This window comes from Manganibacter manganicus (assembly GCF_002075885.1).
Taxonomy (GTDB): domain Bacteria; phylum Pseudomonadota; class Alphaproteobacteria; order Rhizobiales; family Rhizobiaceae; genus Mesorhizobium; species Mesorhizobium manganicum.
Genome location: NZ_MDET01000060.1, coordinates 1 through 56,629 on the forward strand (window position 1 = coordinate 1; position 56,629 = coordinate 56,629).

Here is a 56,629-nt window from a genome sequence, read left to right on the forward strand (position 1 = left end):
GATCGTGTAGCCGCCGGTGAACCCGCATTCGTCACGAAGCCGGTCGAACACACGCTTGGCCGTGTGCCGCTGCTTGCGCGGAACCTTCACGTCCTCATCCAGCCATCGATCGATGGTCGCAACGAACGCGTCCAGCTTCGGCCTCCGGATCGGTGATCGGCGCCGATAGCCCGGCGGCGTCGAATACGACAGCATCTTGGCCACGCTGTCGCGCGATATGTTGAAATGCTTCGCAGCCTGACGCCGGCTCATTCCTTCCGAGCAAGCCAGACGAACCTTCAGATACAATTCCACGGTGTAGATCCCCTAACCCTCCTGCGCTCGTTGCAGAAGGAAAATAGGTGGCCGGGTTTTACGCCGCCCGCAGCGGGATTATCCCGCCGCTACCGTGGACGAATTTTGCACCGCCGCTCTCACCGCATTTTCTTCAGAACCTTTGAAATTTAAGAACTTGCCCAATTCGTGAGCACGCTACAGGACCGAAACCGCATAGTCTGTTAATGACGCATCCGATAACGCGCGATGAGGTGCGGTGCTAATCTCGATATTAGAAAGGGATTTCGATCACCATTCCGTCATAAGCCGGCTCGACACAAGCTGGCGTTTCGGCCATCACCGTCGCATAGTCCAGCGGCACATGCATGTGTGTCAGGATCGCTTTTCCCGGCGCGAGACGTTCGACCCAATCGAGCGACTCGGCAAGAGAAAAATGGCTCGGATGCGTCCGATGTTGCAGGGCGTCGATCACCAGAACCTTCAGGCTGGCAAGGCGCTTCACCGTCGCTTGCGGGAAATCGCTGACGTCTGGGCAATAGGCCAGATCGCCGACGCGAAAACCCAGCGAGACGATATCGCCATGCACTTGCGGCAGCGGTTCCAAGGTGAGGGATCCGCCCTCTCCTTTTATGGTCACCGGTCGATCATGCTCGATGATATGAGCCTTCAGTATGGGCGGGTAGGAACTGCCAGGCGGGGTTTCGAAACAGTAGCCGAACGCCTCGTGCAACCGCGCCAGGGTAAATCTGTCGGCATGAATGTCGAGGAGGCGGCGCCGGTCCAGCACAAAGCTGCGCAAATCGTCTATGCCGTGGATATGGTCGGCATGCGGATGCGTATAGAGCGCGGCATCGATATGCCGGACGGAAGCAAGCAGCATCTGGGCGCGGAAATCCGGCCCGGTATCGATCACGACCGTGGTCCTGCCGCCGCTTTCTGAAATCCGTTCCGCAAGTGCCGCGCAGCGCATACGCCGGTTCTTCGGATTCGACGGATCGCAATTGCCCCAGTCGCCAGTCGGACGCGGCACGCCGGGGGAGGAGCCGCAGCCCAGAATGGTGAAGCGCAGCCGATCTCCCATTGCTCAGGCACCCTGCCCGATTGGCCGCGGCATCTTCTTGAACAGGCGAAAGAAGTTGTCCGTCGTGATTTTGGCGATCTCCTCGGCACTCACGCCAAGGGTTTGTGCCAGGACCGCCGCCGTATGCGTCACGAATGCCGGTTCATTGCGCTTGCCGCGATGCGGCACCGGTGCGAGATAAGGCGCGTCCGTCTCCACCAGAAGGCGCTCATGCGGCACATCAGCCGCAATTGAACGCAGGTCCGCAGAATTCTTGAAGGTCAGAATGCCGGAAAACGAAACATAGCCTCCCAGTTCGATCCCAACTTCGGCCAGCCTGCGCCCGGAAGAAAAACAGTGCAGTATGAAGGGGAAGGCACCCTTGCCCGTCTCCTTGACAAGAATGGCTTCCATGTCCTCGTCAGCGCTGCGCGCGTGAATGACCAGCGGCAGGCCGGTCTCCCGCGCCGCGGCGATGTGGGCGCGAAAACCCTGAGCCTGAGCATCGCGCGGGCCGTAATCGTAATGGTAGTCAAGCCCGGCCTCGCCGATGGCGACAACCTTGGGATGCCCGGCAAGGCGCACGAGATCCTCGGCGCCTATATCCAATTCCTCGGCTGCATTGTGCGGATGGGTTCCAACCGAACAATAAACGTCCGGAAAAACATCCACGATTTCAAGAATTTGCTGGAAACATTTCACACGCGTCGAGATCGTCACCATGCGACTGATACCAGCCTCGCGGGCGCGGGCAACGATCGCTGCCCGCTCTTCCGCGAAATCGGGGAAATCAAGATGGCAATGGCTGTCGACAAGCATCACGCGCCCTCGCCCGCCGCCTCGACATAGCGCGGGAAGACAGGCTGTGGCGCGGGCAGATCAGTGCCCGGCTCCAGCGCATATGCATCGGCAACGTGCTCGAACTGCCGGCGGCCCTCGCCGACGGCCAGGATATCGAGCAGCTTTGCCGCCGAACCGGGAATGAAGGGCTGGCACATGATCGCCACACGCCGGACAACCTCCGCAGTCGTCCACAGCACGCTTTCCATTCGCGTCGGGTCGGCTTTCTTCAGCGCCCATGGCTCCTGCGCGGCGAAATAGCGATTGGCATCGGCAACGACACCGAAGATCGCCGCCAGCGCCAGATGGATGCCCTGCTCGGCCATCGCCTTGCGCGCCGTCGCCAGCGCCGCATCGCACCCGTCGAGTATCGCCTTGTCCTCGTCTGCTAGTTCGCCGCGTTGCGGCACCACGCCGCCGCAATTCTTGGCGATCATCGACAGCGAACGCTGCGCGAGATTGCCGAGGTCGTTGGCGAGGTCGGCATTGGTGCGGTTGACGATCGCCTCATGGCTGTAGCTGCCGTCCTGTCCGAACGGCACCTCACGCAGGAAGAAATAACGCACCTGGTCCAGCCCGTAATGCTCGACCATGGTGAACGGGTCGATGACGTTACCGACCGATTTCGACATTTTCTCGCCGCGGTTGAACAGGAAGCCGTGGCCGAAGACACGCTTCGGCAGCTCGATCCCCGCCGACATCAGGAAGGCTGGCCAGTAAATCGCATGGAAGCGGACAATATCCTTGCCGATGACGTGAACATCCGCAGGCCAGTAGTGCCATTTCTCTGATTTTTCATCTGGATAGCCGACACCGGTAATGTAGTTTGTCAACGCATCGACCCACACATACATCACATGTTTTTCGTCACCGGGCACAGGCACGCCCCAGTCGAAGGTGGTGCGCGAGATCGACAGGTCCTTCAACCCGGACTTGACGAAACTCACCACTTCGTTGCGACGCTCAGTCGGTCCGATGAAATCGGGCTGGCTTTCATAGAGCGCCAGAAGTTTGTCCTGATAGGCGGAGAGGCGGAAGAAGTAGCTTTCCTCTTCCACCCATTCGACCGGGGTGCCCTGCGGCCCATAGCGAACGTCATCTGCCCTGACGTCAGTTTCTTCCTCGCCGTAATAGGCTTCATCGCGCACCGAATACCAGCCGGCATAACCTCCCTTATAAATATCTCCCCTGGCGGCCATGGCCTTCCAGATCGCCTGCGAGGCAGCGTAATGACGCTCTTCCGTGGTGCGGATGAAGTCGTCGTTGGACGCGTTCAACACCTCGGCCATGCGCTTGAATTCGGCCGCGTTGCGGTCGGCCAGTTCGCGCGCGCTAATGCCTTCCTTCCGGGCCGTTTGCAGCATCTTGATGCCGTGCTCGTCGGTGCCGGTCAGGAAGTAGACATCCTTGCCGTCGAGGCGCTGGAAGCGGGCGAGCGCATCGGTCGCCAGCAATTCATAGGCATGGCCAATATGCGGCTTGCCGTTCGGGTAGGAAATGGCAGTGGTGATATAGAATTTTTCGCGTGACATCGGAGCCGTCATGAAATCTGCAAGGAAGAACGTCGCGGTGGATATCGTATTGAGACAGCGAGCGCCATCCCATAGCGACTGTGCGTCACATTCGCAGGGCAGAATTCAGGCGGTCGATCATCGTCAGTGCGTGCTGCTTTTTGTCGAGGTTATAGATTTCCATCTCGGATACGGCATTCCGTGCCTCCTGCCAAGTGCCGGCGAGATGATTGGCGCGGGCGAGATCGCCGCTCGCCGCCGCCTCACGCGCACTGTCCGAAAGAAGATCGAGCACCCGGCGATTGAAGATATCGAACGGAATGGCTTGCCCACGCCCAGTAACGGCATCGGCCAACCGGTGTGCGCCGACAACATCGCCCGCCCCTGCTTTGCGCACCAGCCCATCGAGGGCATCGGCGATTTCCAGCCCACCATATTGCGTAAGCAATATGGCAGCGCGCGCACTGCCCCCCGCCCGCTTCAGCAAGGCGGTGCGGGAGGCAGGGTCTTGCGGCAATGCCATCACGCCTTCCAATGCGACAAGAAGAGCGTCGTCATCCAAGGGATCCACACGAACGATCTGGCAACGGGAACGAATGGTCGGCAACAGGCGGCCGGGCGCATGCACGATCAAAACGAACAGGGTACGCGGTGGCGGTTCTTCGAGATTCTTGAGCAACGCATTGGCGGCATTGGTGTTCATGTCGTCAGCGGGATCGACAACGACGATTCGATAGCCGCCATCATGCGAGGTCATAGACAGGAACTGGCCGACCTTGCGAATTTCATCGACGGACACAACCGTCTTGAAGCGCTTGCTCTTGTCGTCGACCGGTCGCGTGAGGTGCAGCACGGAAGGATGCGCGGCCATCGCCATCTGCCGAAAGAGCGGCGTGGCGGGATCCGGGGTCGCGAGGTGGGCCGGCGCTGTCTCGGACCTTGGATATTTCAGCAGATGATGCGCCAGATGAAAGGCAAGGGTTGCCTTGCCTATGCCGACCGGCCCGGCAAGGATCAGCGCATGTGGCAATTTTCCCGCGGCATAGGCACTCGCCAGCAGCCCAGTTACATTTGAATGGCCGACAAGGCGTGGGTTCTCCGACGGTTCAGCTATGCCGTCAAGCGTGTCGTGCTGTTCGGGTGCTATGCGTTCAAACATCATGCCTGTGCCGTCTGTCTGGATCGGGGCGGCATGCGAACCTCCAAGGCGCTGAAGACGGCGGCGGTGACGGCATTTTCCACGTCGTCAGGTTCCACTGATGCGTCGATGACGACGCAGCGTTCGGGCTCGGCCTTGGCGATCGCAAGAAAGGTATCCCGTCGCCTGGCATGAATTTCGAGTGTTTCCTTTTCAAAGCGATCCGCCTGAGTGCCCGGATTGCGTCGTGCCGCGGCCCGCTTCAATCCCTCGGTCGGGTCGATGTCGAAGATCAGTGTGAGGTCCGGAACCATGCCGTTGACGGTGACGCGCTCCAGTTGATCCATAAAGGCGGGCGCAAGCGCTCCGCTGCCACCCTGATAGACGCGCGAGGAATCCATGAAGCGGTCGCAGAGCACAATGGTGCCGCGCATCACCGCCGGCCGGATCACCTGCTCGACATGGTCGGAACGTGCCGCCGCGAACAAAAGCGCCTCCATTTTCGGGCCGAACGCCTCGGCCGCGCCTGAAAGCAACACATGACGCACCGCCTCTGCGCCCGGCGAGCCGCCCGGTTCGCGCGTGACGAGAATATCGTATTTCTTGGCACGCAATTTGTCGGCCAATCGCGCGATCTGCGTCGATTTGCCGGCACCCTCACCGCCCTCGAAAGTGATGAAAAAACCGTCCGCCACAGGGTCCAGCCTTCAATGATCTGTATCAGCGTCATAGCCTGGAAGCTTCGTAAAAATCCACGACGGATATGAGGCGCTATCTGTCCGTTACGAACAATCCAGATCCATAATGCCATCTTATCAGTGTGTTGTAACACTTTTCTCAGGCAGGATATCGGTCAATTTCCTACCGCGCAGCCAACCGGTCGCCAATTCCTCGGCGGCATCGGCGGCGCGTTGGGGAAGAGAACCCATCCCCACGCTCTCTGCCGCATGAAGCGGTGTCTTCTGGCTTAGCGTGTCTCCGATCCGAACCTGCAAGTCACCAACTGGCTGCCCTTCCGCTACGGGCGCGATCAGCGGACCTCGATAAACGATATGCGCCGTCACCCGGTCGCGATTGATGATCGGCAGAAGGATTTCGACAGGACCATTCGCGCTCAAAGCCACGTTCGACTTCACACCGCCATAGACTTCGGCATAGCCGGCGACGGCCTTGTCAGAGAAGATTTTCTTTTTCTCGAAGGCACGCAGGCCCCATTCGATCAGCTTACGCGCTTCCTCCGCCCGCTCCTGATCGGAAGACAAGCCGCTCATGGCAATGAATACGCGCCTGCCGTCACGTGCGGCCGAGCCGACAATACCCAATCCCGATTGCTCGCCGGCACCGACCGACAGGCCATCGGCGCCGATGTCCATTTTCAGCAGCGGATTGCGGTTGCGCTGAATGATCTTGTTCCAGGTGAATGCCGGTTCGCCGAAATAGTGATAAAACGCCGGGTAATCGCGCCACAGATGCAGCGCCAGCATGGCCAGATCCCGTACCGTGGTCTTTTCGCCCGGGGCCGGCAGGCCCGTCGAATTGACAAAGGTGGAATTGGTCAGACCGACCTGCTTGGCGCGATTATTCAACTGCCGGGCGAAATTTTCTTCCGATCCGGCGAAACCCTCGGCAAAGATGATACATCCGTCATTGGCCGACTGAACCGCGATGCCACGAATGATATCCTCCATCCGAATCGACGATTTGAGCGCCGCGAACATTGTGGATGTGCCGGACGGCGCGCCGCCTGTGCGCCAGGCATTCTCGCTCACCGCGAAGGTGTCATCGAGCGTGAGGCGCTCAGTCTTGATAGCATCGAAAGCCAGTTCAAGGGTCATCAGTTTGGCTAGAGAGCCTGGCTGGATGACGGCATCCGCATTCTTTGAAAACAACACCGTGCCGGTTTCGGCATCGATCATATAGGCGCGTTCTGCCTTGGTTTCGAAAAGCTGCGCATTTGCCTGATCACACATCGCAGCAAACAGCGTAAGACATAAAACCAGCCGGCCCGCAAAGCCGGCCACACCGGTTCCGCCCGTCGTCAACCGCAGTCTAATTGCGAACGGCAAGGGCGTCGCCGGCTCCATGATTCCACGCCGCCCGAAGCATATCGTCAAGATTGTTGCGCCCGTCGCCATAGAGATTGACCGAATAACATAGGGAACTGTTCTGTTCGGTCGTTTCAATCTCGACCTTGCCAAAAGCGGAAAGCTGGCTGGCCATACGGCGCGCCTCGGCTTCATCCTGCCATGTGCCAGCCGCCACATAATCGCCAAGCTGTGCCCGCGCCGCAATGCGGCTACTGCGCTTCCAAGACGCGACGATATCGGACGGGGCCATTGCCGAATGGTCGAATGCCGCAAACGCCTCGCTTGCGCGCCCTACCCGCTCATCCGCATAAGATAATGTGGCCACCGCAACGGATTGATCGGCCGGAATATTTATGTCGGGACGTTGGGGAACGAGAGGGCCGAAATCCGGCAAGGCAAAATCGGTGATCGAGACGGCTGCCTGAACCGGGCTAGCCACGGTGTTCAACTGGCCGGGGAACGGCACCACGCTTTGCCCAATCGATGCGTCCGGAGTCGGTCCGTTCATGGCCACCATGACACCGGTGGGCAGGCCAACCGATGGATCGGGAGCAAGATTGCCCGGCTGATAGGACGCCATCAGATAGGGTTCGTCATCGCCTTCGAGCGGCGCCCGGCCGATATAGTCTACCTTGACCTCGGCCGTACCGAGTTGCGCATAGCCCAGCATTTCGGCAGCCCGTTTCGACAGATCGATGATACGGCCATCGTGATATGGCCCGCGATCGTTCACGCGCACGATCACCGAACTGCCGTTCGCCTCATTGGTTACGCGAGCATAACTTGGCAGCGGCATGGTCGGATGGGCAGCAGTCAGATGCGCGGTGTCATAAATCTCGCCATTGGCCGTCAGGCGACCGTGAAAGGCATCGCCATACCAAGAGGCGGCGCCCACCTTGGAGTAGTGCTTGTATTCCTTGGGGTAGTACCATTTGCCGCGCACCTTGTACGGCTTGCCGACCTGATCGCGCCCGCCGCCACGCTTGACGTTGTGTCGGCGGGTGGTGACACGCGGGCTTGCCTTCACACCATACTCGGATTCGGCGAAATACTCCTTGGAGTGGGTCTTGCTCGTCATCGACTTAGTTTGAGGTGATGCGCAGGCGGTCAAAAGGGCTGCGACCGCCACGCATGACGCAAATGCATATGCGCGACGAAATCGCGGACGCGCCGAAACCTGCATGAACGATTATCCCCAACAGTCGAAATCGTCAGAGCTACTGGAATCGCCGTAGCCCAAATACCTGTCAACACGCCCAATAGCCTGATCCGCAACCCCTTTTGCACACCAATTGCTTATGAACGTGTTAACCCAATTATGTCGGGAAAAGGGCGAGAATATGGTGCGAGCGACACAGTTTCATGTGGCATCGGTTGCCCCCCTGAGCAGCAGTTATGCGGCACGTGTTGACGAACCAATCACGCGAACGCTAAAGGCCAATAGCTTCAGATGTTCTTCACCTGGGCAACGAGTTGGAGGGATGGCCGAGCGGTTTAAGGCACCGGTCTTGAAAACCGGCGTGGCAGTGATGTCACCGTGGGTTCGAATCCCACTCCCTCCGCCAGATATTTTTTAAACATTCTGACTTAACGTCATTTTTAATAGCAAAAAGTGTATCCATGGACCCGTTGACGTGGTTCGGATCCTTACAACCATCCGCCAATTCACCAAACGTTAAACGGTTGCGGAACACAACTGGAACATATAGTGTTTGTTCCGGGTTTGTTTTCTGATTCCCGCCCGATTTTCCGCTGGGGGCCGCCATGCTGACACGTAAGCAACACGAACTTCTGCTTTTCATCCACGAGCGCCTGAAAGAAAGTGGCATTCCCCCCTCTTTCGACGAAATGAAGGAAGCGCTCGATCTGGCGTCGAAATCAGGCATACACAGGCTGATCACTGCGCTGGAGGAGCGTGGCTTCATCCGCCGCTTGCCTAATCGCGCGCGGGCACTGGAAGTTTTGCGGCTGCCTGATTCCATTGCGCCCGGCCTCAATGCGGCACGCAGATTTTCACCGAGCGTCATTCAGGGCAGCCTGGGCCGGCCGGCGCAGGAGCCACCTGCCCGTCTGCAGGCGGCAAGCAATGACGATTCGCCGGCTTCCGTCTCCATTCCTGTGATGGGACGTATCGCCGCCGGTGTGCCGATCGATGCGATCCAGCACAAGACCCATTCAATCTCGGTGCCACCGGACATGATCGGCAATGGTGAGCACTACGCCCTGGAGGTCAAGGGTGATTCAATGATTGAAGCCGGCATTTTCGATGGCGATACGGTCGTCATCCGCAACGCGAACACCGCGACGCCGGGTGAAATTATCGTGGCACTCGTCGATGAAGAGGAAGCTACGTTGAAGCGCTTTCGCCGCAAGGGCGCGTCCATTGCTCTGGAAGCGGCCAATCCCGCCTATGAAACGCGCATCTTCGGGCCGGACAGGGTCAAGGTGCAGGGCAAACTGGTGGGGCTTATACGCCGTTACTAGCGCGTCACGCGTCACGATCAGCGCTGTCAGTCCTTCTTCTGCTGCTTAGTGTGAGTTCGGCGATAAGGCGCCAGCCCCCTCGCCTCGCGTGAGAATTGTCGGTGCTCATGCCACGGCCGATAGCGGGTTTCGACGGCGTAGCGGATTGTCGGTCGTTCGTCGGCTGCGAACCGGTCAAAGTACACCGCGGCACTGCCGAAGCGTGCAAGTTGTCGGGCCGTGATGACCATAACCAGCTTGTCGCGACATGGATCTTGGGCTGTCGCGTCTTCGATGACGATGATGCTGGCATAGGCACAAGCGGGTTTTGCATCTTTTGCATTTGCGGCCCAGGCGACGATTGCACCCGATGGATGGCGTGCAACACATAATCCGTTGAAATCATTGGCGCATAGGAACGATGTTCCCGGTAACAGCGATGCGGCAACACCCACATCGAGTCTCACCCCCAGAAGGTGTGCAGCTTCCGGTTTTATCACCGTCTCCGCATTGAACGCCCTACGCCAATTATCCAAGGTAAAGCCATTCGGGCGCGGCCTGTTGACGGAAAGTTCGCCGCCTCCAATGGGCATGGCGAGCAGTTTGCCGTTTTCCGACACCAGAAGATCCGGCGTACGCACCCAAAAGACAGTCAGCAGGGCAGCAGCGGCAAAAGGCAGCATCGCCCAGCGCAGCCGCGTCGTCGCCATGGTGACGATCACGAGCGCGATGGTCGCCAGCAAAACCGATTGCGGGGAAACAAGCCCGATCGTATCGATGGGCGAATGTTTTGAAAGCCACGCGGCAATCGCGATCATCGCCGAAAGGCCCTTGCCCATCACATAGAGGAAAGGCCCGTCGGCACCGAACGGCATGGCGATGGCGCTCAACACGGCGAACGGCATGACAACGACCGACACGACCGGCATCACCGCCAGATTGGCGATCAGGCTGAGCGGCGAAACACGCTGGAAATGCCAAGCGGCGTAAAGCGTCGTCGCGCTGCCGGCGATCAGCGTGGTGGCACAGGTGCCGGCCAGAACCACCAGCATCCAGCGAGGCGCGGCAAACAAAAGCGGGCGTCCTGCATGCCTGCCCTCTCCAGTTTTACCGGCGCGATAATCCGCCCATGTGGCATAACCTCCGACGAGCGCCGCGGTCGCCGCGAACGACATCTGGAAACTGGGACCCGCCACCTCATGCGGCGACCAAAGCATGACGATCAAGGCCGAAATGGAAAGATTGCGCACCGTCAAGGCGGCGCGGTCGAACAGTATCGCGACGAGCATGACCGCCAGCATGATGAAACTGCGCTCAGCGGCCACGACCATGCCGGAGATGATGAGATATGCGCCGGTCGTCGCGAGAGCGGCAAACGCGGCATATTTCTTGACCGGATACCGGGAGACAAAATCGGGGAAAAGCGCAAAGGCACCGCGCAGCAGAAGCATGATCGTGCCGGCTACCAGCGCCATATGCAGTCCCGAGATCGAGATGATGTGATAGATGCCGGTGCGCCGCATCGCCTCGTTGATCTCTTCGGGTATGCCGGCGCGCACGCCCACGATCAGCGCCGCCGCGATTTCGCCCTCGGGCCCGCCAATGCTGCGCCGGATCCGTGCGGCAATGGCATTGCGCGCGTTTTCGATTGCCGCCGACATCTGCGCCGTGATCGGCATGTGCGCGGTTGCAACCGGCTTGGGATCGGTCATGAAGAAGCCGCTGCCGCCAATACCGTCAAAATAGCTTTGAAACGAATAATCGTAACCGCCAGGCCGCACGGGGCCGGTCGGTGGCAGAAGCCGGGCATAGCCGCTGACCAGCGAGCCGGCCCCGATCTCCGAAGATATCCTTCGTGCGGAAAGCCGCACCCTTTCGGGCTGATAGTACAGCCTGGGGCGTGCCGTGCCGGTCACGTCGAGCGTCAGGCGGACGCGTCCGCTCGCCATGTGGTCGAGCGCGACCACACGACCTGTGACATGCGTGGAGATGCCCGAGCCAACCATAAGGGTCTCAACCCGCCAGGTCTCGAATTTTGCCGCCAGCACACCGAAGGCGCATAGCAAGGCGGCTATCAGTGCCAATTTGAGGCGCGGTCGCCCCCGTGCCGCAATCACGGCAAGGCCAAGTGCCAGCACGCATGCCGTTGGCTGCAGGAATCCCGGTTCTTCGGTCAACGAGAAATACCAGACAATGCCTGCACCGATGAAAACCGGCATAAGCAGGAAGGCCACGCCCCTGTCGAGTTCGAGCCGCGCAGCTTGCGCTATGCTGTTGAGCGCGCTTCGGGTTGAAAAATTTAGCCGCCACTGTTTCGAGGTAGCGGATGGTTCGCTGTATGCCAGCCTGGAATCGTTCGATCGCTCGTCTTCGACAGGATGAATCTTCAGGTCCGGCAGGAATCCAGCCGGCGACAATCGCCTGGCGGGAGAAAAACGATCCCGCTCATTGGTATCAGGCAGCGCGTTCGTCGTCTTGTCCGCGCTGCGGCTCTCTCCCGCCACGGCTCTGCCCCTTGCGCCCTCGACCTCCTATGCTACATGAACGCGCAAACTACGAAAGACCGTGAACGCGGTTCCTCCATGCTTCGAGAAATCCATGCCAGACAAGGTTGTCGCCCGCTTTGCCCCTTCGCCTACCGGATTCCTGCACATAGGAGGCGCCAGAACGGCGCTCTTCAATTGGCTTTATGCGCGCCACACCGGCGGCGAGATGCTGTTGCGCATCGAGGATACGGATCGCGAGCGCTCGACGGAGGCGGCGACCGCGGCCATCCTCGACGGGCTTTCGTGGCTCGGCCTGACCTGGCAGGGCGAACCGATCTCCCAATTCGAGCGTGCGCAGCGGCATCGCGATGTGGCGGAGGAGTTGGTGCGGCTCGGCAAGGCCTATTATTGCTATGCTACGCCGGCCGAACTGGAGGAAATGCGCGAGAAGGCACGCGCCGAGGGTCGCCCGCCCCGTTATGACGGGCGCTGGCGTGACCGTAGCCCATCCGAAGCGCCGGAAGATGCACAGGGCGCTATCCGCATCAAGGCGCCGGCACAGGGCGAGACGATCGTCCACGATCTTGTGCAGGGCGAGGTGAGTTTTCCCAACAAGGACCTCGATGATTTTATCATCCTGCGTTCCGATGGTAATCCGACCTACATGCACGCCGTCGTCGTCGACGATCATGACATGGGCGTAACCCATATCATTCGCGGCGACGACCATCTTACCAACGCCGCGCGCCAGACAGTGATTTACAACGCCATGGGTTGGGCCGTGCCGAAGATGGCGCATATCCCGCTGATCCACGGGGCCGACGGCGCCAAATTGTCGAAGCGGCATGGCGCGCTGGGCGTCGAGGCCTACCGGGCCATGGGCTATCTGCCGGAAGCATTGCTGAATTATCTGGCGCGACTCGGCTGGAGCCATGGCGATGATGAAGTGATGTCGATTCCTGAGATGATCGAATGGTTCGACATTGCCGATGTCAACAAGGGTGCCGCCCGCTTCGATTTTGCCAAGCTCGAGGCGCTGAACGGCGTCTACATGCGCGCCATGGACGATCGGGCGCTGTTCGACAGACTGATGGAGACCCTGCCGCACCTGCCTGCCGGCGAGGTATTTCTTGCCAGGCTCGATACAACGGCGAAGGCAAGATTGCAGCAGGCCATGCCGGGCCTGAAGGAGCGCGCGAAGACTTTGGTCGAACTTGCGGACGGTGCCTATTTCATCGTAGCGGATCGGCCGCTGCAACTCGATGAGAAGGCAAAGACGATCCTCGACTCTGACGCACGTAATGTCTTGAAGGCCGCATTGGCGAAGTTCCGGGCACTCGGTGACTGGAACGCGGAAACTGTTGAGGTCGCGGTGCGTTCATTGGCGGAAGATTCGGGCCTCAAGCTCGGAAAGATCGCCCAGCCCTTGCGCGCCGCGCTGACCGGCCGCAGCACCTCGCCGGGTGTCTTCGATGTGCTGGCCGTGCTGGGTCGCGAGGAGAGCCTCGCACGCATCGCGGATCAAATCGATTAGGAAGGCTGGCCTAACAAGATTGGCATTGAAAGGCGCATTTTTGCAGTGCAACATTAGCAATTGAACCAACCTGCCATGCGGCCGCAATAGCTGCATTTCCTGGCTTCATGATGTTTTGCCTATCTGACAATGCGGAATGAATTTGGCTGCGCGGGCCTTGAGAGAATGAAGGAGTTTCCGATGACCGGATCGACTGCGAAACTGGAACTGGCTGGCAAAACCCACGACCTGAAGGTTCGAAGCGGTTCTATCGGTCCGGACGTCATCGACATCGGCGCGCTCTACAGGGACACCGGGGCTTTCACCTTCGATCCCGGCTTCACCTCGACGGCAAGCTGCGAATCGGCAATCACCTTTATCGACGGCGACGCCGGCATCCTGCTGCATCGCGGTTATCCGATCGACCAACTTGCCGAGCATGGCGACTTCCTCGAAGTCTGCTATCTGCTGCTTTACGGCGAACTGCCCACCAAGGCCCAGAAGGACGATTTCGACCGTCGCATCACGCATCACACGATGGTGCATGAGCAGATGTCGAAATTCTTCACCGGCTTCCGCCGCGACGCCCACCCGATGGCGGTGATGTGCGGCGTGGTCGGCGCTCTGTCGGCCTTCTATCACGACTCCACCGACATCTCCGATCCCTACCAGCGCATGATCGCCTCGATGCGGTTGATCGCCAAAATGCCGACCATCGCGGCCATGGCCTACAAATACTACAAAGGTCAGCCGTTCATGTATCCCAAGAACGACCTGAACTTTGCCGCCAACTTCCTGCATATGTGTTTTGCGGTGCCTTGCGAGGAATACAAGGTCAACCCGGTTCTGGCCCGCGCCATGGAGCGCATCTTCATCCTCCATGCCGACCATGAGCAGAACGCCTCGACATCGACCGTACGCCTAGCCGGCTCGTCTGGCGCCAATCCGTTCGCCTGTATCGCGGCCGGCATCGCCTGCCTGTGGGGCCCGGCGCATGGCGGCGCCAATGAAGCCGCACTCACCATGCTGGCGGAGATCGGTCACGTCGATCACATTCCCGAATATATCGAACGTGCCAAGGACAAGAACGACCCGTTCAGGCTGATGGGTTTTGGTCACCGGGTTTACAAGAACTACGACCCGCGCGCCAAGATCATGCAGATGACGGCGCATGAGGTGCTGGGCGAACTCGGGATCAAGGACGATCCGCTGCTCGACATTGCAATGGAGATGGAAAAGATCGCTCTGACCGATGAGTATTTCATCGAAAAGAAGCTCTACCCGAATGTCGATTTCTATTCCGGCATCACGCTGAAGGCGCTTGGCTTCCCCACCACCATGTTCACCGTGCTGTTCGCGGTGGCGCGCACCGTCGGCTGGATCGCGCAGTGGAAGGAGATGATCGAGGACCCGCACCAGAAGATCGGCCGTCCGCGTCAGCTTTATACCGGCTCGCCGGAGCGCGACTACGTGCCGATCGCGAAAAGGTAAGAGGCAGGTCGGCGATCGGTCCTACTGCCGATTGCCGGTTGCCGGCCGCCGCATGGTTGCCAACACAGCCTGTGCAGCTATTTCCCCGGCCGGTTGAGCGGTTTCCATGCGCCGTGCAACCTCGGCGAACCCGTTCTTTTGCCAGTGTCTCATATGAGTATCGGCCCATAACGCCTCGATATGGCGGGCAAGGGTGACGGCACGCACCCCTTGATTATAGGCTTCCGTGACCACCGGCCGGTCGGCGATCAAATTGGGCAATGATGCAGACCATGCCGTGATGAGGCGCGGCGCCACCGTATTGACCAGCGGATCGAGCTTGTAGCAGGACAGCATCGGCACCCTTGCCAGGGCCAGTTCAAGCGAAACCGTACCCGATGCGATCAGGGCGGCATCAGCCTTGCCGAAGGCGCGCCACTTTCCTTCCGGCTCGGTGATGATCTGTGGCTTTTCATCCCAGTTGACGATCGCTTCACGCACCATGTCGGCGACATGCGGCACTGTCGGCAAAAGCAGCCGCATGCGGTGCCCGCGCGCGCGAAGCACCGAAACCGTCTCGCCGAAGGGGCCGAGCAGCCTCTTGACTTCGCCGCGGCGTGAGCCGGGTAGGACAAGCAGCGTCTTTTCCCGCTCCTCGGAGAGATCGCGCGGGGCGGCCTGCGCCGCCGCCGCGGCCAGCACGCCAGGATCGTGGGTCAGGCGGTGGCCGACATAGGTGCCGGGCGGCCCGCCCAGGCGCGCCAGTTCCTTGACCTCGAACGGCAGGATGCACAGGATGCGATCAACGTAGGGACGCATGGCCGGCGCCCTGCCCGGCCGCCATGCCCACACGCTCGGGCACACATAATGCACGATGGGGATCGCCGCATTGGCCGCGCGCACCTTTCTGGCGACGCGCAGGGCAAAGTCCGGACTGTCGATGGTGACGAGACAATCCGGCTTCTCGGCAGCGATTGCGGCCGCCGTCTGGCCGATGCGCCTCATCAAGCGCGGCAGGTCACGCAACACGGCACTGATGCCCGTCAACGCGATTTCGCTGGCGTCGAAGAGCGAATTGAGGCCAAGCGCCTCAAGATGGCGGCCACCCAGTCCGACAAGCCGGATTTCGCGGCCGGTGGCGCTTTGCAGGGAAGAGACGAGGTCCGCGCCGAGCAGATCGCCCGATTCCTCCCCCGCCACGATCGCGATGGTGAGCGGCTTGCTACTGGCCATCACTTGCTCCCGCAGAGGGCAGGCCGACGATGAAAAGGCCGAGCGTGTTAGCGCGTGCAATCATTGCCGGCCCCTCCAGAACCAGCGATCGGCCGGCCTCGACCCCGATACCGGCGAGACCAGCCGCATATGCGCCGTCGACCGTCTGCGGGCCGATCGACGGCAAGTCGGCGCGCTCTTCCTGGTCAGGCTTGGCGCATTTGACCAGAACGCCGCGACGGCGCGCTGCCAGGCGGCCATGATCGCGCAGATCCTTGACCCGCTCCAGCAGGCCGTCGGTGCCTTCGATGCCTTCGAGCGCGATCACCCGGCCGCCGATGGCCACCGCCCCCTGCCCGATGTCCAGTGCGCCGATGGCATGCGCCGCCACCAAAGCCGCGTTGAGGTCTTTCCTGTCGCTGTCGGTAGGTGCGGCGTCGGTCATCACACCGCGCATGGCCAAAAGCTCCGGAACGATCTCGTGAGCGCCGACGACCTTGACGCCGCGCCTTTCGATATACCGGATAACGGTCTTCAGCAGGCTGTCGTCGCCACTCGCCAACCCGGCCAGGAACGCCGGCAGCATGGCAAGCAGGCCGGCATTGGGCCGCACGGCCGACCAGCGCGGCCGCCGCTTGATTTCACCGGCCAGAACTGCATGAGTGACGCCGTTCTTCTTGAGACTGGCGACCAGGGAGCCAAAAGATTCGATCGGCAGGACCAGGTGATCGAATCCGCCAAGCGGTGAATTCGGGTCGGCCTCCCCCTCTACCAGAAGCACAAACGGGCGGTGCCCGCGCGCGGACAGGCTGTGCGCGACCTCTATCGGCAGATTGCCGCCGCCGGCGACGATGCCGACCCGCGAGCCGGGAGCTAGATGAAGCTGGTCTTCATCCCTCGTCATCGGACTCGTCACCGCCCCGGCGCTCCAGCCGCGGCACGGCATATTGCCGCTTGCCGCGCTCTGAGATGAAGTCGATGATCTTCATGGCAGTCGGCGAGGCCGAAAACTCGGATCTTGCGATCTCGATATTCTCGCCAACCGTGCGGGAACGGTCAAATATCGTGTTGTAACAGCGGCGTAGCAGGTGGAGTTCCGAATGCGGCAGGCCGGCGCGCTTCAGGCCGATAATGTTAAGGCCGCGCAGGCTGGCGCGGTTGCCGACGCAAAGCGCGTAGGGAATCACATCGCCAACCACCGCCGAGCAGCCGCCCAGAAAGGCGTTGTCGCCGACGCGCACGAACTGGTGCACGGCGGTCAGTCCGCCGATATTGACGTTATCGCCGATCTCGCAATGGCCGCCGAGCGTCGCGCCATTGGCGAAGGTGACATTCTTGCCGACGATGCAGTCATGCGCGATGTGCGCATAGGCGAGGAAATTGCCATTGGCGCCCACGGTGGTCGCACCGCGGCTGGAATCGGTGCCGACATGCATGGTGACGCCTTCGCGGATCGTGCAGTTCTCGCCGATGGTCAGCGTCGTGCGTCCGCCCTTGTGCTTGGCGTTCTGCGGCGGGCCACCGAGAATGGCCATCGGATAGACCTTCGAGCCTGCCCCGATGGTCGTCGCAGCAAGAACCGATACATGGCCGACAAGCTCGACGCGGTCGCCCAGCACGGCATCTGCGCTGACATGGCAGAACGGCCCGATGCGGACACCGGCGCCAAGCTCGGCGCCCTTTTCGATTACGGCGGACGGATGGACGACTGTTTCGATTGTCATAAGCACCTTACGTCATCCATTCTCGACCATCATCGCCGAGATTTCCGCTTCGGCCACCTTGGCGTCTTCGACAAGCGCCTCGCAGGCAAATTTCAGAAGATTGCCACGCATCTTGATTTTTCTGACATGAATCCGCAACTGGTCGCCGGGCACGACAGGCTTGCGAAACTTGGCATTGTCGATGGTCAGGAAATAGACCAGCGAGGGCTGCCCCCTGGCAACGGAGCGAATGCAGATCGCGCCCGCCGTCTGCGCCATGGCCTCGATAAGGAGCACACCCGGCATGACCGGCTGGCCGGGGAAATGGCCCTGGAAATGCGGCTCGTTGATCGTCACATTCTTGATGCCGATCGCCGAATTGTCACCGTCGATCTCGATGATCCTGTCGATCATCAGGAACGGATAGCGATGCGGCAGGAGCTTCATCAACTCCATGATATCGACGGCTTCCAGCGTGGAGCCGATGGCGTCAGCCATTCTTGTCACCCTTGTTATGCTTGGTGAAGGCACGGATCGCCGACAATTCACGGAAGAAATCGCGCATCGGCTGTGCCGGCAGGCCAGCCCAGCGCTCTCCCGCCGGAATGTCGTACATTAGCCCGGAGGACGCGGCAACCTGCACCCTGTCGCCGACCGTGATGTGGTCGGCAATGCCGACACGCCCACCCAGCATGACGAAATCGCCTAATGTGACGGAACCGGACAGGCCGCAATGACCGGCAATGACGCAGCCGCGCCCGATGCGGACATTATGGGCGATCTGCACCAGATTATCGATCTTGGTGCCCTCCCCGATCACCGTATCGGCCATGGCGCCACGATCGACCGTGGTGTTGGAGCCGATCTCGACATCGTCCTGAATGATGACGCGGCCGATCTGCGGCATGCGCTCCGGCCCTTTGGCGCCCGGCACGAAGCCGAAACCGTCCTGACCGACCCGCGCGCCACCATGAACGATGCTGCGATTGCCGATCAGCGCATACTGGATGGTCACGCCCGGTCCGATGTAACAATCGCGGCCGATCTGGCACGAGGCGCCGACAACCGCATTCGGCGCGACCACCGTGCCGCTGCCTATGGCGACATGCGGCCCGATGACGGCGCCGGCCTCGATAATGGCGCCGCCCTCGATCCTGGCGGTGGCATCGACATGGGCATGACGTGAAATGCCGGTTTCCGATGTTAGCGGACCCGGCGTCGAAGCCGTCGGGAAAAGCAGGCGGCCGACCATGGCAAAGGCCTGCTGCGCCCTTGGATTGACCAGGACGGCGACGCCAGAGGCGGCCTGATCGGCGATCTCGGCCGGGCAAAGCACCGCCGCCGCCGTGAGTTTCGGCATCAAACCAACATGGCGCTTGCCATCCACGAAGACCAGCGCGTTGCCCATGCCATCTTCGGCCGACGCGATGGTTTCGATCGGCGTTTCCGAATAGGCAGGATTGCTGAGGACCGAGCCGGTCAGATTCGCGACTTCACTTGCCGTAAACCGGCGTGAAGGCACAAAGAACACCGGTTCGGTCATTCCAGATTATTATCCAATTGGGTTGGCTCGCGCTGTCTCAGACCGCGCGAGCCTGCGACGGCGTTGTCCCGCCTTAGAAGCGGGTCGATATGCCGAAATTGAATTCCTGCGTATCGTCGGTATCTTCCTTCTGGACCGGGACCGCGTAATCGATACGCAACGGCCCGAACGGCGAAGCCCACATCAGACCGATGCCGACGGACGCGCGAAGCTTCATGCCGTTCGACACAACCGCTCCACCAAAATCAACATCGTTGTTGTAAAGCGTCGCCGCATCGGCAAACACCGCACCACGCAGACCGAAGCTTTCCGGCACCAGCGGCAGCGGGAACTGTGCCTCGGCGGAGGCATTGAAATAGGTCGTGCCGCCAAGATGATCGCCAGTCACCGCATCGGCAGGGCCGATGCCATTATAGTCGAAACCACGGATTATGCGGTCATTGCTGCGGAACTGATCGAAAATGCGGATTCCTTCGTCACCGAAACCGGTCATGTAACCGGCACCGCCCGAGAGAACACCGACAATGTCGTACTCTTCCGAAAGCGTCTGATAGAGCGACCCACGCGCGGTAAACTTGACGAATTTGGCGTCACCGCCAAGGCCAGCAACCTCAACCCCTGCATTGGCATAGATGCCGTAATGCGGGTTCTTCGGATCATCGATAGTGTTGTAGATTACGGAGCCGCTGATTGAAGACTTGATCCAGGGACTCTGATCAATACCATTCAAGATAGCTTGTGAAATGTCACATCCACCATCCGGAATACCATCATCATTTGTATCGCAGTCTTCATTAAGCTCGTATTCTTCACGCGAGATGTTGTACGCCAACTGCGTTGAGATATTCTGCGTGATCGGCAGGCCGAAGCGCACCGTGCCGCCCAGCACCTCGCTGTCATATTTATGGTCATACTCGCGGGTCGATTTGAAGACGTCGAAGCCCGCCGAAATACGCCGTCCGAGGAAATATGGCTCGGTGAACGAAAGGGCGAAATCGCGGGAGTGCTTGCCGCCGCCCGCCGACAGGCGGATGAACTGGCCGCGGCCAAGGAAGTTGCGCTCGGTAATCGAGCCCTGCAACGACGCGCCGGGCGTCTCGCCGCCGGTCGAATAACCGGCGCCGATCGAGAACTCGCCGGTCGATTTCTCGACCACGTCCACCACAAGCACGACCTGATCCGGCTCGGTGCCCGGAGCGGTTGAGATGTTCACGCTCTCAAAGAAATCAAGCGCTTCCAGCCGCTTTTTGGCGCGTTGCACCAGAACCTGATTGAAGGCATCGCCTTCGCTGAGATCGAACTCGCGGCGAATGACGTAATCGCGCGTGCGGGTGTTGCCACGGATCTCGATGCGCTGGATATAGGCCTTGGCGCCCTGATCGATCGTATAGACGACATCGATGGTATGAGCTTCGAAATTGCGGTCGCCACGCGGCGTGACCTGCGCGAAGGCATAGCCGGAACCGGCAACCTTCTCGGTGAGTGCGATGATCGAATCCTCGACGTCCTTGGCGCTATAGACATCGCCCTGGTGCGTATCCACCACCGACATCAGGGCCGCGCCGTCGACCTCGGGAATGGTGCTGTCAACGCTGATATTGCCGAACGTGTAACGCTGGCCCTCATTCACCGTGATCGTCACGGTATAGGTGTTAGACGCCTCATCCAGTTCGCCATAGGCGGAAACGAGCTGGAAGTCTGCATAGCCATGATTGAAGTAGAAGCGGCGCAGCAGTTCCTCGTCGGCCTTCAGCTTGTTCTCGTCGAACACGTCGTCGCGCAGCAGGAAGGACAGCGGATTGGACCGCTTGGTGTTGATGATGTCGGCAAGCCGGCGGCTTGAAAAAGCTTCGTTGCCGACAAAATTCACCGCCTTGATCTTGGTGCGGTCGCCTTCATTGACATGGAAGACGACATTCACGCGGTTTTCGCCGAGATCCATGATCTGCGTCGTTACCGTGGCGTCGTCACGGCCGATGCGGCTGTAGGCAGCCTTGACCGCCTCGGTATCGGCATCGAGCGCGGATTGCGAGAACGAACTGCGCGGCTTCAACCGGATAGCGGCGGCAAGCTGCGCGTCCTTGATCTTCTTGTTGCCCTGGAACAGGACCTGGTTCACCACCTGATATTCGGAAACCGTGATCACCAGCGACGAGCCGACCTGGTTGATCTTCACGTCCGAGAACAAGCCGGTGCCGAACAGCGACTTGATCGCCTCGTCGATCTGGCCGCTGGAAAACGACTTGCCCGGCTTGATCGCGACATAGTTGCGAATGGTGTCGGCATCGACACGCTGATTGCCACGCACTTCGATCCGGCTGACGACCGCGGCCTCGGCGGAAGAAGTGGCGACAAGCTGCACAGTGAGCGTGGCCGGTACAATCAAAGCGGCGGATAAAGCCGCCGCCGACGCGGCGCTCAAGAACCTGGATGCTGCCTTCATCGGGCTTTCAAACCTTTTTTCTCGTAGTCCCCACGGCGAGAAAGCCGGACGTGGCGGCTAATTCTCGTACGGTATTAACCGGATTTTCCCTACACGCAAGGCTTCTGGTTAATTTGTATTTACTTAACCGCAATGCGTGGCATTCGCGTCACGCATATCCCGGCGCATGGTAAACGTCCTCTCAACGGAAGGCACGCCGGGACGAATTTCTTCATGATTTCAGCACCCGAACAGGTCGTTCCAGAAAACGAATCCCATAAAGCCGAGAACCAGCAGGAAACCGGCCCGATAGAACATTTCCATCACCCTTTCCGACAGCGGGCGGCGGGTGACGGCCTCGAAGACATAGAACATCAGATGGCCGCCATCGAGCGGGGGAATCGGCAAAAGATTGAGTATGCCGATGCCGACGGAAAGCAAGGCGACCAGCTGCACGAGCCACTCGAAACCGAGTTTGGCGGCCTGTTCGGCCATGCCGGCGATCTTCACCGGTCCTCCCAACTGGCATTTGTCCTCGCGTCCGACGGCGAAACGCTTGAGGAACTGGCCGGTGCGCTGGATGATGTGGCCGGTTTCCTCTACCGCCGCGACGAAGGCGCCGGCCGGCGAATAGGTGATCTGCCGCGGTTCGCCGACTTCGGCGTTTGTGACCACGCCGATGATCGCCACCTTGATCTTGTTGCCGAGCGCGTCGGTTTCCTCGGTGATCTTCGGCGTCGCAGTGACGGTCACGTCCTTGCCGTCGCGTTTCATGACGAAGGTGAGTTTGTCGCCAGAGCGGCCGGAAACGAGGCGCTGGACATCACCGAACGATTCGACCGCCTCGCCATTGACGCTGACGAAGCGATCGCCTGGCTCGATGCCGGCCTCCGCCGCCGGGCTGCCCGGCTGGACGGCGGCAACGGTGGGTTCCAGCACATAGCGCCCGTAGAGCGAAAACAGCACGGCGAAAACCGCAACCGTCAGAAGGAAATTGAAGAACGGGCCGGCAAACACGGTAGCGGCGCGCTTCCAGATCGGCTGCGTATGGAAGGCAATCTTGCGCTCTTCCTCGCTGAGCGCCTCGATCGCCGCCGAATCGGCCGGGCTGGAGGTGGCGTTCATATCACCGACAAACTTCACATAGCCGCCAAGCGGAATGGCGCACAGTTTCCAGCGCGTGCCGTGCCGGTCGTTGAAGCCGACGAGTTCCGGCCCGAATCCAACCGAAAAGGCGCTGACACCGATGCCGCAAAGCCGCCCGACCAGATAATGCCCCATCTCGTGAACGAAGACGACCACGGTCAGCACGAACAGGAACGGGACAAGCGTGCCGATGATAACACCTTCCGTGCTGAACAGCGCGTGCAGGATATCGTTCAATTCATGCTCCCAAATGCTCGACGGTCGCCGAGGCCCATCCCATGAGGCAAAACACCAGCGCCGCCGCAACCAGGCCGTCCACCCGGTCCATCACCCCGCCATGGCCGGGGATCAGCGCGCTGGAATCCTTGCAGCCATGGCGGCGCTTGACCCATGATTCGAAAAGATCGCCGGCCTGCGAGACAATTGAAAGCACAAGCGCCACCACCGCCATGACCGCGTAGCGGCCGCCATCAGCCGCCACCACGAGGATGAGCCCGGCAACAATGCCGCCAACAATGCCACCGACAGCGCCACTGCGCGTCTTGCCGGGCGAAATCGCGGGCGCGAGCTTCGGCCCGCCAACGGCGCGCCCGACAAAATAGGCAAAAATATCGGTGGCCCATACGACAGCAAACAAAAACAACATGGCAACGAGGCCGGAATGACCGTCACCACGCAGAAAAGCCAGTGAAAAGCCTGAAAGCACCGCATAGGCAAGCCCAGCAGCCTCCCACTGCCCTGCCCCGCGCAGCCCGGAAACGACCCCGACCAATATAACGGCTATCGCACCGGCAGCGAAAAGGACCGGTGCCGAAAAGCCGAGAATCAGCGCGAGCATGAGCACCAGCAACAGCGCTTCGGACAGGAAGCCGGCGCTTTTTCCCGCTGAAGGGCGCACCATGCGCGTCCATTCATAAAGGATCGCGCCGGCAATCAGGGCGCACAACACCCGAAACGGCATTCCGCCCAACCAAGTCAGCCAAAGTACCGCCGCCGCCAGCACCACCGACGACAACACCCGAAGCTGAAAATTGCTCATGGCAGCGCCACTCATAAAGCGACGTCTTCCACCGCCACTCCGCCGAAGCGGCGCTCGCGGCCGGCAAATTCGCGCAAAGCATCGGCAAGATGCTCGCGATTGAAATCCGGCCAGTAGCACGGCAGGAACACGAGCTCGCTATAGGCCGATTGCCACAAAAGAAAGTTTGAAAGGCGCAGTTCACCGCTGGTACGAATAACGATTTCCGGGTCGGGAATGCCGGCGGTGTCGAGCGCCCCGGCAAAGGATTCGACGGTGATCGCGCTGGCCTCGATATCGCCACGAGCCGCCGCCTGCGCCAGACGGCGCGCGGTGCGCACGATCTCGTCGCGACCACCATAGTTGAAGGCGATGACCAGCGTCAGCGCCGTGTTGTCTCTGGTCAGCGCCTCGGCTTCTTCCAGCAACTGCCTTATGTCACGCTGGAGGGTGCTCTTGTCACCGACGACGCGCACCCGCACGCCATTCTGGTGCAGTTCCGCGAGATCGCGGCGGATGAACAGCTTGAGCAGACCCATCAGGTCGCTGATCTCGGATTTCGGACGCGACCAGTTCTCGGACGAAAACGCATAGACGGTCAGATAGGAAATGCCGAGATCAGGTGCCGCCTGGACCGTCTTGCGCAACGCTTCGACCCCGGCGCGATGACCGGCAAGGCGCGGCAGCCCGCGCGCCTTGGCCCAGCGCCCGTTCCCGTCCATGATGATCGCGACATGCGCGGGGCTTGCCCCAGGTCTCACCCCAGATATCACCGTTCCCTCGCTTTCGAGCCGCTCAGTCGTGCCAGACCTTATACCTGCATGATTTCAGCTTCCTTATCGGAAAGCAGGCTGTCGATCGTGCTGATGATCTCGTCCGTCAATTTCTGCACCTGGTCCGACTGCTTGCGCAGATCGTCCTCGCTTATGTCGCCATCCTTTTCCGCCTTTTTCAAGAAATCCATGCCGTCGCGCCGCACATGCCGCGCCGCGACACGGGCATTTTCCGCGTAAGTGTGAGAAATCTTGACCAATTCCTTGCGGCGCTGCTCGCTGGGCTCAGGCAGCGGGATGCGCAGGTTGACGCCATCGACGATGGGATTGAAGCCGAGATTGGATTCGCGGATGGCGCGGTCCACCGCACTCACCATCGACTTGTCCCAGACGGAGACGGAGATCATGCGCGGCTCCGGCACCGAGACCGTCGCCACCTGGTTGATCGGCATGGCGGTGCCGTAGGCCTCAACCTGGATGGCATCGAGCAGATTGCTCGATGCGCGGCCGGTTCGCAGGGATGCCAGATCCTGCTTGAAGGCGGCAATGGCGCCATCCATGCGCCGCTTCAGATCGTCATAATCACCACTCATGGAAACCTCCTCGGCCCGCTGAAAACGGGCTCGTCGCTTGAAAATTTGATCCGGACCACACCATGCCCGTGCGGCGCGGCGTTGGCGACCCCACAGGCGCCGCCCGGATCAGTTATCCGCGACGACCGTGCACCGGCCGCCGCCCTTCAGGATCTCGCCAAATCCACCTTTTTCGTGGATGGAATAGACGATTATCGGAATGTTGTTTTCGCGCGCAAGGGCAATCGCGGCTGTATCCATGATCGAAAGGCCGCGCCTGATGACCTCGTCATGCGTAATGCGTTCATAACGGGTCGCATTGGCGTCCTTCTTGGGGTCGGCGGAATAGACGCCATCCACCTGCGTGCCCTTGAACAGTGCGTCGGCGCCGATCTCGGCAGCCCTGAGCGCCGCCGCCGAATCGGTGGTGAAGAAGGGATTGCCGGTGCCGCCGGCAAAGATCACCACCTTGCCCTCGTTCATATATGCCGTGGCCTGGCGCTGCGAAAAGCTTTCGCACAGTTCCGGCATGGCGATCGCCGACAGAACCACCGCATCGACGCCGATCTTGATGAGCGAAGTCCGCAATGCCAGAGAATTGATGACGGTAGCGAGCATGCCCATATGGTCGCCAGTCACCCGATCGCCGCCCTTGGAAGCCACCGCGACGCCGCGAAAGATATTGCCGCCGCCGATGACGACCCCGACTTCCACGCCAAGCGCCCTCGCCTCGGCAATGTCGGCGGCGATGCGATCCACCACCGACACATCGATGCCGAAATGCTGCTCGCCCATCAGCGCTTCGCCCGACGCCTTGAGCAGGACACGCCGGTAGCGGGGATTGGCCGTCATACTGATCCTCGATTGGGTGAGTTGCGAATGTCGCGTCCCGATACACGAAGGGCGCCGCGATGTCACGCAACGCCCTCAGCTCAATATCAGGAAGCGGTTGAACCCGCCGCTATTTCTTGACCGCTGCCGCGACTTCCGCAGCAAAATCGCTCTCTTCCTTCTCGATGCCCTCGCCGAGCGCGAAGCGCAGATAGGCGGTGATTTTGGCCGGCGCGCCGATCTCCTTCTCCGCTTCCTTGAGCGCCTTCTCGACGGTCAGGTCGGGATTGAACACGAAAGCCTGCTTCAGGAGCACGACTTCTTCGTAGAATTTGCGCAGGCGGCCCTCGACCATCTTCTCGATGATGTTTTCCGGCTTGCCCGACGCGCGGGCCTGATCGGAAAAGATCGCCTTCTCACGCTCCACCGCTGCCGGGTCGAGCGCATCGACATCGAGCGACTGCGGGTTGGTGGCAGCGACATGCATGGCGACCTGGCGCGCAAAGGCTCCGGCCTTCTGCGCATCGCCGGCCGTCTCGATGGCCACCAGAACGCCGAGCTTGCCGAGATTGTCGGCAACCGAATTGTGGACATAGGTGGCGACCGCGCCCTGCGGCACGACCAGCTTGGTCGAACGCCGGAAGCCCAGATTCTCGCCAATGGTGCCGACCGCATCCTTGATCGTCTCGGTCACGTTCTTGTCGGAGCCGGGGTAGTTGGCGTTCGCCACAGCTTCCGTGTCGCCGAAGGCCAGTGCCACCTTGGCGACATTGGCGACGATCTCCTGGAAGGCGGCGTTGCGGGCGACGAAGTCGGTCTCGGAATTGACCTCGACGATGGCCGCCTCGCGCACGCCGGAATCGACGCCGATCAGGCCTTCGGCGGCGGTCCGGCCGGCCTTCTTGTCTGCCTTCGAAATGCCCTTCTTGCGCAGCCAGTCGACCGCCGCTTCCATATCGCCATTGGTTTCGGCCAGCGCCGTCTTGCAATCCATCATGCCCGCGCCGGTAAGATCGCGCAGTTCCTTGACCTGTGCTGCTGAAATGCTCATTTTTCGCCTCTTTGTTCAAAACGGGCATGCGCACCACCGAAAAATCGGCGATGCGCGATGCCTGACGCCTAGCGCGTCACAATGTAGGAAATGCGAAGGCCGGAACGGCCTCGGCAATCAGGCCTGCGGCGCGTCGCCCGCCGGGGCCTGGTCGGCCGTTTGTTCGCTGGCGGTCTGCTCGCCGGCTGGGGCCTCGGCAGGCGTCGGTTCCAGCGCCGGCTCCACGGGAGCCTCGGCCGATGCACCGACATCGACGCCGAGCGAACCCTGCTGACGCGCAATGCCATCAATCGCCGCCTTGGCGATCAGGTCGCAATAAAGCTGGATGGCGCGCGCCGCGTCGTCATTACCGGGGATCGGAAAATCGATCTTGTCCGGATCGCAGTTGGAATCGACGATGGCGACAACCGGAATACCGAGGCGCTTGGCCTCGAGAATGGCGATCGCTTCCTTGTTGGTGTCGATGACGAACATCAGGTCGGGCGTCGAGCCCATGTCCTTGATACCGCCGAGCGCCTTGTCGAGTTTCTCGCGCTCACGGTCGAGGTTCAGGCGTTCCTTCTTGGTGAAGCCCTGTGCCTCGCCGCTCGAAAGAATGTCGTCCAGCTTGCGCAGGCGCTGGATCGAGTTGGAGATCGTCTTCCAGTTGGTCAGCATCCCGCCGAGCCAGCGCGAATTGACATAATATTGCGCCGAGCGCTGTGCGGCATCGGCCACGATGTCGGACGCCTGGCGCTTGGTGCCGACGAACAGCACGCGGCCGCCGCGGGCAACGGTGTCGGAAACCTGCTTGAGCGCCTGGTGCAGCAGCGGCACGGTCTGCGACAGGTCGATGACATGGACATTATTGCGGGCGCCGTAAATATAGGGCGCCATTTTCGGGTTCCAGCGGTGGGTCTGGTGACCGAAGTGAGCACCAGCTTCCAGTAGCTGGCGCATGCTGAAATCAGGCAGAGCCATTCCTTAGTTCCTTTCCGGTTGGCCTCCACGGACACAGGCGATCGGAACGATTTCCTTTCGCCACCGGAGGTTTCAGCCGAATTTCTCCCGGTCAGATACCAAAGTCCGTGTGTGGAATGAGCGCGCATATAGAGGCTTGATCCCCGAAACGCAACCCTGCCCTATCGCCTCGCCTTGCCGTTCGGCACCCTCACGCGCCTGAACACCGCGACAATCTCCTCACGGCTGCACGCAACCGCACCGAGACGCACCGCGCGGTCGCGCTCCAAGCCGGTTATATCGTAATGCGGGGCCGATGTTTTCGGCGGCCCCTGGTAGGACGAGCGCTTGATGGCGAGACGGGCCGCGAACCGATGAAGCTCATCGGTATCGTCGGCCAGGAGATGACACCAGCGATGCCCCTCCCATTTCCAGATCGCGGCGTCGACATAGACACCCATGCGGCCTACTGGTTGCAACTCTTGTTAGGCGGGGAATCGAACAGCTTCAGATTGACCAGCTTGCCGGTCATGGAGAAATCGCCATAATCCATGACAAGATCGCGCGTCAGGCCGTTCGGATGCAGCTTGAAGCTGATGCGATATTGCGGCACTTCCTCGCCGCCATCCGGCGACGAAGTGTCGAAATAGGCGACGTCGACCGGCCAGAACTTGTCCTTGCCCAAGCGGTCGAGCGCCGGCAGTTCCGGGTCGGATTTTTCTATCTTGGCGGGTTTGCCGACTACGACCGTGGTGCTCATCACCTTGTTGGCGTCGTCCGAACCGTCGAACAGGCTGGTCTGGTAGAAGGTTTCGCCCTTTTCCGCCTTTTCGATCATCTCGAACAAATGTTGTGTCGGGAATTGCGTTGGCGCCAGTTGAAGGGTCGTCTCCTGCGGCCTTTCAAGTTTCACCTCGATACCCTTGGCATCCTTGGTGGCGGTGCCCTTTATCTCCTTGTCAGGTGCCTGATCGACAAAAGATTTGGTGAAAAACGAGAAGGTCTTGCCGGCGGCGTCCTCATAGGTCGTCGTCTGTTGATCGGTCAGACGCGAAACGTCCGACGTGGTGATCCGCGTGACGAAGCGAAAATTAACCGTGTAACCATCACAGGGCGAGCCATTGAATTCATAAACCATGCGCCCGGTCAGCCCAGTGATTCCCGAACGATCCGACGCCTTGTCGAGCGCAAGATCATAGACGGCGCGATGCGGTTGCAGCATCGGAACCGCGAGCGCCGGTGCTGCCGAAATAAACGCGGAGAACAGGACGGCTTGGAAAACAGGGCGCGATGCGCGCATGAACAGGCTCCGATCGGGAGTGAGGGCAACCACCAGGAAAAGACAGCCAAGCATAGAGGAAGTCATGGCGGAAGCGAGGCAGATATGACAGCTTTCTCCATAACCGCTTTGGCTGCGAATTGTCAGTGTGGCAAAGACGCTTTGGCAACAAGCGCGATGCTACTCGCTCCACATCGTTGCAAAACAGCCGTCGGCGTCCCCAACCGAGTGGGGAACTAACCGGCAAGTTTCGAGCAATTGTTCATTATCAAGCTCGCCTTTTCCGAATCGCCAGGACCAGCCGGAATACGGCGAAGGCAGCGGAAGCGAGGTACAAAAATCCGCCGATGAACATGATGCCGTAGACGCCGGCGAACAGTTCGCGGTCTTCCCTGAATCTGTCCGGCGGCCCGGTTACGGGATAGACATAGGCTGCGATGACCTCCCCTATTCCGTATCCGACGAACACGCAGACCGGCACGAGCAGGAGAAGGCTAATGACGAAAACAACGATAGGTTTCAGCATCGCTACCTCCTGACGTCGACCAGCTTGTCGAGCGAAAATCGTTCGGAATCGGCGTCGCATCGGTGCCAGTCCATCTCAGCATTCGCTTCATTGCGGTGGCCATAGCACCAACCCCTTTCGTTGAGGGCTGCGCCGTAAATCCTCATCGATACGCAGGCGACGACGACCCGAACGTCGTGGCTGCGGCTGTGCAGACAACTATCGCCTGCATCGTCGAAGAGCTTCCTGAGTTGGTCGTCGGTCTCGGTGGCTTTCGCAAACAGCTTTTCCGCAGCCATGGCCGGACTTGCGACCTGTAATCCGATGGCGAACAGCGAAAGGGCGAGCAACAGCCGGTTCATTGCGTTCTCCTTGTCATTGGGGCGATCCGGAGGGGAGCGGTTGCAGACCGTCGTCGATGCCTTGTCCGGTCGGCTTGAAGCATTTGGCCAGCCGGGCAGCCATCGCCTCATAGGTCGTCGCTTCGCCGGCGGGATAGGTCAGGCGAAAGGCGCGCACGATGTCGACGCCATCCACCGCGTTCCGCTCCAGCAGGACTTTGGCATAGAAAACATTGCCGTTTTCGCGACCGGAGACGACGACCCAGTCTTTCGCGGCGCGGCGATAGGTGACGTCGGCGCCTTCATCGGCAAGATCGTCGATGAGGGCATCCATGTCCTGCTCGAGAACATTGTATCCGCCCCAGACCGCCAGTTCGGCGCCCGACGTGCCGGTGAACTTGCGGCCGTCGCCATTGTCGGCTTCGGGCTGCGCGGTCAGGAGGTCGGCCGGATAGCAGATCTCATAGCCGAACCGCGCGTTGGCGTAGACATCCCATTGATGATCCGCCGCCACGGCGGGCACGCACAGGAACGAAATGGATAAAGCTGCGGCAAAGGATCGTCTCAAAATACTCATCCGTCTCTCCATTCGATAACCAGCATCGGTGGCAGGGGTTCCGATCAAACGAAATGCACCATGATCGCGGCGCTGAGCCCGACAAGGATGCCGCCGCTGACCTTTGAAACCCAGCCGCCGGGGCCCGAGGAAGAAATACGCGGCGCGGCGAAGGAGGCGATGCCGACAGAGGCGAGATCGCCGAGCGAGAAGGCGCCGTTGACGATGATGCCAAGCAGCAGAAATTGAAGCCAACTCGGGACCGCCGCTTGCGGATCGACGAACTGCGGCAGGAAGGTCAGAAAAAACAGCGCGGTTTTTGGATTGAGAATTTCGACCACGATGCTGTCTCGCAGAGCACGCCTGTGGAGCGTAGGGGATTCGGTTTCTTCCTCCACGCCGGCGGGGAAGATCATCCTTCCGCCCAGCCACAGCATGTAAAGCGCGCCGGCCATCCGGGCGAGCGAATAGAGCGCAGGCGCATGGTGCAAGAGCGCAGCCAGCCCGACGGATGCTGCCGCGATATGGACGTAGCAACCGAGATGGACGCCAAGCGCGGCCATCAGGCCGGCCCTGTGTCCGTAAGCCAGGGTCTGCGCCGACATGTACAGGATGGCCGGACCCGGCATGAACGCGAAGGCCAGCGTCGCGAGGGCGAACGGAATCCAGGTTTCGAGCGACAATGATTGCCGACCTCCCGTTTCCCGCCAGGGTAGAGTGAAGCAGGCTTCATTGATGATCAGAAACGATTTATCGTCATGCTATTAATAACGATCTGAGGTGGATCGATGTTCGATATCGTGCTGCTGCGAACCTTCGAGGCGGTCGCCAGCCTGTCCAGCTTTACGAAGGCCGGGCAGCAGTTGAATCTGACACAATCCGCCGTCAGCGCCCACATCCGGCGGCTTGAGGAACAGGCGGGAGCCGCCCTTTTCGAGCGCAGCACCCGCACAGTCGCGCAGACCCCGCAAGGGCAGGCGCTGCTGGGCTATGCCAAGGCGATCTTGCGCCTGAGCGAAGAAGCCCGAACCCTCATGAATGGGAGCAGCAGCGCGTTTCACCTGCGGATCGGCGCATCCGATGACCTGACCAGCACGTGGCTGCCGGCGGCGCTGAAAAAATTTCAGGACTCTCGCTCGGCCAAGACGCTTGAAATCCAGATTTCGAATACGACCGTTTTGCTGGAGTCAATGGACAGAGGCGAACTCGACCTGATCATCGGCTGTCGATGCCGGGGCGACCAATCCGGCATCCATCTCTGGAACGAGCCGCTCAGATGGGCGTTCGGCAAGGCTCTGCTTGATGCCGACGCGCCCATCCCGCTCGCCGTTTTTCCCGAACCGTGCCCCTACCGGGACGCCGCCCTTGCCGCGCTCGCCTCGAAAAACTGCAAATGGCGGATCGCCAGCGTCAGCCCCAGTCTTGGCAGTCTGACGGCCATGGCCGCAGCTGGGCTCGCTGTCACGCCGCTGAATTCCAGCTCGATCCCACTGAGCCTGCAATCGGCGGAGGCCAACGAGCGACTGCCACCGCTACCGCATGTAGAATTCGTCGCTCATATCCGGCCCGGCCTGTCGGAAGAAAATGCGCTGCTCACGCGCTCGGTCGTCGACTGGATTACCGTCAACAGGCCGGGCTGAACACGTAGTCGTAAAAACCCCAATTAGGGTTCGGCTTTTACGTCTGATTTCCGCGACATCAGACAGCAGTCCGTGCAAGAGTCCGCTTGCAGGGGCACGGCGAGCGACGTGGTGGCTGGCGTGGATGAAAAATCACGACAATCAATCATTGGCAAAGATATTTCCCCTGCCGATCAGGTGCTTGCCCCGTTAACGGCGGTTTCTTTCTCGCCGCTTTATCCACACCCGCCATCCTTCCCGCATAATCCCCACAGCAGCTTGCCAGCGGGAACGGGTGTGCACACTCGAGCATCCAGGCAAGTGTGGCGCCGGGTGCGTTATCCGTAACAGTGAACGGAACCGCCCGGCCCGAACCGGACCTGAGATGCTCGCGCTCGCAAATGGGCGATGGGCCGGGAAAGGCAAGGGTAGAAACGCCGGCGGCGCATGGCAGAGCGTCACTACTTAAATAACCAGGCGCAATGCCATGCGCCGTCTCCCGACCTTTCAGCCTCGAAAGGTCAGCTCGTTGAAATGGCCAGGGCCGAAAGGCAGCGTGGCAACGGTGAAGTGCGAGCGGCATTCGCGGTACGGCATGGCGGCCTTTGGATCAGGCACTCTTCCTTGTGCAGACCAGAACGCAGGTGTAACTCAGTGACAACTCCAACGACCGATACAGGAACAGGATTTTGATCATGGGCGGAACAATCGAAAAGCGGCTGGGCGATCTGGGCATCACGCTTCCGGTGGCGGCGGCACCGGCAGCCAATTATGTGCCATTTGTCCGCAGCGGCAATCTGCTGTTCCCGTCCGGCCAGTTGCCCATCAAGGACGGCAAGCTGGCCTTTACCGGCCTGCTCGGTCGTGATCTCGACACCACCAAAGGCCAGGAAGCCGCCAAATGGTGCGCCGTCAACGTGCTGGCGCAGGCCAAGGCTGCGCTCGGCGATCTCGAAAAGATTCGCCGGCTGGTGAAGATCAATATCTATGTCGCCTCGACGCCGGACTTCATCGAACAGCATCTGGTCGGCAATGGCGCATCCGACCTGTTCGCCACGGTCCTTGGCGAGCGCGGCAAGCATGCGCGCGTCGCGGTCGGCATGGCGGCCCTGCCGCTGAACTCAGCCGTCGAGGTCGAAGCCGTTCTGGAAGTCGAGTAAGACGGATAGCGCTCATGTCAGACCTGTCCTGGCTTACCGCCCATCCCGTCGCCCATCGCGGCCTGCACGACAGCAACAAGACGCGCTGGGAAAACACGCTTTCAGCCTTCGATGCGGCCGCGAGGCGCGGCTATTCGATCGAGTGCGACGCGCACCTGTCTTCAGATGGCGTGCCGGTCGTCATTCATGACGACAATCTCAAGCGCTTGACCGGCGAGGACGGCTTTGTCTGGCAACGCACGGCTGCGGAACTCGGCGCGCTGCGTGTCGGTGGCACGACCGATCACGTTCCGACGCTGGCCGAGGTGCTGGCGCTTGTCGATGGTCGGGTGCCGCTCGTCATCGAGGTCAAGGGCACGCCGGGGCGCGATGAAGGGCTCGTCGCGCGCGTTGGCGAACAGCTTGCCCGCTATAAGGGCAAGGCGGCGATCATGTCCTTCGACCACTGGCTGATCCGCGATTTCGCCAAGCATGCGCCTGGCATTCCCGGCGGGTTGACCGCCTATGGCCGCGACAACAGCCTGCTGGAAGCACATTTTTCCATGCTGGCGCACGACATCGCCTTCACGTCTTATGCGGCCGGCGACCTGCCCAACCCCTTCGTCAGCTTCGTGCGTGAAAGGCTGAACATGCCAGTCATCACCTGGACGGTGCTCGATCAGTCGGCGGTCGATCTCACCTTCAGATATGCCGACCAGATGACGTTCGAAGGTTTCGAGCCCGACCTCGTGCGCACAGCCTGAGGCGAGGCTTGCATGCGCTGGAGCGACACTTAAGTAAGGCGAATGGACCAAGGTGAGGAAGCGCAGGGCGAGACAAAGGCGGCATATGCCGTGCGCATCGCCACAAGCATAGGCGCTTTCACGCCCGAGGAATGGGGTCGGCTTACCGGCACAAGTAACAGTTCAACTGGCGAATATAACCCATTCCTTTCATTTGCTTTTCTATCGTCTCTTGAAGATTCCGGATGTGCCATCCAGCAGACCGGCTGGCAGGGCCATCATTTGCGTCTTGAAGACGGCAACGGCAAATTGCTGGGCGTCGTCCCCTGCTATCTGAAATCGCACAGCCAGGGCGAATATGTCTTCGACCATGGTTGGGCCGATGCCTTTGAGCGCGCCGGGGGCAACTACTATCCCAAGTTGCAATGCAGCGTACCTTTCACGCCTGCTACCGGCCCTCGCCTGCTGGTCGCGGATGACGAAGACGAAACTACCGTCAAAGCGGGCCTGTGCACGGCGCTCAAGCTGGTTACCGACAGGCTCGGCGCATCCTCCGCTCATGCGACTTTCGCTGGCCTGTCCGATATGGAGGCGCTTGAGGCCGCCGGGTTCCTGCACCGGATCGACCAGCAGTTTCATTTCTTCAATGACGGCTTTTCCACTTACGAGGAATTTCTGGCGACACTCGCCTCACGCAAGCGCAAGGCGCTGAAGAAGGAGCGGCGCGCGGCGCTCGGTGAAGGCGTCACCATCGAGTGGCTGACCGGGCGCGACCTGACCGAGAGCGTGTGGGATGATTTTTTCGCCTTCTATATGGATACCGGCAGCCGCAAATGGGGTCGCCCCTATCTTAACCGAACGTTCTTCTCGCTGATCGGCGAGCGGATGGCCGACGACATCCTTCTGGTAATGGCAAAGCGCGACGGCCGCTATATCGCCGGCGCGATCAATTTCATCGGCTCGGATACGCTCTACGGCCGCAACTGGGGCTGCATCGAGGATCACCCCTTCCTGCATTTCGAGGTCTGCTACCATCAGGCCATCGATTTCGCCATCGAGAAGAAGCTGAAAATCGTCGAGGCCGGCGCGCAGGGGGAACACAAGCTGGCGCGTGGCTATCGCCCTGTGACCACCCATTCCGCGCATTACATCGCCCATTCAGGCTTGCGCAACGCGGTCGCGGGCTATCTGCGGCGCGAGCGGCGGGAAGTCGCCAGCGTGAGCGGCTACCTCGAAGAACACACGCCGTTTCGCAAGGCGGAAGACCAGATCAATGCACCAGCGTCTTCGAAAACAGATTGATGACAATGACCCCGGCCATGATCAACGCCATGCCTGCCATCGCCGGGAAATCGAGGCCTTGCCGGAACCACAGCCAGCCAAACGCAGCGACCAGAACAATGCCGGCGCCGGACCACAACGCATAGACGATACCGACCGGCATGGTCCGCACCGTCAAGGACAGGAAATAGAAGGCGAAAGCATAACCGACGACAACGATCAGCGAAGGTATCAGACGGGTAAATCCCTGCGTTTCCTTCAAGGCGGTGGTCGCCGCGACCTCGAACAGGACCGCAATTCCCAGATAAAGATAATTCCGCAGCATGAAGGGCCTCTTGATTCGCAGCCAGGCGAAGCGATGATGTGGAAAGCAAGACGAAAGGACAATCATGGCTTACGACAATGACAACATCTTCGCCAAGATCATGCGCGACGAAATTCCGTCGCATCGCGTCTATGAAGATGATGCGGCCATTGCCTTCATGGATGTTATGCCACAGGGAATGGGCCACACACTGGTTGTACCGAAAGTCCCTTCCCGCAATCTGCTCGACGCCGACCCTTCTATATTCGACGGCGTCATGCGGGTCGTGCAAAAAGTGGCGAAAGCAGCCAAGGAAGCCTTCGACGCCGACGGAGTTGCCATTATGCAGTTCAACGAAGCTGCGTCAGGCCAGAGCGTCTTTCATCTCCATTTCCATGTCATTCCGAGATTCGAGGGAATCCCCCTCAAGCCTCATACCGGCGAAATGGAAAAGCCCGGCGTCCTTTCTGCAAATGCCGAGAAAATCCGCGCCGCACTGGCAAGGTGAGTGTTTCCGCATTCGAATAGCCCAGATTCAAAAAAGCCCCGCTTCCGGGGCTTTTTTATCAATGCATTGATCGGCAGAGGTCAGTTCTTCCGAGGAAGTTGCGGAACCAGGCTGCGCTTGCCGCCGCCTTCCTTGCCCTTGGGCTGCTGCTTGCTCTTGGCCGGCTTCGCTGCCGCCTTCCTGGCAGAAGCCTTGCGAGGCTTGGGCGCCTCCTCAGGTTCTTTCTTGGGCTTTACTGGCGTTTCGTCCGCCAGCGATTCCAGCTTCAGCTTGGTTTCACCGGTTTCTGCCTTCTCGACTGTGACACGAACCGTGCCACCCTTCTTGAGCTTTCCAAACAGCACCTCATCGGCCAACGGCTTCTTGATGTGCTCCTGGATGACACGACCCAATGGCCGCGCGCCCATACGCTCGTCGTAACCTCGCTCGGCGAGCCAGGCGATAGCTTCCGGCGCGAGGTCAAAGGTGACACCACGATCGGCAAGTTGCGCCTCAAGTTGCATGACAAACTTCTGCACCACCTTATGCACCACCGGCACCGGCAGTGAGCCGAATGGAATGATGGCATCGAGGCGATTGCGGAACTCCGGCGTGAATAGGCGGTTAATCGCCTCCACGTCGTCACCTTCCCGCTTGGTCGAGCCAAACCCGATGGCCGCGCGCTGTGCATCGGATGCGCCCGCATTGGTCGTCATGATCAGGACCACGTTGCGAAAGTCGATCTGCTTGCCGTTATGGTCGGTCAACTTACCGTGATCCATTACCTGCAACAGGATGTTGAATAGGTCGGGATGCGCCTTCTCGACCTCGTCCAGCAACAGCACGCAATGCGGGTGCTGGTCGACGCCATCTGTGAGCAGACCACCCTGATCGAACCCGACATAGCCGGGAGGTGCCCCGATGAGCCGCGAGACGGTATGGCGCTCCATATATTCCGACATGTCGAAGCGGATCAGTTCGACGCCGAGCGAAGCGGCCAATTGCTTGGCGACCTCGGTCTTGCCAACGCCGGTCGGACCTGAGAACAGGTAGGAGCCGATCGGCTTTTCCGGTTCGCGCAGGCCAGCCCGCGCCAACTTGATCGCCGAAGTCAATGCCGTGATGGCGGTGTCCTGACCATAAACGACCCGTTTCAGTTCGACTTCGAGGCCGGACAGAACCTTCTCGTCGTCGGCCGAGACCGTTTTTGGAGGAATACGCGCCATTGTGGCAATGGTCGCCTCGATTTCCTTGATACCGATCGTCTTTTTGCGACTACCTTCGGGCAGCAACATCTGCGAAGCCCCGCTCTCGTCGATCACGTCGATCGCCTTGTCGGGCAGTTTGCGATCGCTGATATAGCGAGCCGAAAGCTCTACCGAAGCCTTGATCGCGTCGCTGGTGTACTTGACCTTGTGAAACTCCTCGAAATACGGGCGTAGGCCTTTCATGATCTCGATGGCGTCCTCGACCGTCGGCTCATTGACGTCGATCTTTTGGAAGCGGCGAACCAGCGCACGGTCCTTCTCGAAGAACTGGCGGAATTCCTTGTAAGTCGTTGAACCGATACAGCGGATCGCGCCCGAGGAAAGCGCCGGCTTGAGCAGGTTCGAAGCATCCATTGCTCCACCTGACGTGGCTCCGGCGCCGATCACCGTGTGAATTTCGTCGATGAACAGGACCGCTCCCGGATAATCTTCAAGTTCCTTGACCACCTGCTTCAGCCGCTCCTCGAAATCGCCGCGGTAGCGTGTACCGGCCAGAAGCGTACCCATGTCGAGTGCAAAGATGGTCGCGTCGAGTAGCACTTCGGGCACGTCGCCCTCTACGATGCGCTTGGCAAGGCCCTCGGCGATCGCCGTTTTACCAACGCCGGGGTCACCGACATAGAGCGGATTGTTCTTCGAACGGCGGCAAAGCACCTGAATCGTACGATTGATCTCTGTCGCCCGCCCAATCAGCGGATCAATTCGCCCGGTTTTCGCCTTCTCATTGAGGTTGACGCAATACGCCGTCAGCGCGTCCTGCTGCTTTTTTTTGGCCGTATCGTCCTGCTGATCCGATCCAGACCCGCCTTGCTCGTCTTCCGCTCCGCGCGGTGCGCGACTTTCGGAAACGCCTGGTCGTTTGGCTATACCGTGGGAGATGTAATTGACCGCGTCATATCGCGTCATCTGCTGCTCTTGCAGGAAATAAGCAGCGTGACTCTCGCGCTCAGCGAAGATCGCAACAAGCACGTTGGCACCCGATACCTCTTCACGGCCGGACGACTGCACATGAATGACAGCACGCTGAATGACCCTCTGAAATCCCGCCGTCGGCTTGGAATCTTCATCGTAGCCGGTCACAAGATTATCGAGTTCGGTATCAATATAGTTGAGGACTGTGTGTTTCAGCTCATCAAGATCGACGTTACAGGCGCGCATAACCGCAGCCGCCTCTGCATCATCGATCAAAGCCAGTAGCAGGTGTTCGAGAGTTGCATATTCATGGTGACGCTCATTGGCGAGCGTCAGCGCTTGATGAAGCGCCTTTTCCAGGCCTTGGGAAAAAGCCGGCATGTTACCTCACTTCTTCTCCATCACGCATTGCAGCGGATGCTGATTTTGTCGGGCGAAATCCATGACCTGAGACACTTTGGTCTCGGCCACCTCGAAAGTATAGACCCCACACTCGCCCACGCCGTGGTTGTGGACATGAAGCATGATACGTGTGGCGGCTTCGCGATCCTTCTGAAAAAAACGCTCCAGCACATGAACCACGAATTCCATTGGGGTGTAGTCGTCGTTGAGGATCAGAACCCGGTAAAGGCTCGGCTTCTTGGTTTTGGTTTTGGTGCGCGAAATGACTGCAGTTCCGCGCCCGGCACCATTGCCGCCGCTACCTTCCTGCATTCGCGCCACCCTTGCCGTGGCAGTCAAACTGTTCGTCACGTAATCCTGCCTCTGGAACGAATCCCCATGCGCGTTCGACATGTAGGTGTCCTGACAAGGATTTTAAGCCCTTCTGATTAGGTGACAATATGGTGAGCAACCAATCTTCAGCGATTTTCGAAATCATGAGAGCAATCGGGAAAGGGTTTCCACCTCCTAAAGCGGAAAACCCGGCTATCCATGGCCGGGTCCTTTAAGTTGTAGCGGCGCGCGATCAGGAGGGCGCAATCTCCGGAATGATGTTCAGGGGGCGCTCAACTCGCCTTGGCAACAGTCGACTCGAACGGCTTGTAGATATCCGATGCAAGTTCGGCATAAAGCTCACCGAGCTTTGTCGCCTCTGCCACAAACCCCTGATAAGACTGTCTGGCATAGTCTGCCTGAATATCTAAAGCGTTCTCGAACGACTGGGCAGAGAGCAGTTTCTCTACAACCACTGCACCAGCTTCCAGGCTCTTCTTCATATACTCACCTGCTTCGACGGCAATCGTCTGTGCGCCCGTCGACAGCGACGCAAAACTCTTCAGGCCGGTATCGGTGAACTCGCGTCCGTACTTGCCGAAATCATCAAAGCTCTGAGGCATCTCACATTCCTTTCATAAGATCGCTCAGTGATATTTCATTGTGCAATGCAGCAATCTATGTAGCGACGCACAAAAAATCAATGCGTGCCGCATCACCGACGGCCTCCTTCACCCGGTATATTCGTAAAAGGCAGCTCAATTTCCCGAAAAATAATGAACGGGATAGTTACCATAAACGGATTGGTAACGCTGGCTCCGTAACTTCCCCGGAAAGCGAGGCAGGAACCTTTGCCGCCTCCACGCAACTATAATTCAAAGGAAGTAGCAGTGCGTCAGGCGTCGGCTAGAATCATTTCCGAAACCCCATCTCCGTTGAGAACTGCCAAAGCGTTGGTGGCCGCGTTGGTGCTGGTAATAGTCACCTCGACGATGACGCTGGCCGCGCCCCATTCGGCATTGGTCATCGATGCCAACACCGGCAAGACCCTCTATTCTTCAGATGCGAATAGCCGCCGCTACCCCGCCTCCCTGACCAAGATGATGACGCTCTATCTGACGTTCGAAGCTCTCGCAAAGGGCAAGATAAGCAAATCGACGCGAGTTCCCTTTTCTGCCAATGCGGCAGCGGAACCACCGACCAAACTCGGCGTCAAGAAGGGCGATTCCATTACGGTCGAAACTGCAATTCTATCGATGGTCACCAAATCGGCCAATGACGCAGCAACCGCCACAGGCGAGTTTCTCGGTGGCAGCGAGGAGAATTTCGCCCGTATGATGACTTCGAAGGCACGGGCTCTCGGCATGAAGAGCACGGTGTTTCGTAACGCGAACGGGCTGCCGAATACGGGGCAGTTCACCACGGCGCATGACATGGCGATCTTGGGCATCGCGCTCCGTGAACACTTCCCCCAGTACTACCATTATTTCTCCGTGCGTTCATTCATGTATGGCAAGCGCCGCATCAATGGTCATAATCGCTTGCTTGGCCGCATCAAAGGTGTTGACGGCATCAAGACCGGATACACGCGCGCCTCTGGGTTCAACCTGGTGACATCGGTTGCCGACAATGGGCGGCACCTGGTTGCTGTCGTCATGGGCGGCTCCTCTGGCCGTTCGCGCGATAACGAGATGGCGCATCTGATCAAGAAATATCTGCCGAAAGCCTCGCGGCGCGGCGGTGGTGATCTGATCGCCAAAAACGACAACACCTCACCAGTTGCCGCCATCGCCAAGCTCCTACCGAAGCAGGATGCTCCGATCCCCGGTGATCGGCCCGAAACTAGGATAGCCTCGACGACGGATGACGGCCCGACACCACCCGCCGCGATCCCGGTGACCGCAGTAGCGCAAGCCTATGCAGAGCCTGAGCAATCGATTGATCCCGTAAGAACCGCTTCAGTTCCGTCAGGTTGGGTGGTGCAGGTTGCGTCGACCCCGACCCAGGCCGGTGCCCATCATTTCCTCGAGACGACGTCACAGAAAGCCAAGGCGGTTCTCGCCGACGCGTCGGGTTTCACAATGGCTTTCCAGAAAAACGGCACAACCTATTATCGCGCTCGATTTGGCGGTTTCGGCTCCAAGGATGATGCGTGGGATGCGTGCCGCGCATTGAAGAAGAAGAAGATCGCCTGCTACGCGATCCAACAATAGAACTGCTTGGGAAAAACTTCGGAACGTATCGCGTCGAAGGAGAGTCAGTCGTGATTGGAGAGCAGGATGTCCTTGGCTTTGTTGATGCGCGCCGCCAGGAACGACGTCTGCCCGACGTCGGGATGCAGGCGTTGCATCAGGCGGCGGTGCGCCTTGCGGATATCCGCCGCAGCGGCTCCCGTTTCAAGACCAAGGACCTTGTAAGCCTCCTCCTTAGTCATGGGGCTCGGACCTGGCGAAACACGCAACCTCTGGCGACCGTGCGGATCAGCGTTTTTGCGCCAGATGGGAAAACGGCCGTCAAGATACGTCTCCAGTAGCTGTAAGCTCTCGGGATCTGTCGCGACTTCACGGTAAAGCTGCTGCAACTCGCGAAAACTCATTGTGCTCAACATCCGCCCTTCATGGTGACCAGCCAGCACCTGCCCTTCCAATTCGCCGGTATGATAATCAAGCTCCATCTCCAATGCTGCGGTTCGCACCATGGAACGACGGCTTTGGACAAATGCTTGCCTTTTCTGAAACGCAACGAAGCAGGCGAATGCGATTGCAAAAGCCGCCGCCGCCAGTCCGACGCGCCCAAGAACAAGTGCGATTAACCCAATGGCTCCGAGCGTCAAAACCCCGAAGCGTTTCAACCCCGACGCCAAGGATAATGGATCGGCGCGCAGAAAAATGGTTAGCGCTGCGACCGTCAGCAACAGTAAACCTACGACCGGAACCAATACGCTCATTTCGCTTCGCCATCGTGTTTCGTGGCTTCTGTCGGGTCGCGCCTATCTGGCCATCACGCTACAGCGCGCCTGCCCGAATAATGGCTCTCGATATCGAGAATTGGCAAGATTCCGTAACGGCGCTTCTCAGCAAAAGATGCGCGTGACATGTCTCGTCACAAGAGACCGAGGTCGGCTAGTTCCTGTCTAAGCTTCGGGGGGATTTCGCCGACGCGGTGTTTTCCACCTCCTAGATCGGCGGGCGCGTCAGATGTTTTCAGGTACCGCCACCCCTGAAAGGCGCGGCGCGGTTGCCACCTGGTACGGACCACCAATGGGTCAAAGACCAGATGGCAGCGCCCTATACCCTCGGCATCCCTGAACGGCCGGATATCGACAATGCGCTGCCGACATTGCACGCTGCCCTTGATGACCCAGTATAGCGACCCGCTATTGATGATCTCGGCAGCCCGCGTGGGCACCATGCGAGTGGTATGATACTGCTCGACCGGTTCGCCTTTGCGCCGGTGCTCTTCCAGTCGCTCGGCAATCCATTCTTCCAGATCCTCGACGCTGTCAGCGCCGACACAGAGCTTTATGAGGTTAAGAGCCATATCGGAAACGTTAAGCTGATGCGGGCGCGGGTCAACGTGCCTGCTGACTTCTCCACAGGACCAATGGTCACGCCATCAACATTCAACAACATTGACAGCCAATCCGCCAAGGCTGGTTTCCTTGTATCTCTCACTCATGTCGAGGCCGGTTTGCCGCATTGTCTCTATGGCGGCGTCGAGCGGAACGAAATGCTTGCCGTCGCCCTTTATCGCCAGCGAAGCTGCCGTCACCGCCTTGACCGCGCCGAGAGCATTGCGCTCGATACACGGCACCTGCACAAGGCCGCCAATCGGGTCGCACGTCATGCCGAGGTGATGTTCAAGGGCGATTTCCGCGGCATTCTCCACCTGCTCCGCCGAGCCACCCATCACCGCACACAGGCCAGCGGCAGCCATGGCCGATGCCGAACCCACTTCACCTTGGCAACCAACCTCGGCCCCCGAGATCGAAGCATTGGTCTTGATGATACCGCCCACCGCCGCCGCTGTGAGCAGAAAATCGCGGAGACTTTTCTGATCGGCTTCCGGGTGGAAATGCAGCCAGTAGCGCAGCACGGCCGGTAGTGTTCCGGCAGCTCCATTTGTCGGTGCGGTGACGACGCGACCGCCAGCGGCGTTTTCTTCATTGACCGCCATGGCGTAGATCGAAAGCCAGTCGTTCGCGAGTAACGGGTTAGGCCGATTCCGCTGCCATTGTTCCTGCAATCGGTCATGCAACTGTCGCGCTCGTCTGCGCACTTTCAGTCCGCCCGGCATGATCCCATCTTGCGACAACCCACGGTCGATGCAGGATTTCATCGCATCCCAGATGTGGTCAAGTCCTTCGTCAAGCTCGAGGCGAGACATCCGGGTTTCTTCGTTCGCACGCTTCATGTCGGCGATGGAAAGTCCGCTTTCTGCTGCCATCGCCAGCATTTCATGGGCCTTCTTGAACGGATAAGGCACCTTCCTTGTATCCGTGCGGGCAGAACCCGGCGCCTTCATGCGCTGCAGTTCCTCCTCCGAAACGACGAAGCCGCCGCCGATGGAATAATAGACCCGCTTGAGCAGAAGCTGATCGTCGCCATCATAGGCATAGAAGATCATGCCGTTGGCATGCCCCGGCAACGCCGTCTTGCGGTCCATAACCAGATCCATCGAAGGGTCGAAGCGATAAGCAGGGTGGCCAAGGGGCGAGACCTGTTTGCGGGCACGTACCCCTGAAACGATTTCATCAGCCTCATCGGGATCGACCGTCTGCGGATTTTTGCCGGCCAGACCAAGTATGACGGCACGGTCTGTGCCGTGCCCAATACCGGTGTAAGCGAGCGAGCCGTGCAGGCTGGCTGCGAGCCGAGCGACACTTGCCCCGGCGGGTCGTGGCCAATCGTTCCCGGACAATTCCTCCAGGAAACGCCCGGCAGCCGTCATGGGTCCCATCGTGTGTGAACTCGATGGCCCTATGCCGATCTTGAACAGGTCAAAAACCGAAAGAAACACCTTGGGGCTGCTCCCGAGCAATAAGCTGAACCAGATATAAGAATTCTGCGCGGATGTGACGTCAAATTCTGCAACAAAGCGCCGCGCGGCCCGACCTTGCCTGCTCCAGCCGCGACATAAACAAATGGCGACGATCACCTCCGAGGCGCAGGAAATGGCGAATCGATCCGGCCCGTCAGCGAATAGGCCAGAAGCCCGATCCATTCGCGCAAAGCGAGATTCGTAACCTCCAGTGCATCAATCGGATTATCCGTGAAAAAACCGATGCCTTCCCTGCCCGTTGTTCGATAATCGACCGGCCATGGAAGGACGGGAAAACCTGTCTTCTCAAACAGAGCCATCGCGCGCGGCATATGAAAGGCCGACGTAACCAAGAGCCATGTCTCGCCGCGCTGAGGTGAGACCAAGGCCTGGGTAAAAATCGCATTTTCGTACGTGTTGCGCGACTGGTCTTCAAGTATCAACCGTTCAGGCGCCACACCGAGTGCCATAAGCAGACGCGGCGCCGTCGCGGCATCGGCCTCCCCGTCGAGAATCAGGGTGCCAACGCCGCCGGAGATGACTATTTTTGCCGCCGGGAAGCGCCGCGCCAAGATGGCCGTTGCGACGAAGCGGTCGCCGCCGCTGTTCAATTCATAGCCGCCACGGGCAAGATTGATCGCCCCCTCGAAGCCGCCGCCCAACACCACGATGCCGTCGATCTTGTCCGGCAAATTCGGTCGCGGAAACCGTTCTTCCAGAGGATTCAGCATCAATGAACCGAGCGATGTCCAAGCCGATAACGTCAGCACAAGAAGCCCTGCACCACTCAGGCCCAGCGACAGACGCCGGCACCCAAACAGACCGACGATGACAGCTCCCAGAAGCAGCAGAATCGTCAAATCGATCGGTTGCACCAGAAACCAGCCGACCTTCGACAGGACAAAGAACATCAACCCACTACTTGAAAGCGAACCGCGGCACGGCGGCCTGAAGTTGGCCGACTACCACCATTTCGGTGGCTGGAAGGTTCCGGCCGCCTGTTCAATCACATGAGCGGTCTGGAAGAGCGTCTCCTCATCGAACGGCCGGCCAATGAGCTGGAGGCCAAGCGGCAGACCGTTTGCATCAAGCCCGCCTGGAACAGCAATGCCGGGAAGGCCGGCCATGTTGACCGTAACGGTGAAGATGTCGTTGAGGTACATTTTGACCGGATCGGCGTTCATCTCTTCGTCCGCGATGCCAAATGCGGCGGATGGCGTGGCCGGTGTCAGGATGGCATCGACGCCCGCTGCGAAAACGTCTTCGAAATCCTTCTTGATCAGCGTGCGGACCTTCTGCGCCTGGAGATAATAGGCATCGTAATAGCCGGCAGACAGAACATAAGTGCCGATCATGACACGACGCTTGACCTCCCGGCCGAAGCCGGCAGCGCGCGTCTTTTCGTACATATCTACGATGTCCTTGCCCGGCACGCGCAAACCATAGCGCACGCCGTCGTAGCGCGCCAGGTTGGAAGACGCTTCGGCCGGCGCAACGATATAATAGGCTGGCAGTGCGTATTTGGTGTGTGGCAGCGAAATATCGACAATTTCGGCGCCAGCTTCGCGGAGCCAGTCGATGCCCTTGCGCCACAGATCCTCGATCTCCTGCGGCGTGCCATCGACCCGGTATTCACGCGGAATGCCGATCTTCATGCCCTTGAGCGACCGGCCGATAGCAGCTTCATAGTCAGGCACCGGGCGATCGACCGAAGTCGTATCCTTCTTATCCACCGATGCCATCGACTTCAGGAGGATCGCGGCATCGCGCACGTCACGGGCAATGGGACCAGCCTGATCGAGCGACGAAGCGAAAGCGGCAATGCCCCAGCGCGAGCAGCGGCCATAAGTCGGCTTGATGCCGACTGTACCCGTAAATGCCGCCGGTTGGCGGATCGAACCGCCTGTATCGGTTGCAGTGGCACCGGAACATAGGAAGGCAGAAACGGCAGCCGCCGAGCCGCCGGACGAGCCACCGGGCACAAGCTGCCTGTTTGAACTTTCCGCGCGCCACGGGTTGATGACCGGCCCGTAATAAGACGTTTCATTGGATGAGCCCATAGCGAACTCGTCCATATTCAACTTACCCAGCATGACCGCGCCGTCGGCCCACAGATTGGCACTGACGGTCGATTCATAGCGCGGCTTGAAACCGTCGAGCACATGGCTGCACGCCTGCGTGTGCACGCCTTCGGTAGCGAACAGGTCCTTGATCCCCAGCGGAATCCCCTCCAGCGCCCCGCCCTGCCCTTCGGCAAGCCTCGCGTCGGACGCCCTGGCCATGTCACGCGCCTTGTCATGCGTCACAGCGACATAGGCGTTAAGGGCCGGATTGGCAGCATCGATGGCGGCGAGATAGGAGTCGGTCAGTTCGACCGCCGTAATCTCTTTTGCCCGCAGCTTTTCACGCGCCTGCGCAATTGTCAGTCGGGTCAGGTCGGTCATTCGAACAGACTCTTTTTGTAAGATATTGCCACTTTTATCTATTCCACGACCTTTGGCACGAGGAAGAAATTCTCCTCGGTCGCCGGCGCGTTGGCAACGATATCGGACGCCTTGGCGCCGTCCGTTACCACATCCTGACGCTTCTTCATCTCCATCAGCGTCACCGATGTCATCGGCTCGACGTCGGTGACATCCACCTCGCTCAACTGCTCGACAAAGCCTAAAATAGCGTTCAGTTCGCCGGCCATACGCCCTGCCTCTTCCTCGCTTACCGCGATGCGGGCAAGGCGCGCGACGCGCTTGACGGTATGAAGATCAACAGACATGGATCAAGCCTTAGAAAAACCTGCCCGCGCTATAGCCGCGCCGGACGGCGGGCGCAACATGGCCGACCGCTCGATCGTAGGAAGACAACCTAAATTTCGAGGGTTTCACCGATCTTTGGCACCGCCACCTTCACGCCTGAGCCTTCCATCCCAGCGATGAACTTGTCCGCTGACTGGTCGATGATCGGGAATGTACCGAAATGACATGGCACGACCGTCTCGAACTTAAAGAAGCGACGACAAGCGAGAGCAGCCACCGCGCCGCCCATGGTGAAACGGTCACCGATCGGCACAATGCCGATTGCCGGTTCATGCAGTTCGTTAATCAGGGCCATGTCGGAGAAAATGTCGGTATCGCCCATGTGATAGAGCGTCTTTTCATCCGGGAAGTGCAAGACAAGTCCGCCCGGATTGCCAAGATAGGTATTTCCACCATCGCGCCCCTGTGTCGAAGATGAATGCAATGCCTGCACGAATGTCGTGGTGAAACCGCCACAATCGACGGTGCCGCCGATATTGCCGGGGTTGATCTTACCATCGCTGACGCCCTTGCCGACGAGATACATGCAGATTTCAAAATTGGCGACGAGCATCGCGCCGGTTTTTCTCAAGACCTCGAGAGCGCCACTGATATGATCGTCATGCCCGTGGGTGAGCAGCACATGGGTGGTGCCTTCGGCCGGCCCCTCCCATCCTCCGTGCCATGACGGATTTCCGACAAGATAAGGATCAATGAGAATTTTCAGCTTGTCCGTCTCGACGCCGAAAGCGGAATGGCCATACCAGGTCAGTTTCATGGAAGACGTCTCCTCGATTTTTCCTTGCTATGAGGATAGAACGCGGCCAACGCATGTCAAAAGAAAGCCTTGAAAACGCTCATGGGTATCATTGCAGTCGAGAGCCTTCCCGCACTGCTTTCAGACGGCAAGACGCTGGCCGGCCTCGACCTCGGTGACAAGACCATCGGCCTTGCCATCTCGGATCAGCGGCATACTTTTGCGCATCCGCGCCCGGTGATTGTTCGCAAGAAATTTTCACGCGACGCGGCAATGCTCCTTGAACTCCTCACGGTGGAAAACGTCGGCGCCATCGTTATCGGCCTGCCAATCAACATGGACGGCTCGGAAGGCCCGCGCGCACAAAAATCTCGCGCCTTCGTGCGCAATATGGCGCCTTTGACGCCTCTGCCCTTCGTCTTGTGGGACGAGCGCCTATCGACCGTGGCTGCTGAACGAACCCTTATCGAAATGGACGTCTCGCGCGCCAAGCGTGCCGGCAAGATCGATTCGGCGGCTGCCGCCTTCATCCTGCAGGGCGTTCTGGACCGCCTGCGGGGCCTTGGAGCTTCCGTCCGATGAGATCGGTGACAGCCCCCGCTTTCTGCGTAGCCATGCTGCGATTTCACGGCGGCGCCTGAAAGCCCAGATTGCGGCCAGCAGGAAACTGTCAAAAACGCACGCCTTGGCGACCATGCCCGGAATTATCGCCGGGTCCACACCGAGGATCTCGCCATAGAGTTGAAAGACGAGATCGTGGAGTTGCCGGCTCAGCATCACATAGCCGAAATTGATGTCGTTCAGCGACAGGAAGAACCAACTCCAGAACAGAACTAGCGGTGCCAGCCAAAGCCCAAATATATAACGCATCAGCGCTTCCTCGGGGTGAGGAAATGCCGTCCGGCATGCCGCGCGACTATTCGATAGCCGCAAAATAATGTCGAGAGCCGATCTGGCCGCATAGCGTTCCTGCTTTCATGAGGAACATTGGGCACTGCGGCGGCGACTCGCAATGGAAACCCTTCGTTAAGGTTAATAGCGGTCCACTATGAAAAGCAATGCAACGTGGCGGCAGTCAAAGCGACCGCGAACGACGTCTCGACCTACTTTTTACAGACAGAATTCGCGTTCAGGCGGCCACCGGATAGAGCGTATCGAGAATCAGTCCCGCATCGTGGCGCGAATCAAGCATGCCGTAGGTGGTGCGCCACTGTCCGGCCAGGCGCGTTTCCACGAAGGCATCGGCGATGCGCCCTGCCCCAAGCCGTCGCAGTTCGGCGGCGGCGGCGGCAAGCGCCAATTGCTCTGTAAGCAGGCGAGCGGAACCTTCATCCGTCGTCGCCACCTGCATGGCGGCCTTGAGGACGCCAACCGTGCCGCTTCCGCTCGCGCCAAGATCACGGTCAATGCCAGCCAGCACATCTTCGAAAAGGGCCGGCGCGCGCGTCAGCACCCGCAACACATCGAGCGCCATGACATTACCGGACCCCTCCCAAATGGCATTGACCGGCGCCTCGCGATAATAGCGGGCAAGCGGCATTTCCTCGACATAGCCATTGCCGCCAAGGCACTCCATCGCCTCGTAAAGCAACGACGGAGCAATCTTGCAGACCCAATATTTGACAACCGGCGTCATCGCGCGCGCGAACGCCGCTTCACCGCGGTCGCCGGCGGCTTCATCGAATGACCGCGCGAGGCGGAAGGACAGCGCCGTCGAGGCAGCGACATCCAGCGCCATGTCGGCCAGAACGCGCTGCATCAATGGTTGATCGGCAAGATTGGCGCCGAATACCTGTCGATGACGCGTATGATGCACGGCTTCCGCCAACCCTGCCCGCATCAGCGCCGACGACGCGACGGCGCAGTCGAGCCGTGTCAGTGTCACCATATCCATGATGGTGCGGACGCCCGAGCCCGGTTCGCCGACCATCTCACCAACGGCATTAACGAACTCGACTTCGGATGATGCGTTCGAGCGATTTCCAAGCTTGTCCTTCAGGCGCTGAAAGCGAAAACCGTTGCCCGAGCCATCGCCGAGCACGCGCGGCACGAGAAAGCACGACAGGCCCTCCGGCACCTGCGCCAACACGAGAAAAGCATCCGACATCGGCGCCGACATGAACCATTTGTGGCCGATCAACCGGTAGAAACCGGTAGAGCCGGCGCGCTCGGCCTTTGTCGTGTTCGCCCGCACATCGGTCCCACCCTGTTTCTCGGTCATACCCATGCCGAGCGTGAGGCCGGTCTTCTCGACCGGGGGCTTTTGAGATTGGTCGTATTTGCGCGTTGTCACGCGCGGCGCCCATTCGCGGAACAGCTTGGGGCTGGTCATTAACGCGGCAAGCGAAGCGCTGGTCATGGTGATCGGACACAGGTGGCCCGTTTCCAGTTCGGCAGTCAGGTAGAAGCGTGCTGCACGCACCTGATGGCGACGGCCGACCTCGGTCTCTCCATTCTCCCAGATCGAGGAATGCAAGCCATTCGCGACCGAACGGCGCATCAAGGCATGGTAGGCAGGATGAAATTCGACAAGATCGAGCCGGCGCCCCTGCCGATCATGCGTGCGCAATTTCGGCGTCTCGACATTGGCCAGCCGGGCGAGATCCTGGGCTTCCTGCGTCAACACGAAACGGCCAAGCTGATCGAGGTCCTTGCGCACCGGTTCGGAGAATTGCTCGGCAAGCTGGATCAGCAACGGGTCGCCTCGCCAAGCATTTCCCCCGGTCAGCGGCGGCGGCTGATTCGTCACGTCGTCGGTCACGGCTCGTCCTCACAGTCTGCCGGCAACGGTTCCGAATCCGCAGCCAATATTCGCGCGTTTATAGCCAAGGCCGGCTGCCAGTGCGATGAAAATACCGACCACGCAACGCTGGCGCTTGCGGCGGCCTCGTCCCCATTCTATAGCACCGGCTTGAGATGACAGACACTTCGCCCCTGCCGCTTTTCCCTCACCGCCACCTGCTGGGCATACGCGACCTTTCTCCCCACGACATCGAAATTCTCTTGCAACGGGCCGATAAAGCGGTTGCGATCTCGCGCCAGTCTGAAAAAAAGACTTCGGTGCTACGCGGCCGCACCCAGATCAACCTTTTTTACGAGGCATCGACCCGCACCCAATCGTCGTTTGAACTGGCGGGTAAAAGGCTTGGCGCCGATGTCATGAACATGTCGGTGGCCAGTTCCTCGGTGAAGAAGGGCGAAACGTTGATCGACACCGCGATCACGCTGAACGCCATGCGGCCCGACATTCTGGTCATTCGTCACCAGTCGGCCGGCGCTGCGGCACTTCTTGCCCAGAAGGTTGGTTGTTCGGTGGTCAATGCCGGCGATGGTACGCACGAACATCCCACCCAGGCCTTACTCGATGCGCTTACCATTCGCCGCGCCAAGGGAAATGTCTCCAAACTGATTGTGACCATCTGCGGCGATATTCTTCATTCCCGCGTTGCACGCTCCAACATCATTCTTCTCAACGCGCTCGGCGCACAGGTGCGGGTTGTGGCTCCTTCAACCCTGTTGCCTACCGGTATCGAGCAGATGGGCGTCATCGTGCACCGCTCCATGGCCGAGGGATTGAAGGACGCCGATGTCGTCATGATGCTACGTCTTCAACGCGAGCGCATGGCCGGCGCGTTCGTGCCTTCGACACGGGAATATTTCCGCTATTTCGGGCTCGACGCAGAAAAATTGAAAGCTGCAAAACCCGATGCGCTGGTCATGCATCCTGGCCCGATGAACCGAGGCGTGGAAATTGCCTCCGAAATCGCAGACGGGCCGCAAAGCGTTATTCAGGAACAGGTCGAGATGGGTGTTGCCGTGCGCATGGCGGTGATGGAAGCGCTCCTTGATCCGCGCCGTAACCCGGAGGGGCGCGCGGCATGAGCGTTACGGTCTTTCATAACGCCCGCATTGTCGATCCCTCGCGCGGTATCGATGAGATCGGCAGCGTCGTCGTCAACGGCAAAAGGATTGAAGCGGCCGGCTCATCCGCGCTGAACCAAGGCGTGCCTGATGGCGCAACGATTATCGACTGCACAGGCAAGCTTATCGTTCCGGGTTTGGTCGATACGCGAGTTTTCATCGGCGAACCGGGGGGCGAACATCGGGAAACTATCGCATCCGCGAGCATCGCGGCGGCTGCAGGCGGGGTTACCTCCATCGTCATGATGCCGGACACGGAACCGACTATCGACGACATTGCGCTCGTCGAATTCGTCTTGCGCACGGCAAGAGAGACGGCGTGCGTCAACGTTTTTCCCGCAGCCGCCATCACCAAGGGGCTGAGCGGTCGTGAAATGACTGAATTCGGATTGTTGCACGAGGCCGGCGCAGTTGCGTTTACCGATGGGCGGCACACGATAGCCAATTCAATGGTCATGCGTCGTGCGCTGACCTATGCGCGGGATTTCGGTGCAGTCATCGCCCATGAAACGCAGGATGTCGATCTCGCATCGAGCGGCGTGATAAACGAAGGGCTCTATGCCAGTTGGCTGGGCCTGCCTGGCATTCCGCGCGAGGCGGAATTGATTCCATTGGAGCGCGACCTCGCTTTGGCGCGATTGACCGGCGGCGCCTATCATGCGGCGAAAATTTCCACTGCGATGGCCACAGATGCCGTAAAGCGGGCAAAGAACGACAACGCGAACATCACTGCAGGTCTGGCGATCCACAATCTGGCCCTGAATGAGAACGACGTTGGCGAATATCGCACGTTTTTCCGTCTGGCACCGCCATTGCGCGCAGAAGAAGACCGCACGGCCATGATCGAAGCCCTGAAGGACGGCACGGTCGATATCGTGGTTTCGTCCCATGATCCGCAGGACGTCGATACCAAACGTCTTCCCTTTGCCGATGCGGCAGCCGGCGCCATCGGACTGGAGACGCTGCTGTCGGCAGCCTTGCGGCTTTACCACAATGGCGATGTTCCGCTGCTTCGGTTGATCGATGCGCTATCCACCGCGCCGGCGCGTATATTCGGCCTGCCAGGCGGCACGTTGCGGCCGGGAGCCGTTGCCGATCTCGTGCTTGTCGATCTCGATATGCCGTGGATCGTCAGCGAAGCCGAAATCCGGTCTCGTTCCAAAAACACCTGTTTTGAGGGTGCTCGCTTGCAGGGCCGGATCTTGCAAACCATGGTCGCGGGCCGCACAGTGTTTTCCGATTAGAGCGCAGAGAATGCGCCGTTAGCCGGGGGAACTCGAGGGGAAATCATGACCTTTGGTATTGCTGCGCTGATCTTCGGCTATCTGTTGGGCTCGATTCCCTTCGGCCTTCTTATGACGCGCGCGGCCGGCCTTGGCGATGTCCGCAAGATCGGTTCGGGTAATATCGGCGCCACCAACGTACTCAGAACCGGTAACAAGAAACTTGCCGCCATAACGCTCGTCCTTGATGCGTTGAAAGGCACGGCAGCCGTAGTGCTCGCCCGTCTCTACGGACCTGAATTGGGCCTTTGGGCAGGCTTCGGGGCCTTCTTGGGCCACCTTTTTCCGGTTTGGCTGGGCTTCAAGGGCGGCAAGGGCGTGGCAACTTATCTCGGCGTATTGATCGGGCTCATGTGGCAGGTTGCGCTGATCTTTGCTGTGGTGTGGCTGCTGGTTGCACTTGTGTTCCGTTATTCGTCACTGGCAGCACTCGCCGCCGCCATTATCGTGCCTGTTGCGCTTTGGGTTCAGGCGCCCATTCAACTGGCGGGCCTGTTCGCGACTATGAGTTTGATCCTTTTCATCAAACATCGCGCCAACATTGCGCGGCTGCTGGCAGGAGCGGAAAGTCGAATTGGAGCCAAGGGGTGACGGCGCTGCCGGCCGGTTCATATCTGAGCGACCGGCAACGGTTGAGTTGGCTCCGCCTCATCCGCACGCCGAACGTTGGTCCCGCTTCCTTCAAGGCGCTTATCGATCGATTCGGCTCGGCTGACACGGCACTCGAGATGCTGCCTGAACTCATGATTTCGGGCGGCGCAAATCGGATCGCGCGCATCCCCTCGGTAGCCGAAGCCGAAGCCGAAATGCAAATCGCGGCACGGTTCGGCTCACGATTCGTCTGCATCGGCGAGCCCGGCTATCCGACCTTGCTCGAATCCATGGATCATCCACCGCCACTCCTGGCCATCAAGGGCGACAACACGATCGGCTCCGTCCCTGCCGTGTCTCTCGTAGGTGCCCGCAACGCGTCTCTTGCCGGCATCAAAATGGCTGGCATGTTGGCACGGGAAATCGGTCAAAAGGGATACGTAGTCGTCTCCGGCCTTGCCAGAGGCATCGACACAGCGGCACATCGAGGCAGCCTGACTACAGGAACAGTCGGGGTATTTGCCGGGGGGCTCGACAAGCCTTACCCCCCGGAAAATATAAACTTGTGCGACGAAATTGTCGAAAACGGCGGAGCGCTCATTTCCGAAATGCCATTCGGCTGGCAAGCTCGCGCACAGGATTTCCCTCGCCGCAACCGGCTTGTCGCAGGCATGGCGCTGGGTCTTGTTGTCGTCGAGGCCGCCAAGCGATCCGGTTCTCTCATCAGTGCGCGCCTTGCCGGCGAAATGGGCCGTCTGGTCTTTGCTGTTCCGGGCTCCCCCCTTGATCCACGCGCCGCGGGCGCCAACAGTCTTCTCAAGGACGGCGCCATTCTGGTGACTGAGACAGCCGATGTGATCGACGCACTCGCACCACTGACTATAACGCCGATAGATGCCTTGCCCTTGGAGGAGGAGCCAGCCGACTCGTCACCCGTGCCACCGGCCAGGGACGACGAGCGCACCCGGATCCTGCAGGCACTAGGTCCCGTTCCAATCGGCATCGATGAAATCATTCGCCACACGAATCTGCATCCCGCACAAGTGTCAATGGTCTTGCTGGAACTCGACCTCGCTGGTCGCCTTGAACGCCATACCGGTGGCTGCGTTTCGCTGATCGTCAACTAGCGATTGTGGCTCGCCTCATTCCCGCAAGCGGCGGCCACTCCAATCGCAAAAAAACTCTCAAATTGTTGACTATACTGAGGCTTTGGTGAGCGCACAGGGATTCGAACCCTGGACCTACTGATTAAAAGTCAGTTGCTCTACCGGCTGAGCTATGCGCTCCCGCAGGCACCGAAGCGCCCCGGAATTGCGGCGGAACATAGGGAGCGCGCTCGCACCGGTCAACCAGAAAGTGAGCGCATAAAGAGTGGCTGCGAAGCTCAATTTGCCGATAACCGAGAATGTCCAGTGGCAGGCTGGTTCGGCGTCCGAAAAAATGCGCAAAGACGATTTTGCCTCCCTGTGAAATACAGGAAAATCATGAGCTTGGAATTTGATCCGGAACAAATAAGATTGGAAGGTCGTTTGACATGACAGGGACGTCAACCAACCCAACGAGGAAAATGGTATGAACAGGATCAAAAGGGGGCTGATGGCGACTGTGTTGTCGTTTTCATTCGCGGCAACGGCGGTTCTGCCAGCCGATGCCGCCTCGTTCTACGTGCCGCAGAATCCAACCGCTTCATCTGACATTATCAATGTGGCGGGGCGCGGTGACGGACGCGACTACTACCGAAAGCGGCATCATCACCGGCGCTCACACGTTCGGCGCCATCACAATGGTCATTATTATTGGCGCGGCCATCGCGGCTACCGTCATTACCGTCCCGGCTATCGTCGACACGGCGACTTCTGGTTTCCGCTGGCCGCCTTCGCGGCAGGCGCCATCATCGGCGGTGCCATGAACAATGACCGGCCTGCGGCCCGCTCAGGCAACGCCCATGTTCAATGGTGCTACGATCACTATCGCAGTTATCGCGCTTCGGACGATACCTATCAGCCCTATAACGGGCCGAGACGCCGTTGCCGCTCGCCTTATTGATCACTGATATGTCACCCGCGCCCCAGGGCGCGGGTCTCGCCTACCCCGCATTAGCGGTGGCCTCCACAAGGTCGACCTCCGAATCCATGCAAATACGCCGTATCGAAGCGAGGTCGCAACGATCGGTGATGAACGTATCGACTTGGGAAAGATGACCAATGCGTACCGGTGCGGTGCGCTCGAACTTGGTCCGGTCAGAGACCAGAATGACCTGCCGCGCATTGGCAATGATTGCCTGTGCGACTTTAACCTCGCGAAAATCGAAATCGAGCAACGCACCGTCATGGTCGATGGCTGACGCGCCGATCACCGCATAATCGACCTTGAATTGCCTGATGAAATCGACCGCCGCCTCGCCCACCACACCGCCATCCGATCCACGGACAACGCCGCCGGCAATCACAACTTCGATGGAAGGATACACGCGCATCCTGTTGGCGACATTGATATTATTGGTGATGACCATTAGGCCGGAATGATCCAATAATGCGTTGCTCACCGCTTCAGTAGTCGTGCCGATATTGATGAACAGAGAAGCGTTATCCGGAATGATTCTCGCTGCGGCCTTGCCGATCGCATCCTTCTCATCAGCGGCTATCTTGCGCCGCGCCTCATATTCCATGTTCTCGATGCCGGATGGGAACAGAGCCCCGCCGTGGATTCGCGAAAGCAGGCGCTGCTCGCACAGGTCGTTCAGATCCTTGCGGATCGTCTGGGGAGTGACGTTGAAATGCGCGGCCAATTCATCGACCAATACTCGACCACTATCTTTGGCAAGCTCGATTATTTCGGAGTGGCGAGGCGACAGATACATTGCAGGAACCGCTTTCGTTTCCCGATTCATAGATTGAAACGAAAATCAAGGAAAGGAAGGCGCGATCAGAACGCGCGGAATGTCACGGTCGTAAAAGTGTCCTTGATGCCGGCAATCACCTGGACCTTCTGATTGACAAAATGGCCGATATCTTCGCCATCGTCCACATAGAATTTGGCCAAGAGG

At 59.6% G+C, this 56,629-nt stretch carries 56 protein-coding genes, 2 tRNA genes and 2 pseudogenes (1 of these 60 cut by a window edge); 16 read left to right on the forward strand and 44 right to left on the reverse strand.

Annotated elements, in window-relative coordinates; genetic code table 11:
* The 8 genes and pseudogenes from BFN67_RS22960 to BFN67_RS22995 form a co-directional block, all read right to left on the reverse strand.
* Positions 1-294, reverse strand: a pseudogene (locus tag BFN67_RS22960) (IS21 family transposase); the annotation flags it as partial.
* Positions 295-547: 253 nt separating this feature from the next.
* Positions 548-1,357, reverse strand: a complete 810-nt coding sequence (locus BFN67_RS22965) for an MBL fold metallo-hydrolase (RefSeq protein WP_080921794.1) — start codon at positions 1,355-1,357, stop codon at positions 548-550.
* Between the two features lie 3 nt (positions 1,358-1,360).
* The gene (locus BFN67_RS22970) at positions 1,361-2,155 is read right to left on the reverse strand and encodes a TatD family hydrolase (protein ID WP_080921795.1); all 795 of its coding nucleotides are present in this window, start codon (positions 2,153-2,155) and stop codon (positions 1,361-1,363) included.
* Complete coding sequence (metG, locus tag BFN67_RS22975) at positions 2,155-3,708, reverse strand: methionine--tRNA ligase (protein ID WP_080921925.1); 1,554 nt, start codon at positions 3,706-3,708, stop codon at positions 2,155-2,157. Before metG ends, BFN67_RS22970 begins: the two co-directional genes overlap by 1 nt.
* Before the next feature lie 85 nt (positions 3,709-3,793).
* On the reverse strand, positions 3,794-4,849 hold the full coding sequence (locus BFN67_RS22980) for a DNA polymerase III subunit delta' (RefSeq protein ID WP_080921796.1): 1,056 nt from the start codon (positions 4,847-4,849) through the stop codon (positions 3,794-3,796).
* Entirely contained in the window at positions 4,846-5,520 is a 675-nt protein-coding gene (gene tmk / locus BFN67_RS22985) for a dTMP kinase (RefSeq protein ID WP_080921797.1), read from the reverse strand. Before tmk ends, BFN67_RS22980 begins: the two co-directional genes overlap by 4 nt.
* 120 nt (positions 5,521-5,640) lie before the next feature.
* Positions 5,641-6,795, reverse strand: a complete 1,155-nt coding sequence (locus tag BFN67_RS22990; protein ID WP_080921926.1) for a D-alanyl-D-alanine carboxypeptidase family protein — start codon at positions 6,793-6,795, stop codon at positions 5,641-5,643.
* A gap of 79 nt (positions 6,796-6,874) precedes the next feature.
* Positions 6,875-8,095 carry a septal ring lytic transglycosylase RlpA family protein gene (locus BFN67_RS22995; RefSeq protein ID WP_080921798.1) on the reverse strand — a complete coding sequence of 407 codons (1,221 nt, stop codon included), beginning with the start codon at positions 8,093-8,095 and terminating at the stop codon, positions 6,875-6,877.
* 292 nt (positions 8,096-8,387) lie between these two features.
* On the opposite strand from BFN67_RS22995, the gene BFN67_RS23000 reads away from it, so the two are divergent.
* Positions 8,388-8,477 (forward strand) — tRNA-Ser (locus BFN67_RS23000).
* A gap of 199 nt (positions 8,478-8,676) precedes the next feature.
* On the forward strand, positions 8,677-9,396 hold the full coding sequence (gene lexA, locus BFN67_RS23005; protein WP_080921799.1) for a transcriptional repressor LexA: 720 nt from the start codon (positions 8,677-8,679) through the stop codon (positions 9,394-9,396).
* 26 nt (positions 9,397-9,422) lie between these two features.
* Here lexA and BFN67_RS23010 read toward each other — a convergent pair whose 3' ends face one another.
* A complete protein-coding gene (locus BFN67_RS23010) occupies positions 9,423-11,879 on the reverse strand; it encodes a ComEC/Rec2 family competence protein (RefSeq protein ID WP_080921800.1) in 2,457 nt (818 codons plus the stop codon).
* Between the two features lie 94 nt (positions 11,880-11,973).
* On the opposite strand from BFN67_RS23010, the gene gltX reads away from it, so the two are divergent.
* Entirely contained in the window at positions 11,974-13,395 is a 1,422-nt protein-coding gene (gene gltX, locus BFN67_RS23015) for a glutamate--tRNA ligase (RefSeq protein ID WP_080921801.1), read from the forward strand.
* Positions 13,396-13,575: 180 nt separating this feature from the next.
* Positions 13,576-14,865, forward strand: coding sequence for a citrate synthase (gltA, locus tag BFN67_RS23020; RefSeq protein ID WP_080921927.1), 1,290 nt, complete (start codon positions 13,576-13,578; stop codon positions 14,863-14,865).
* A 21-nt stretch (positions 14,866-14,886) separates the two neighbouring features.
* On the opposite strand, the gene lpxB is transcribed toward gltA, so the two are convergent.
* From lpxB to BFN67_RS23115, 19 genes are all read right to left on the reverse strand, one after another.
* Positions 14,887-16,077, reverse strand: coding sequence for a lipid-A-disaccharide synthase (gene lpxB, locus BFN67_RS23025; RefSeq protein ID WP_080921802.1), 1,191 nt, complete (start codon positions 16,075-16,077; stop codon positions 14,887-14,889).
* The gene (locus BFN67_RS23030) at positions 16,067-16,960 is read right to left on the reverse strand and encodes an LpxI family protein (RefSeq protein WP_080921928.1); all 894 of its coding nucleotides are present in this window, start codon (positions 16,958-16,960) and stop codon (positions 16,067-16,069) included. Before BFN67_RS23030 ends, lpxB begins: the two co-directional genes overlap by 11 nt.
* Complete coding sequence (gene lpxA / locus BFN67_RS23035) at positions 16,947-17,780, reverse strand: acyl-ACP--UDP-N-acetylglucosamine O-acyltransferase (protein ID WP_080921803.1); 834 nt, start codon at positions 17,778-17,780, stop codon at positions 16,947-16,949. The genes BFN67_RS23030 and lpxA overlap by 14 nt, the downstream gene beginning before the upstream one ends.
* 12 nt (positions 17,781-17,792) lie before the next feature.
* Positions 17,793-18,257, reverse strand: a complete 465-nt coding sequence (fabZ, locus tag BFN67_RS23040) for a 3-hydroxyacyl-ACP dehydratase FabZ (protein ID WP_080921804.1) — start codon at positions 18,255-18,257, stop codon at positions 17,793-17,795.
* Entirely contained in the window at positions 18,250-19,302 is a 1,053-nt protein-coding gene (gene lpxD / locus BFN67_RS23045) for a UDP-3-O-(3-hydroxymyristoyl)glucosamine N-acyltransferase (RefSeq protein ID WP_080921805.1), read from the reverse strand. Before lpxD ends, fabZ begins: the two co-directional genes overlap by 8 nt.
* Positions 19,303-19,375: 73 nt before the next feature.
* Positions 19,376-21,745 carry an outer membrane protein assembly factor BamA gene (bamA, locus tag BFN67_RS23050; protein WP_080921806.1) on the reverse strand — a complete coding sequence of 790 codons (2,370 nt, stop codon included), beginning with the start codon at positions 21,743-21,745 and terminating at the stop codon, positions 19,376-19,378.
* A 219-nt stretch (positions 21,746-21,964) separates the two neighbouring features.
* Entirely contained in the window at positions 21,965-23,107 is a 1,143-nt protein-coding gene (rseP, locus tag BFN67_RS23055; protein WP_080921807.1) for an RIP metalloprotease RseP, read from the reverse strand.
* A 1-nt stretch (position 23,108) separates the two neighbouring features.
* The gene (locus BFN67_RS23060; protein ID WP_080921929.1) at positions 23,109-23,909 is read right to left on the reverse strand and encodes a phosphatidate cytidylyltransferase; all 801 of its coding nucleotides are present in this window, start codon (positions 23,907-23,909) and stop codon (positions 23,109-23,111) included.
* Positions 23,910-23,920: 11 nt separating this feature from the next.
* Complete coding sequence (locus BFN67_RS23065) at positions 23,921-24,649, reverse strand: isoprenyl transferase (RefSeq protein ID WP_280951355.1); 729 nt, start codon at positions 24,647-24,649, stop codon at positions 23,921-23,923.
* Between the two features lie 50 nt (positions 24,650-24,699).
* Positions 24,700-25,254 (reverse strand): ribosome recycling factor, encoded by a 555-nt coding sequence (gene frr, locus BFN67_RS23070; RefSeq protein ID WP_080921809.1) that lies wholly within the window; start codon positions 25,252-25,254, stop codon positions 24,700-24,702.
* A gap of 108 nt (positions 25,255-25,362) precedes the next feature.
* On the reverse strand, positions 25,363-26,085 hold the full coding sequence (gene pyrH / locus BFN67_RS23075) for a UMP kinase (RefSeq protein ID WP_080921810.1): 723 nt from the start codon (positions 26,083-26,085) through the stop codon (positions 25,363-25,365).
* A 109-nt stretch (positions 26,086-26,194) separates the two neighbouring features.
* Positions 26,195-27,115 carry a translation elongation factor Ts gene (gene tsf, locus BFN67_RS23080; RefSeq protein WP_080921811.1) on the reverse strand — a complete coding sequence of 307 codons (921 nt, stop codon included), beginning with the start codon at positions 27,113-27,115 and terminating at the stop codon, positions 26,195-26,197.
* A 117-nt stretch (positions 27,116-27,232) separates the two neighbouring features.
* Positions 27,233-28,075 (reverse strand): 30S ribosomal protein S2, encoded by an 843-nt coding sequence (gene rpsB / locus BFN67_RS23085; protein WP_080921812.1) that lies wholly within the window; start codon positions 28,073-28,075, stop codon positions 27,233-27,235.
* Positions 28,076-28,236: 161 nt separating this feature from the next.
* Positions 28,237-28,515 carry a DUF4031 domain-containing protein gene (locus BFN67_RS23090; protein WP_080921813.1) on the reverse strand — a complete coding sequence of 93 codons (279 nt, stop codon included), beginning with the start codon at positions 28,513-28,515 and terminating at the stop codon, positions 28,237-28,239.
* 5 nt (positions 28,516-28,520) lie between these two features.
* Complete coding sequence (locus BFN67_RS23095; RefSeq protein ID WP_080921930.1) at positions 28,521-29,354, reverse strand: cell envelope integrity EipB family protein; 834 nt, start codon at positions 29,352-29,354, stop codon at positions 28,521-28,523.
* Between the two features lie 247 nt (positions 29,355-29,601).
* Positions 29,602-29,859 (reverse strand): hypothetical protein, encoded by a 258-nt coding sequence (locus BFN67_RS23100; protein WP_080921814.1) that lies wholly within the window; start codon positions 29,857-29,859, stop codon positions 29,602-29,604.
* Positions 29,860-29,861: 2 nt separating this feature from the next.
* Positions 29,862-30,200 carry a hypothetical protein gene (locus BFN67_RS23105; protein ID WP_080921815.1) on the reverse strand — a complete coding sequence of 113 codons (339 nt, stop codon included), beginning with the start codon at positions 30,198-30,200 and terminating at the stop codon, positions 29,862-29,864.
* Between the two features lie 13 nt (positions 30,201-30,213).
* The gene (locus BFN67_RS23110; protein ID WP_139789307.1) at positions 30,214-30,756 is read right to left on the reverse strand and encodes a hypothetical protein; all 543 of its coding nucleotides are present in this window, start codon (positions 30,754-30,756) and stop codon (positions 30,214-30,216) included.
* A gap of 44 nt (positions 30,757-30,800) precedes the next feature.
* A complete protein-coding gene (locus BFN67_RS23115; RefSeq protein ID WP_080921931.1) occupies positions 30,801-31,364 on the reverse strand; it encodes a LysE family translocator in 564 nt (187 codons plus the stop codon).
* Between the two features lie 159 nt (positions 31,365-31,523).
* Between BFN67_RS23115 and BFN67_RS23120 the strand changes: the two genes are divergently transcribed.
* From BFN67_RS23120 to BFN67_RS23135, 4 genes are all read left to right on the forward strand, one after another.
* Entirely contained in the window at positions 31,524-32,375 is an 852-nt protein-coding gene (locus tag BFN67_RS23120) for a LysR family transcriptional regulator (protein ID WP_080921817.1), read from the forward strand.
* Between the two features lie 674 nt (positions 32,376-33,049).
* Positions 33,050-33,514 (forward strand): RidA family protein, encoded by a 465-nt coding sequence (locus BFN67_RS23125; RefSeq protein WP_080921818.1) that lies wholly within the window; start codon positions 33,050-33,052, stop codon positions 33,512-33,514.
* A gap of 14 nt (positions 33,515-33,528) precedes the next feature.
* Positions 33,529-34,257 (forward strand): glycerophosphodiester phosphodiesterase, encoded by a 729-nt coding sequence (locus BFN67_RS23130; RefSeq protein ID WP_080921819.1) that lies wholly within the window; start codon positions 33,529-33,531, stop codon positions 34,255-34,257.
* A gap of 42 nt (positions 34,258-34,299) precedes the next feature.
* Positions 34,300-35,538 (forward strand): GNAT family N-acetyltransferase, encoded by a 1,239-nt coding sequence (locus tag BFN67_RS23135; RefSeq protein WP_080921820.1) that lies wholly within the window; start codon positions 34,300-34,302, stop codon positions 35,536-35,538.
* Here BFN67_RS23135 and BFN67_RS23140 read toward each other — a convergent pair.
* The gene (locus BFN67_RS23140) at positions 35,507-35,839 is read right to left on the reverse strand and encodes a DMT family transporter (RefSeq protein ID WP_192856911.1); all 333 of its coding nucleotides are present in this window, start codon (positions 35,837-35,839) and stop codon (positions 35,507-35,509) included. The two genes, BFN67_RS23135 and BFN67_RS23140, sit on opposite strands and share 32 nt — an antisense overlap.
* Positions 35,840-35,906: 67 nt before the next feature.
* Between BFN67_RS23140 and BFN67_RS23145 the strand changes: the two genes are divergently transcribed.
* Entirely contained in the window at positions 35,907-36,329 is a 423-nt protein-coding gene (locus BFN67_RS23145; RefSeq protein WP_080921821.1) for an HIT family protein, read from the forward strand.
* 80 nt (positions 36,330-36,409) lie between these two features.
* On the opposite strand, the gene clpA is transcribed toward BFN67_RS23145, so the two are convergent.
* From clpA to BFN67_RS23160, 3 genes are all read right to left on the reverse strand, one after another.
* Positions 36,410-38,869 (reverse strand): ATP-dependent Clp protease ATP-binding subunit ClpA, encoded by a 2,460-nt coding sequence (gene clpA, locus BFN67_RS23150; protein WP_080921822.1) that lies wholly within the window; start codon positions 38,867-38,869, stop codon positions 36,410-36,412.
* 6 nt (positions 38,870-38,875) lie between these two features.
* The gene (gene clpS, locus BFN67_RS23155; protein WP_192856912.1) at positions 38,876-39,202 is read right to left on the reverse strand and encodes an ATP-dependent Clp protease adapter ClpS; all 327 of its coding nucleotides are present in this window, start codon (positions 39,200-39,202) and stop codon (positions 38,876-38,878) included.
* A 293-nt stretch (positions 39,203-39,495) separates the two neighbouring features.
* The gene (locus BFN67_RS23160; RefSeq protein ID WP_080921823.1) at positions 39,496-39,825 is read right to left on the reverse strand and encodes a phasin family protein; all 330 of its coding nucleotides are present in this window, start codon (positions 39,823-39,825) and stop codon (positions 39,496-39,498) included.
* Positions 39,826-40,092: 267 nt separating this feature from the next.
* On the opposite strand from BFN67_RS23160, the gene BFN67_RS23165 reads away from it, so the two are divergent.
* Entirely contained in the window at positions 40,093-41,415 is a 1,323-nt protein-coding gene (locus tag BFN67_RS23165) for a D-alanyl-D-alanine carboxypeptidase (RefSeq protein ID WP_080921824.1), read from the forward strand.
* A 44-nt stretch (positions 41,416-41,459) separates the two neighbouring features.
* Here BFN67_RS23165 and BFN67_RS23170 read toward each other — a convergent pair whose 3' ends face one another.
* The 7 genes from BFN67_RS23170 to BFN67_RS23200 all read right to left on the reverse strand — a co-directional run bounded on the left by BFN67_RS23170 (position 41,460) and on the right by BFN67_RS23200 (position 47,809).
* On the reverse strand, positions 41,460-42,149 hold the full coding sequence (locus BFN67_RS23170; protein WP_080921825.1) for a DnaJ domain-containing protein: 690 nt from the start codon (positions 42,147-42,149) through the stop codon (positions 41,460-41,462).
* 155 nt (positions 42,150-42,304) lie between these two features.
* A complete protein-coding gene (locus BFN67_RS23175; RefSeq protein WP_080921826.1) occupies positions 42,305-42,742 on the reverse strand; it encodes a DUF1489 family protein in 438 nt (145 codons plus the stop codon).
* A 75-nt stretch (positions 42,743-42,817) separates the two neighbouring features.
* Complete coding sequence (locus tag BFN67_RS23180; RefSeq protein ID WP_080921934.1) at positions 42,818-44,221, reverse strand: L-serine ammonia-lyase; 1,404 nt, start codon at positions 44,219-44,221, stop codon at positions 42,818-42,820.
* A 134-nt stretch (positions 44,222-44,355) separates the two neighbouring features.
* Complete coding sequence (locus BFN67_RS23185) at positions 44,356-45,153, reverse strand: YdcF family protein (RefSeq protein ID WP_080921827.1); 798 nt, start codon at positions 45,151-45,153, stop codon at positions 44,356-44,358.
* Positions 45,154-45,204: 51 nt separating this feature from the next.
* Positions 45,205-46,686, reverse strand: coding sequence for an Asp-tRNA(Asn)/Glu-tRNA(Gln) amidotransferase subunit GatA (gene gatA / locus BFN67_RS23190; protein ID WP_080921828.1), 1,482 nt, complete (start codon positions 46,684-46,686; stop codon positions 45,205-45,207).
* Positions 46,687-46,724: 38 nt separating this feature from the next.
* The gene (gatC, locus tag BFN67_RS23195; protein WP_080921829.1) at positions 46,725-47,012 is read right to left on the reverse strand and encodes an Asp-tRNA(Asn)/Glu-tRNA(Gln) amidotransferase subunit GatC; all 288 of its coding nucleotides are present in this window, start codon (positions 47,010-47,012) and stop codon (positions 46,725-46,727) included.
* A gap of 89 nt (positions 47,013-47,101) precedes the next feature.
* Positions 47,102-47,809, reverse strand: a complete 708-nt coding sequence (locus BFN67_RS23200; RefSeq protein ID WP_080921830.1) for a metal-dependent hydrolase — start codon at positions 47,807-47,809, stop codon at positions 47,102-47,104.
* Positions 47,810-47,890: 81 nt separating this feature from the next.
* On the opposite strand from BFN67_RS23200, the gene ruvX reads away from it, so the two are divergent.
* Positions 47,891-48,370: a Holliday junction resolvase RuvX gene (gene ruvX / locus BFN67_RS23205; protein ID WP_080921831.1), complete on the forward strand. Its 480-nt coding sequence runs from the start codon at positions 47,891-47,893 to the stop codon at positions 48,368-48,370.
* Here ruvX and BFN67_RS25020 read toward each other — a convergent pair.
* Together BFN67_RS25020 and BFN67_RS23215 are read right to left on the reverse strand one after the other, a co-directional pair.
* Positions 48,368-48,658, reverse strand: a pseudogene (locus BFN67_RS25020) (DUF6105 family protein); the annotation flags it as partial. The gene ruvX and the pseudogene BFN67_RS25020 overlap by 3 nt on opposite strands.
* Positions 48,659-48,917: 259 nt before the next feature.
* Positions 48,918-50,549: a DNA alkylation response protein gene (locus tag BFN67_RS23215; RefSeq protein WP_080921832.1), complete on the reverse strand. Its 1,632-nt coding sequence runs from the start codon at positions 50,547-50,549 to the stop codon at positions 48,918-48,920.
* Positions 50,550-50,704: 155 nt separating this feature from the next.
* Here BFN67_RS23215 and BFN67_RS23220 point away from each other — a divergent pair, with 155 nt between their 5' ends.
* Genes BFN67_RS23220 through dprA form a run of 4 tightly spaced genes read left to right on the forward strand, consistent with a single transcriptional unit; the run spans position 50,705 to position 54,710 of the window.
* On the forward strand, positions 50,705-51,670 hold the full coding sequence (locus tag BFN67_RS23220; protein ID WP_080921833.1) for an aspartate carbamoyltransferase catalytic subunit: 966 nt from the start codon (positions 50,705-50,707) through the stop codon (positions 51,668-51,670).
* Complete coding sequence (locus BFN67_RS23225; protein WP_080921834.1) at positions 51,667-52,953, forward strand: dihydroorotase; 1,287 nt, start codon at positions 51,667-51,669, stop codon at positions 52,951-52,953. The genes BFN67_RS23220 and BFN67_RS23225 overlap by 4 nt, the downstream gene beginning before the upstream one ends.
* Positions 52,954-52,998: 45 nt before the next feature.
* Positions 52,999-53,583 carry a glycerol-3-phosphate 1-O-acyltransferase PlsY gene (gene plsY, locus BFN67_RS23230; RefSeq protein ID WP_080921835.1) on the forward strand — a complete coding sequence of 195 codons (585 nt, stop codon included), beginning with the start codon at positions 52,999-53,001 and terminating at the stop codon, positions 53,581-53,583.
* Entirely contained in the window at positions 53,580-54,710 is a 1,131-nt protein-coding gene (gene dprA / locus BFN67_RS23235) for a DNA-processing protein DprA (RefSeq protein ID WP_080921836.1), read from the forward strand. Before plsY ends, dprA begins: the two co-directional genes overlap by 4 nt.
* A gap of 83 nt (positions 54,711-54,793) precedes the next feature.
* Here dprA and BFN67_RS23240 read toward each other — a convergent pair.
* Positions 54,794-54,869 (reverse strand) — tRNA-Lys (locus BFN67_RS23240).
* Positions 54,870-55,155: 286 nt separating this feature from the next.
* Between BFN67_RS23240 and BFN67_RS23245 the strand changes: the two genes are divergently transcribed.
* Entirely contained in the window at positions 55,156-55,629 is a 474-nt protein-coding gene (locus tag BFN67_RS23245) for a BA14K family protein (RefSeq protein ID WP_080921837.1), read from the forward strand.
* A gap of 40 nt (positions 55,630-55,669) precedes the next feature.
* On the opposite strand, the gene BFN67_RS23250 is transcribed toward BFN67_RS23245, so the two are convergent.
* Complete coding sequence (locus tag BFN67_RS23250) at positions 55,670-56,443, reverse strand: DeoR/GlpR family DNA-binding transcription regulator (protein WP_080921838.1); 774 nt, start codon at positions 56,441-56,443, stop codon at positions 55,670-55,672.
* A 65-nt stretch (positions 56,444-56,508) separates the two neighbouring features.
* Positions 56,509-56,629, reverse strand: the 3' portion of a protein-coding gene (locus BFN67_RS23255) for an Lrp/AsnC ligand binding domain-containing protein (protein ID WP_080921839.1). The gene runs 116 nt beyond the window's last position; the window shows 121 of its 237 coding nt (coding positions 117-237); its start codon lies beyond the right edge, outside the window — the gene reads right to left on this strand; the stop codon is at positions 56,509-56,511.

Bases quoted from the DNA above. Each gene is read 5' to 3' on its own strand.
- BFN67_RS22965 (WP_080921794.1), bottom strand. From the start codon at position 1,357: ATGGGAGATCGGCTGCGCTTCACCATTCTGGGCTGCGGCTCCTCCCCC.
- BFN67_RS22970 (WP_080921795.1), bottom strand. From the start codon at position 2,155: ATGCTTGTCGACAGCCATTGCCATCTTGATTTCCCCGATTTCGCGGAA.
- metG (WP_080921925.1), bottom strand. From the start codon at position 3,708: ATGTCACGCGAAAAATTCTATATCACCACTGCCATTTCCTACCCGAAC.
- BFN67_RS22980 (WP_080921796.1), bottom strand. From the start codon at position 4,849: ATGATGTTTGAACGCATAGCACCCGAACAGCACGACACGCTTGACGGC.
- BFN67_RS22990 (WP_080921926.1), bottom strand. From the start codon at position 6,795: ATGTGTGATCAGGCAAATGCGCAGCTTTTCGAAACCAAGGCAGAACGC.
- BFN67_RS22995 (WP_080921798.1), bottom strand. From the start codon at position 8,095: ATGCAGGTTTCGGCGCGTCCGCGATTTCGTCGCGCATATGCATTTGCG.
- lexA (WP_080921799.1), top strand. From the start codon at position 8,677: ATGCTGACACGTAAGCAACACGAACTTCTGCTTTTCATCCACGAGCGC.
- gltX (WP_080921801.1), top strand. From the start codon at position 11,974: ATGCCAGACAAGGTTGTCGCCCGCTTTGCCCCTTCGCCTACCGGATTC.
- gltA (WP_080921927.1), top strand. From the start codon at position 13,576: ATGACCGGATCGACTGCGAAACTGGAACTGGCTGGCAAAACCCACGAC.
- lpxB (WP_080921802.1), bottom strand. From the start codon at position 16,077: ATGGCCAGTAGCAAGCCGCTCACCATCGCGATCGTGGCGGGGGAGGAA.
- BFN67_RS23030 (WP_080921928.1), bottom strand. From the start codon at position 16,960: ATGACGAGGGATGAAGACCAGCTTCATCTAGCTCCCGGCTCGCGGGTC.
- lpxA (WP_080921803.1), bottom strand. From the start codon at position 17,780: ATGACAATCGAAACAGTCGTCCATCCGTCCGCCGTAATCGAAAAGGGC.
- fabZ (WP_080921804.1), bottom strand. From the start codon at position 18,257: ATGGCTGACGCCATCGGCTCCACGCTGGAAGCCGTCGATATCATGGAG.
- lpxD (WP_080921805.1), bottom strand. From the start codon at position 19,302: ATGACCGAACCGGTGTTCTTTGTGCCTTCACGCCGGTTTACGGCAAGT.
- bamA (WP_080921806.1), bottom strand. From the start codon at position 21,745: ATGAAGGCAGCATCCAGGTTCTTGAGCGCCGCGTCGGCGGCGGCTTTA.
- BFN67_RS23060 (WP_080921929.1), bottom strand. From the start codon at position 23,909: ATGAGCAATTTTCAGCTTCGGGTGTTGTCGTCGGTGGTGCTGGCGGCG.
- frr (WP_080921809.1), bottom strand. From the start codon at position 25,254: ATGAGTGGTGATTATGACGATCTGAAGCGGCGCATGGATGGCGCCATT.
- pyrH (WP_080921810.1), bottom strand. From the start codon at position 26,085: ATGACGGCCAATCCCCGCTACCGGCGTGTCCTGCTCAAGGCGTCGGGC.
- tsf (WP_080921811.1), bottom strand. From the start codon at position 27,115: ATGAGCATTTCAGCAGCACAGGTCAAGGAACTGCGCGATCTTACCGGC.
- rpsB (WP_080921812.1), bottom strand. From the start codon at position 28,075: ATGGCTCTGCCTGATTTCAGCATGCGCCAGCTACTGGAAGCTGGTGCT.
- BFN67_RS23090 (WP_080921813.1), bottom strand. From the start codon at position 28,515: ATGGGTGTCTATGTCGACGCCGCGATCTGGAAATGGGAGGGGCATCGC.
- BFN67_RS23095 (WP_080921930.1), bottom strand. From the start codon at position 29,354: ATGCGCGCATCGCGCCCTGTTTTCCAAGCCGTCCTGTTCTCCGCGTTT.
- BFN67_RS23100 (WP_080921814.1), bottom strand. From the start codon at position 29,859: ATGCTGAAACCTATCGTTGTTTTCGTCATTAGCCTTCTCCTGCTCGTG.
- BFN67_RS23105 (WP_080921815.1), bottom strand. From the start codon at position 30,200: ATGAACCGGCTGTTGCTCGCCCTTTCGCTGTTCGCCATCGGATTACAG.
- BFN67_RS23110 (WP_139789307.1), bottom strand. From the start codon at position 30,756: ATGAGTATTTTGAGACGATCCTTTGCCGCAGCTTTATCCATTTCGTTC.
- BFN67_RS23115 (WP_080921931.1), bottom strand. From the start codon at position 31,364: ATGCCGGGTCCGGCCATCCTGTACATGTCGGCGCAGACCCTGGCTTAC.
- BFN67_RS23120 (WP_080921817.1), top strand. From the start codon at position 31,524: ATGTTCGATATCGTGCTGCTGCGAACCTTCGAGGCGGTCGCCAGCCTG.
- BFN67_RS23125 (WP_080921818.1), top strand. From the start codon at position 33,050: ATGGGCGGAACAATCGAAAAGCGGCTGGGCGATCTGGGCATCACGCTT.
- BFN67_RS23130 (WP_080921819.1), top strand. From the start codon at position 33,529: ATGTCAGACCTGTCCTGGCTTACCGCCCATCCCGTCGCCCATCGCGGC.
- BFN67_RS23135 (WP_080921820.1), top strand. From the start codon at position 34,300: ATGGACCAAGGTGAGGAAGCGCAGGGCGAGACAAAGGCGGCATATGCC.
- BFN67_RS23145 (WP_080921821.1), top strand. From the start codon at position 35,907: ATGGCTTACGACAATGACAACATCTTCGCCAAGATCATGCGCGACGAA.
- clpA (WP_080921822.1), bottom strand. From the start codon at position 38,869: ATGCCGGCTTTTTCCCAAGGCCTGGAAAAGGCGCTTCATCAAGCGCTG.
- clpS (WP_192856912.1), bottom strand. From the start codon at position 39,202: ATGCAGGAAGGTAGCGGCGGCAATGGTGCCGGGCGCGGAACTGCAGTC.
- BFN67_RS23160 (WP_080921823.1), bottom strand. From the start codon at position 39,825: ATGCCTCAGAGCTTTGATGATTTCGGCAAGTACGGACGCGAGTTCACC.
- BFN67_RS23170 (WP_080921825.1), bottom strand. From the start codon at position 42,149: ATGAGCGTATTGGTTCCGGTCGTAGGTTTACTGTTGCTGACGGTCGCA.
- BFN67_RS23175 (WP_080921826.1), bottom strand. From the start codon at position 42,742: ATGGCTCTTAACCTCATAAAGCTCTGTGTCGGCGCTGACAGCGTCGAG.
- BFN67_RS23185 (WP_080921827.1), bottom strand. From the start codon at position 45,153: ATGTTCTTTGTCCTGTCGAAGGTCGGCTGGTTTCTGGTGCAACCGATC.
- gatA (WP_080921828.1), bottom strand. From the start codon at position 46,686: ATGACCGACCTGACCCGACTGACAATTGCGCAGGCGCGTGAAAAGCTG.
- gatC (WP_080921829.1), bottom strand. From the start codon at position 47,012: ATGTCTGTTGATCTTCATACCGTCAAGCGCGTCGCGCGCCTTGCCCGC.
- BFN67_RS23200 (WP_080921830.1), bottom strand. From the start codon at position 47,809: ATGAAACTGACCTGGTATGGCCATTCCGCTTTCGGCGTCGAGACGGAC.
- ruvX (WP_080921831.1), top strand. From the start codon at position 47,891: ATGGGTATCATTGCAGTCGAGAGCCTTCCCGCACTGCTTTCAGACGGC.
- BFN67_RS23220 (WP_080921833.1), top strand. From the start codon at position 50,705: ATGACAGACACTTCGCCCCTGCCGCTTTTCCCTCACCGCCACCTGCTG.
- BFN67_RS23225 (WP_080921834.1), top strand. From the start codon at position 51,667: ATGAGCGTTACGGTCTTTCATAACGCCCGCATTGTCGATCCCTCGCGC.
- plsY (WP_080921835.1), top strand. From the start codon at position 52,999: ATGACCTTTGGTATTGCTGCGCTGATCTTCGGCTATCTGTTGGGCTCG.
- BFN67_RS23245 (WP_080921837.1), top strand. From the start codon at position 55,156: ATGAACAGGATCAAAAGGGGGCTGATGGCGACTGTGTTGTCGTTTTCA.
- BFN67_RS23250 (WP_080921838.1), bottom strand. From the start codon at position 56,443: ATGTATCTGTCGCCTCGCCACTCCGAAATAATCGAGCTTGCCAAAGAT.